This is a genomic window from Acetobacterium paludosum (genome assembly GCF_008086595.1).
Classification (GTDB): Bacteria; Bacillota; Clostridia; order Eubacteriales; family Eubacteriaceae; genus Acetobacterium; species Acetobacterium paludosum.
On sequence record NZ_RXYA01000013.1, the window covers coordinates 57,672 to 115,342 of the forward strand.

Below are 57,671 nucleotides of genomic sequence, written 5' to 3' on the forward strand. Positions count from 1 at the left end.
TTTGTTCAAGTCTTCTTAATTCATCTCGCATTTCAAATATATCAATTTCAAATTGTATCACATCATCCGGTTTAGCTTGAATATTATAGAACCGCACTTGGTTGTTAACTAAATCAAGGTTGTACGGATAAAACTTACTATTTGCTTTTATGGTCGCAACCATATTAGGGGCGCTGTCTTTTAAAATGACATTAAATCCACCAATACCTCTGTTCTCCATCATTGTTTTCACATTACGTTCATCAAGGTGTTCTATAATATTTCTTGGCATTTTATTGCTAAGAATGATAAATTCATCTTCTTTAAATTGATAATTGTTTTTATTTAGATTGACACGATTTTCTTTTTCTCGACTCAAATCCCCATCTTTGTTATTCGGTTTGTATACAAATCTATCGTTTATTAACCCCAAAAAATAAAACAGATTATCCACACAATAACGATAGTACTGTACTTTATTCACAAATCTACAAACAATTGTCTCATCCGGTTCAAATATAAAATCTATTGAAATCAGCGCTGAAGAAATATAATACTTTAACTGATATGTTGTTTCGACCTCATATGGATAATCTTCTCCATTTTCAGCATAACAACCTTTCGCAAATAATGGCATCTATTTACCTTTCCCTGTATCTATACATTTATTGTTTCAAAGATATTTTATCATAACTTATCTTGTTCGGATACTGCTTACCGACGCAATAGTGCAAAAGTAAACCTCCAAATCCTGTTTGCTTGGAGGCTTGCTTTCAGTTATTTATTGTTTTGTTATATACTTCTGTAGCCTGCTTTGTGGTTTCTCTGGACAATAACATGCCCCAATTTATTACTTTCCGGTAATGGCTTAAGAAATGTGCGTGTCTTATATGTTAAATTCTTATGGCTTATATGCTCGGAAATTTCTTTTTTAGACCTGACTGTTTTACAAAATTTTAGTTTTTTCTTGAAACCGCAGCCCCAGTATTAATAGGTGCCTGGATCTCCAACTTTTTGAATAGAACCGTTTCTCCATTTGTTCAGGCAGTTCTACAGGAAGCTTTTCGATTTCCTGTTCACGAATCTTCTTAAGGTAGTAATAGGACTGTTCTTTGAAACCATTCTGGTCACACCAAGTCTTTACGGGATCACCCCTAACCTGACATTTCGCAATGATTTTTCTCCATTATACCATAATTGAAAAGCCAGGTTTAGCTGAAATAATTTGATTACAACAGGCCTGTTTTGACACTTATAATTTGCCAATTAACAACGGTACAAAGACAATTGCCTACATCTTTACATCATATTCCTTTTAAGCCTTAGTAACTCTATAGCTTCTCCAAGTGCAACACATACTTCAGTATTATCTTTGACTTTACGCCGCAATCCAATCATATTCATCAACAGATAATCAAGCCTATGGATCTCACCATCAAGCCCAAGAGCTTTATAGAATGTTTTTACAGTTTCATTAGAACTATTTTCAACAGAAATTGTTATGTAGTAAAGTTCATTTCTTTTAAATGTATCTTTAATTTTCTCTTCATCAGGATGTATCAATTCTCTATCATCCTCTGGTAAATGAAAAGCGCTTTTTTGATGATTGCAAGAATGACAAGCTAATACGAGATTTTCGATATAACCCGCATCGGATTTCTTGCTAAATGACTTTTCATACAGAAAATGATCAATTTCAAACATTTCTTTGGGTAATATATCAATTGATGCTCCACAGTATGCACATTTATAATTATACGCCTTCATAAATTCTGTTTTATAAGTGTCATCGTTAACTCTAATATAATTATGCATATCTCTAGCCCTTGGATGTGCACTTTTTATTTGATCAGCTACTCCTTGTTTTTTCTCTTTCAATTCTATTATTTTCGCGCAGTATTTAGTCGCTCGGTAGTCATCAACCATCGATCTTCTCCTGTATCTCTCTAAATGCGGAAATTAGATTGTCAATATCCGTTTTAGTAAGTTCATCATATGTTCCAACTCCATATAAAGAATTAATTATTTTTTCTATTAGCGTGCTTTCCCAGCTAGTATTTATTTCTAATTTTTCCGCAAGCCGTCTATATACCAAAATATTATCAATCGCCTTTTCAATATATCCTGGTAAATGTTCAGCATAGTAAGCTGATGCTGTTTTTCCGCAATTTGGATCATATTTCGAGATCGTACCGACACTTTTATCGGCATCATTCTGAGTAATAACAATTACTTCTATAAAAGGATAGTACTTTTTAAGTATAATTTTAAACTCTTCTCCAGAGAATTTGCCTGCTGCAACTGTACGATTTTCGAATAACCTGGAATCAATAAAGATTATATTAGCTACCTGAACTTTAGTATTTCTTATTAAACACTCATATCCATCATCAGGCATAAATTGAATCTCAGAATAATCTGTTTCATACTCAGTGTTTGAGTATTCTGTATCAAGATAGCGTTCCAGCCCAGATTCTGGCGAATCATCAATATATAATATATTGAATTTTTCCATTATATTTTGCCTCCAACTAAAAATTCTATTGAAAATCCATTTTGCCCATTGATCTGTATTATCTCTCCACCTGACATAACCACTGTGTTATTGACAATCCACATGCCTAGACCATGACCATTATTGCGAGTTGTTTCGTGCACCTCTAATATTCTTCTAGGGTTTGAATTGTATTTTTTATCAAGTCCTTTTCCATTATCAATATACATAAAATGAATTTGATCATTGCTTTCGTTCGCAATAATATTTATTTCGAGATGATCTTTATTTTCATTTTGTTGGATACTATTCAAAATCAAATTATCAAAAACAACACGAACAATATCTTCTGACATAAGATAGTAAATATCATCGCTTGTTTGTGCCTTAATTGTAACCCAAGCGTAGTCCCTCTCCCAAATATTTTTGATTTTCAATAGAAAATAGGATATGCTTTGCCACGTAGCCTCGAATTGCCTTTTCTCCACTTCTGAAAGCATTGTATCCATAAATGCTACTATTTTTTTACTTACTTCGTTATTTGATTTAATCAGATAAGGAACGTTCTTATAGGCTTTTTCTATTTTATCAGGGGACAAAAGCTCATCCCACATATCATACTCTTTAAGCGCCAATATAATGTTGTTGCTATTCTCCGCAATTGAATTCCTATCATTTCTCATCTCATGGGCGATAGATGATGCTTTTAAACCAGCAGTAGCCAATACGTTTAAAATTCTAACATCATACTTATAACGTTCTTCAACATTAGCTTTTTCACGCTTATATTCATTGCTCTCTTTTCGATATGTTTTAATCTCAGCTGCTAGTTGTTTAGCTTCTTGAGTAGATAATTGAGATACCGTTATAGGGTTTGAAAGCACCTTATCAGAAACTGGTGTGCGCTTTTCTTCGATTTCAAAATTGTTTTTAACATCAATCTGGCGAATAATGCTTTGGCGATATCTTTCAAATTCTTTTAGACTTGTAAGAATTATTTCAATAAATAATTGGTAATAAATATTTTCATCTAATCCCTGACGATTTGATAAATCTTGTAACACCGAATTTATTTTTTTGTCAATTTCAACTTTACCCGCCAATTGGTTTTCCCGAACTCTCCAAGCCCCTGATGGATGTGATGCAGCAGCCGGTGACTTTCGTGAACGTTTTCCTAAACCGAGCCAGTCCTTTTTCCCTTCATATGCCGAAATACTGAATGCATTTCGATATAAAACTATCCCACCCTTAATAGTTTCGGGCAAGCTTGAGTATTTATATAAAAACTTCTCCATTTCAGTTGAAGTTGAATTTATATTGAAATACATTTCTGCCGAAAAGTCACCTATTTTTTTTAAATTCTCTTTTAGTGCATCGATTGATAAATCAAATTCTTTTGAAGCCTTAAGTTCATCAATCATATCCGTTACGATACAATACTCTCTAGGGTTTACCTCTGAACAATAATTTATTGCATCATCAAGAAATTCATCTGATTGTATTTTAGTGGTAACCACGCATTTATCACTATCATACACTAGTTGAATATTACTTAAGCAGTTCTTACCTAGTTTAGGTACCGGAAAGTACTTTGTAATTACTTTTTCAACAACCGGATGTTTAATTTCAATTTTCATTAAATTATCATTGTATGTTTTAGATATAAACTCTGCGAGATTTTCTACTTTTCTCTTGCTCCATTTTTCTCTCAAGTTACTAATGATGATTCTTGTGCCGCATTCGTTTAATGACTCATCATCACTTAACAATGAACTATTCCAATCAGTTCTCCATACAACGCCTACTGCGCCAGCTTTTTTAGAAAACATTTCAATATTTCTTCCCAATCTTGATAGTGCAAAACGACCTATTCCTTTGGAGCCTGCCAGTATTCTTGTATTATTATTTTTATCTACTACATCATATTTTTTGCTGCTTTTACCAACATGCATCCAGTGTCTCTTAATATCATTAGTGTCCATTCCTATTCCATTATCCGCTATAATTAGTTGTGTTTCTTCAAAAGTCAGTGAAAGAAGTGCTGCTCTTGCATCATAAGAATTTTTAACTAACTCGAGCACTGCTGATTCATCATTAGTAAAATTTTGAACACCCAGGAGTTCAACAATAGTGCTATCTTCAATAATATATTTTAATTCTTCCAACATGGCACCCCCCTATTGTTTTAGTCTTCTTTTTAAATACCTATTCCTAATATTTTGCAAATCTTGTTTCTGGTCATCTGATAAATTTAAAACTACACTATCGACATAATCAACAATTTCCAAGTAATCACATTTTTGTCTAAACATAGAATCCAAAATCATTACTTGTTCGTAACTCACCTCACAGTATGGCAAGTGCAAATCTTTAAACTCATTGGGAACCAATTCACCAACTCCACCACCATAAAACCGCCCATTATACTCGCATAATACTAATGTCAAAGAATTGTAAAAACAAAAAGCGAATGACGCTTTATCTATGTTTTGATGAAATCTTATATTATATGCAATATCAGTGGTAAATACATTTGCTTGATTAATGATAACTCTTGGTATTAAGTTATATCTTTTAAAAAAGCAAACTTCCCCCCTTTTAATAATTGGAACATCATACCAACGTTTTCGTTTTGAACACTTATATCGCTTACTTATTTCTTTATCTTCACCACTTTTTAAATATTGCTTAAGTTCAGTTGAAAAATTATTTTCTTTTAAATTATTTAAATCTAGCAATATTACTTTTTTCTTCTCAATTAAAAGTGCATCATAATCTTCGCTTGTAAATAATAGCTTGTTTGCTAAATCAGAACTCTTGGATATTATCTGTAAATCGTTTTCTGAATCTCTAAGTTTTCTTGCCATCTCTTGATTAAGAATAAAAAAATCATTTGCACCGGTCACTATCCCAGGAGATATATCGCCGAATTCTCTTATTTTAGGATACCTATCACATATTGTTTTAAGCATTTCGGTTTCAATGTCATTTAAAATGCAATTAGACCATTTAGTTAATGGTTTATTTCTCATTATAGTACTCTCAAAAATCGGCTCCGTATGTGTCAAATTCTTAATCGTTGTATATCTAATAAACGGCTCCAAATTGTTTTCATTCGATAAATATACGAGGCAGACATCTTGCTCAATATGGTCAAATATTTTTTCTTCAAAAGTTATAATCTCAATTGAATTGAATCTTGTCTCAAGGTAATTTCTAAGTTTTTCCGAGTACTGTACCTGTAAAAACTCAAATGGTAAAACAAAAAATATCGACCCATTTGAAGCCAGCAATTTTATAGATGCTAATATAAAGGATACCCATAGATTTTGAAACAAGCTATCTGGCAATGCAAAATATTCCATCAATTCATACGACAGCTGTCTATTGGATTCAAACAAATTTCTTTTGCTTATATATGGAGGATTTCCAATTATTAAATCATAATTTTCTTCGTGAGTAAGAGCATATTCGATAAAATCTGAGGAAGTAACCTGAGTGTTTTCAAATTGGCGCTCTTTTAAATGTTTTGATTTAACTCTGTCAATTTCAATTGCATGAATATTATAATTAAATTTACATAATGCCTCGACGAATCGCCCGTCTCCCGCTGATGGCTCTAAAATTTTAATTATGTCTGCTTTTTTTCTGATAAACGCAATCATATATTCTATTAATTTGCGAGGAGTATAATACGATCCAGTAGTCTTTTCATCCATTTTTCCACTTCCAGTTGTCTTAATTTTATTATCTATTTTTCCTAACCTCTACTATATTTTTATCCGTTTTTCAGAATAGAATATCGTTCGAAATAACTATACTAGGAGCTGCTTCATTTGTTATATCCATCTTTTCAATACGATTCCACTATTTATACCAGTAGATTGCCGCGGACTGAACATTCATAGGGCCTGAATCGAGGACGTTTCGTTTGTCCTATACATCAATCTTTGGACAGGCAAGTCCATCAACTTTCGAGATTTTTGGGGTTGCTCTAACGCCTTATACTAAAATTTTAATCAAATATGTTGTAAATGAAATGATATATTTTGTATTCATTAAATTCCGTTCGATGTCTCGTAACAAAGTATTCGATACTACCTGTACTTTTTATCTGTAATGAATTTAACACGTAACTCGTCTTTCCATTCTTTATATTTTCTAAGTACTTATCTTTAATGCTTCTTTTTTGGCTATTTATCATAAAAATAAATCCACTTTCATCAAATTGGTTTAAATACCTTTCTACAATTTGACCTACAACCTCCTTGTAATCATTTCTCCCCCATATCTTAAACTCAACAACTCTTCTATCATTTTTATTTGTATTTACAATTAAATCCGTTCTTCCTTCCTTTTTCCATTCTTCCGAAGATACTGAATATATTGAGCTAAAAAACACTGCTAATGTATCTCTGAAATCCTCTTCATGCAAAGCAGTAATATCGTTTGATTTGAAATTTCTAACATAACTAGGTACATTATTTTTAATATGCCGTATTGCCTTAGTTACTAATTTACAAAAAGTATCCTCTGTGCAAATAGCATCATTTTGCAATACTGATACAGATGTTGCTATTTCTCTGATTTTGCCCGAAAATTCACTGCAAACCAATTTTATTTTATCAACACTTTTTTTTCGTAATTCATCTATAAAATAACATTCTTTGGAATCATATTCATATGCCTTATATATAGTACCCAACTTATATAAACACTGCATAAACGTTGATAAGAGATAGTTGCTTTTTTTAATCCTTAATCTTTCAATGTAATCATATAATGTTAAGATTTCATTATTATCTCCCTTAAATAAATATTTTAATAAAAATTTAATATATTTTAAGAACAGAGAAATTACTTTCTTGTACTCATAGATGAAATCATTATCCTCGCTACTTAATATCTCATTCCTTAATATATCTATTTTACAGATTTTTTCATCAATATTTACCTCTATCATAGCGTCACTAAATATCAAGTTAAGACTTTGTATGATTTTTATTAATATAATGTATACCTTTGTAATTTTTTTTAAACTTTCTTCAAATATGCTTTTAGAATTAAAAACTATAACTTCTCTTTCTACATCGTTTACTATAGGATTTAATAACTTAAACGATTTGCTATAGTCCATCTCCTCAAAATACCGAATTGCTCTATTTAAATCACAGCAAATACTAATTAATTTCAAATAATAAGTGTTCTTCTCTGCATCTTTATCATTCTTTATTTCATTTTCATATTTTTTCTTATGTAGTCCCAATTCTTTAAATAGCATATCACTAGAACATACGCCGCATAAAAATAATTGATGTTCCACATAAGTATTAATACCTATAATATTAAACTTATTTGGATTATTTAAATATACATCGGTTGCTTTCTTTACCAATAAATATGCTTCTTCATAATTATCTTCTAATATAATACTTATTTGTGCCTGATTTCTATATGCTGGCGGAAATTGGAATTTTTCTAAACAATTTTTATAGTAAACTCTTGCGTCTTCATATTTCCTATTATGGAATAATGCCAATGCATAATTATATAATGACAAATAGTCATCATGGTCAAGCAACATTTTTCTAAGTTCTAACTCTTTTTCATAATTTCCAAGATAAAAATAAGCCAAACTTAAACAACCCTGTAATTCACATATTTCATTTGCATCTGTAACGTAATTTAATAAAAACATACTATATTTTTTAACATCTTTCCATGCTTCTCTATCTACTGATAATGCCATACATCTTCCGATTACATTCTTTGCATATTCCATAATCTCAATAACACAATAGTTCCCTGTTCTAATTATTAAATTATACATAATTTCTGCTATCATTTTAACATTGTAATATTCATCTTTATTTTGCACATTAAGAGAAAAATATTGAGAAAATTCAATTATTTCTTGAATCGTATAACGTGATAATTGCTCCTCAAAAAAAAACATTTTACCATCTTCATACAAATGCTTTAATTCTACAAAATCTTTTCTTATCATATAATGACCTATTATCCCTCATCTCCTTTCCTCTACAAGTTGCTGATGCGAATAGTTTTAACACTATGCTCACATACACAAATTTCTTATTATTTATTACATATCTACCACTACGAGTTCAATTCCCACACTAACCTTAATTTTATTTATTATCTGTTTTTCCAGTACATTTACCTCCTTACAGAGTAAATTTACACAGCATGTTTAAATAAGTGCGTAAAATCAAGGTTTCTAGGTATCTGTGCGACATATCAACACAACGGTCTCAACATGCCCGGTATGCGGAAACATATCAACGCACTGTACTTTTTTCACTTCATAACCGGCTTCCACAAAAAACGGCAGATCCCTTGCCAAAGAAGTCGCTTTACAGGACACATATATAAAAATCTTGGGCTTAAAATCCAAAATTTTAAAAATCGATTTGGGATGAACGCCATCCCGTGGTGGATCTAAAATAATCACATCGGCCTTATATGCCAGTTTTTCAACTTCCGTCAGAACATCCCCTGCAAAAAATTCGCAATTATCCATACCATTCTTTTTTGCATTAATTTTGGCAGCCGCCACGGCTTCTGCTACTATTTCAATTCCCACTACTTTTTTAGCAACCGGAGCCAATACCTGCGCAATGGTTCCGGTTCCACAATATAAATCATAAATTATTTCATTTTGATCCTGCCCAACGAAATCCCGAATGACAGCATAAAGTTTTTCGGCTCCAAGCGTGTTGGTTTGAAAGAATGAGAAACTGGTAATTTCAAAAGTTAATCCTAAAATCCGGTCTTTAATCTTATCATCGCCATACAGAACCGTTACTTTTTCTGCCTTTACCACATCCGCAACCCCATCATTTTGAGTATAAAGGATCCCTCGAATTTGTCCTTTCAACGGCACGTTTACCAGACTTTTAACAAACGCCTCTTCCGCAAGTGTCCCCTGAGTGGTGGTCACAAGATTAACCAGTATGTCACCTGTGTGTTTTCCTTTTCGAACAACAAGATGCCTTAAATAGCCAAGATGACTTCGTTTATGAAAATACGTTTCATCTGTTTTTAAGAAAAACTCAAGCACAACTTTTTGAATTTTATTAAAATCTTCATCCACGAGTAGGCAGTCATCTGTTTTGACAATGTTATAAAAACTTCCCTGTTCATGAAGACCCAACATCAATGGACCATCTTTTTCATTATCTCCAAAAGAATATTCCATCTTGTTTCGATAACTAAACACTTCCGGACTGGGAACAATCCCCTCATATTGAAAGCCTTCAATCCCTGCCTCTTCTAACAAATCAAGCACGTACTTTTCTTTAAGCTTCAACTGTTGTTGATAAGATAGATTTTGATAACTGCATCCTCCACATTTGGAAAAAACTTGACAGGGTGGGTCTATTTCATTTGGTGCTTTTTCCAGCACTTCTAAAATTCGCCCCTCATACTTTTTTCTTTTTTTGGCAATATTAACTAACACACGTTGCCCGGGAAGACCATTTTTAATAATAATTTTTTTTCCGTCTGCCATTCCCCATGAACTGCCGGGAAAAATAACCCCATCTATTTTTATTTCAGTTATTTCATTTTTTTTCATTAATCGTCTCCTTATTTGACTTGGCTAATTCTTGAAAATATCTTGAAACTGCTAACATTCTGCTGTCATAAATAATATCCTTTATATTTTGTGTGATTTCCTCAGGTGATTGTTTCATGCCCTGCTGCACCCAATCATTAATCATTCCGACAATCCCGTAAGAAATAAACTCTGCAATAAACGTCTTTTTCTCATCCTTCATCTCTAAATTCGTTATAAAGTGTTCAATAAATTCCAAGAAAATCCCCTTGGATACTGAAAATAAGTAATTCTTAAATTCATCACTATAGATGTCTTTTAACGTTGTCTGATAAAACAGAGCATCCTCTTTCATGGTGGTCAAGAGGTCCAGAACTTTTATGTCCCAGTTTTCAATACTTAGATCTTGAGTGATCACCATGATCGCCTCCTGATAATATATCCAATTTACAAGAGCATATTTATCCTGAAAATGATAATAAAAAGTCTGGCGATTAAGACCACACTGATTTGTGATATCTGAAATCGTAATTTTTTCAAATGGTTTAATTTTTAGAAGATTTTTCAATCCATTGGCAATGGCTTTTTTCGTAATTGATGATTCTGACAAATTCTAACTCCTCTTGATGTTTTTAAAAAATATTATAACATAATACATCAAATATTTATGTCAATTATTTTTAATTTCACCCAGTAAAACATTTCTTTCTTATTAAACTTAGTTCTTGGACCATTCTCAATCATGAGTTTACATTTACTTGGCAATTCCGACAAAAAAAGAACCTATATGAATAGATTTTTTAGTATCCATTCCATAGGTTCTATTTTTTTAATAACTGGTTTATGTTTAAACGATGTTTTTAAAACAATTCATCTGAATCCAACTCATTGCTAACCATAATTGTTTTTTTATCCGCTTTTCTTTTTTTGAAAACTGACAATAGAATCGTACCAGTAAAGAAGACAACGAAAAAGATGATCAGAATAATGAAGCTATTCCAGAATTCATCGGTAATGACCCCGCTGATTGAATCTTTAAACACCTTAACCGAGTAGGTCATCGGCATAAAAGGATATAACACGTTGAAAAATTTTGGCAATGTTTCCATTGGGAAGGTTCCGCCGCAGGAGGTTAACTGCAGAATCAGCAGCAGCAGGGCCGCCAGCTTGCCGAGATCACCCATATGGACAATACAGAACTGAACAATTGCGAAAAAGGTCATGGATACCAGGCAGGCTGAAATGAAGTACAGTCCCTGGTGACCAATTTGTAGTCCCAGCGCATATTTGATGATGACTTCCAATAAAACAGCCTGGGTAAAAGCGATCACCAAATAAAGAAAGCTTCGAATTACTTTATTTGAACTGTCCCGGGATAAGATGTTGAATTTCTTGTCGGCGTCAAAATAGATGCCGAAGAAGATGATTAAGGCGCCAACCCAGAGGGACAGCGACATAAAGTAGGGTGTGAAGTAAGCGCCGTAATTGGGGATCGGATTGATCACATCACTTTCAACCGTCACCGGGGCACTGACGAACGTCCCCAGGCCATTTAATTTTGAAGCATCGGCATTGGCCGTATCAATGGAGGTGATCACGCCATTCTGGGCGGTAGTGATGCCGCTGTTAAGGGTGGTCTGGCCATTCGCCAAAGTGGCGGCGCCGTTGGCCAGAGTGGTGGTTCCATCGGCCAGGGTGGTCGCGCCGTCGGCCAGGGCGGTGGCGCCATTGGCCACGGTACTGACACCGTTGGCCAGGGTGGCGGCTCCGGATGAAATACTGTCAGCCGCCGTATTCAACTGACCGGAAGCGGCACTGACGGTTGTAATTCCGCTGTCTATCTGACTGGTACCGGCGGATAAACCGGCCGCACCCTGAGCAATTGATTCGGCGGCACCGTTTAACTGAACTCCGGCACTCTGTAATTCCTGAATCTGCTCGGCATTATCGCTGGAAGACATTTTCTGTATGAACGCCGCAAATTGTGGGTCCTGCATCAGCTCAGGATGCTCCTGAACAAAGTAAGAAATGAAAGCGGAGGTCTGACTCACACTGCCAATCAGCGAGTCGACACCAGCCGTATAGGCCTGAATTCCGTCGTCCAGCTGGTCCGTTCCCGCCGCCAGGGTCTGGGCTCCGGTATTCAACTGGGCCGAACCGCTTTTAAGGGTGCTGAGGCCGGTATTGAAATCAGAGAATTTTGAAGCAAACTGCGCGGTTCCGGACTGCAGGGTCTGGGATCCGTCGGCCAGGGTTTGGGTTCCATCCGCCAGCGTCTGAGTTCCATCCGCCAGCGTCTGCGAACCATTCGCCACGGTCTGGGATCCGTCTGCCAACGTCCGGGACCCGTCCACCAGCTGGGACGATCCATCCGCCAGTTGCGTCAGCCCATCATTCAAAGTTCCCAATTGTCCGGGAACTTCGGCCACCTGATCCGTTAAATGATTGACAATTTCCGCAGCGATATTTTCTCTGAGACCGGTTTCCATTTGCAGGACGGCCCGGCTTAAAATCTGACTGGCCAGATAATTGCGCTTTTCATTTGCCGAGAACGTAATGGTTGCCGTCTGTTTGGTTTTATCGGCCGCCGAAGCGATATCGCTGGAAAAATTACTGGGAATACTAATCATTGCATAGTATTTTGTTCCCTCCGTATTGATGGTGGCATCTGTTTCATTGGTGACAATATAATCAAATGAACCGTCATCCTTTAATTGATCAACAAATTCATTCCCCAGATTTCGCTGTTCATTATTGATGAGGGCTCCCGAATCATTGTTGACAACCGCAATGGGTAAACCTTCAAGTTTTGAATAAGGATCCCAAAAGGCACTGAGATAGAAATAACTATACATAAGAGGTATGATGATAACCCCGATAATGACAGCGATCCGTTGAATATTCCGTTTAGTCATACTTTTTTTGTTCATAACCGACTCCTTTTCTTTTGCTTCATGCAGTATAGCACTCTGTATTATCATTGTAATTAGACTATTAGTCTCCAATGTCTGATAATACGACAAAATCTTTCAATTGTCTATGTACAAAAGCATCATTCAGAAAGGTAGTCGTTTTCATTTGAATCGCTATTTTTCGCAAACAAAATAGATGCTGGTACTCATCAGTTTGTAACACAAAAAAAGACCACCTCCGCTTTAGAAGTGATCTCACTTTGCTTGTATATTTTTATTTATCCTGCATAATAGTTTAACTTATCCACCAAAATATTTTTAGATTGAAGACCAACGATGGTTTCAACAACTTGGCCATCTTTAAATATCTTCATTGTTGGAACGCTCATCACCCGGTATTCCTTGGCGAGTGCCTGACTCTGATCAATATCAACCTTATATATATGAACTTTATCCTTTAACAAAACGGATACTTCTTCTAAAACGGGAGCAAGTGCTTTGCAGGGTCCACACCATGTCGCAAAAAAATCTATCAATATTACCCCTTTGCTATTTAGTACCAATTCGTTAAATTCAATTTGATCTATTACTTTTGCCATCGTCTTTTTCTCCTTTAATTAATTTTCGTTATCGGCAACGATTTCGTTAACTTTTTCACCAATTTTCTGAAGACTTTCCAACCCATTTTTATTTTCTAATACACTGACTTCATCAGTATGGGAAAACTTAACAAATCCAATTTCTTCACAATTAAGGTATTTTTTATACCATTCGAGGGTATTTTCCATTGCTTGAAATTGTCGTGGATAATGCGGTGCACCACCAACGCCAATCACCACCAACTTCTTCTTTTTTATAATTGAACGATCTTTCAGATTGTACAACATTTGGGTGCGATCAATCAGTGCTTTTATTTTAGACGGGAATGCGCTAAAATAAATAGGACTTGCAATAATCAATAAATCGCAAGTTTCTATTCTTTTATAGACATCTGGCATCGCATCATCTTTGATGATACATTCTCCCTGGTGCTCCACACAATAATCACAGGCCTTACAAGGTTCAATTTTTATTTTATTAACATTATATAGATGTAATTCATAATCAGCGTCAATTTGTTTTAAAAAAAAGTCCAATGCTTTTTGGGTATTATGACCATTTCGATGACTTCCCATTATTGCTACAATTTCCATTTCGTTTTTCCCTTCTTTCATTAATCCTATGCTATTTAAAAAGTATTATACCCGATTTATAATCATAATAACAATAACATTATTTTCTCATTTGTAAATATTCAGCTAATAAATTCTCTTTTTCAAAAAATAAAAAAACCGAAGCCGTGTGAAAAGCATTCGGTTTTTTCTAAAAACTTTGAAAGAGGGTAACTTGTTATAGCTAAATAATACTCTATCAAGCTTAAGTCTTCCTTAAAGCTATCTTATTTTGACTAGTTTTTTTAAAGAATCATAGAAGTTTCCCGAACATTGTATTTTTATTGAGCAAATTTTTCCTTGTCGTTCATAGAGAACAGTATATTTTCGTTTTCCTTCAATATTTGTTAAGGTGAAGTTTTGTTTTGTACCTTCGACTTTTACGACATCTTCTATTGGAAGTATTTTTTTTATATCATTGATTCTAATTTCTGAAACTGTTTTTTTAAAGAATACTATTTTTCGATCAATGATTAACCGATCATGGGTAAGTAACATTTCAAAACTTGTAGTAACATAACGCAATGATAATAAAAACAAACCTATCATCACAACCAAACAAACAACGCCTATAATTGTTTTTAACTGATAATCCGCTACGTTATTTATAACCTGGTTATACAAAAATGTATAACCGACAAGAACCAGTATCATTATTATTAATGTCGGGATACTGATTTGTTTACTCTCCAAAGTTTCACGTGCCTTAACTGACATAATTCCTCCATTATTTTATATTGAATTTCATTATACCCCAATGATCCCATAAAAAAAAGAGCTTAAGCCCTTTTTTATGGGATCATTGACTGGAATTAATCTTCTAATGAAAATTCGTCTTTATCTACACCACACAATGGGCAAATCCAAGCATCGGGGAGATCTTCAAAGGCTGTTCCCGGATTAATTTCATGATCTGGATCCCCAAGTTCCGGATCATAGATGTAACCACAGATATCGCATACATATTTTTGCATTCTTTCCTCCAGCAGATATTCATAATATCTAAATTTCTTTCTTCTATTTTTTTAAATTATATACCCAGATGATTTTCATTCTAACACAATTATTTTGAAAAACTTAGCATTAAAACTCTCATAGCAAAGTTAAAGGCACCTTTTAGATTTCTCTAAAAGGCGCCTTTTTTAACTTTGCTAACTATTCCTGGACAATTGCTTCTACTGGACATTGTTCTGCACATGTACCGCATTCGGTACATTTATCTGCATCAATAACGTAGATATCGCCTTCAGAAATTGCTTCTGACGGACACTCATCCGCGCATGAGCCACAAGCAATACATTCATCTGTAATTCTATAAGCCATCGAAAATCCCTCCTTTTAGCATTTACAACATATTTATTATATCCTTTTTTGTATTGAAATCAAGATGATTCTTTGTCTTTTTTGACTTTTTCGTATTTTTTTACTTCAATTTCCTCTAAAAGATATTTTTTTACCTCAGTTTCATCTTTATTAACTTGTATTTTAACGAAAACGGTTTCTTGAAGTATGCTTAGCTTAAATACTTCGCCTTCTCCGTCTGCAGTAATAACTTTTTGCCCGACCTTTGGCAATTTCTTGGAAACCGATTCGTAAAATTCTTGCTCATAGGTTAAGCAGCATAACAGACGTCCGCAAATACCTGAAATTTTTGTAGAATTCAAAGATAAGTTTTGCTCTTTTGCCATCTTTATGGACACCGGCGTAAAGTCGCCCAACCATTGCGCACAGCAGGTAGTCCGGCCGCAGACCCCTAATCCTTTAAAGATTTTTGCTTCGTCACGAACGCCTATTTGTCTAAGCTCAATTCGTACTTTGAATATGGATGCCAGGTCTTTCACCAGCTCTCTAAAATCAACCCGTCCTTCCGCAGTAAAATAAAATATTGCTTTTTTTTGATCAAATGTATACTCCACATCGATCAGTTTCATTTCAAGCTTATGTTTTTTTGCCTTTGTGATGAAAATTTCTCTTGCATCAACTTCATTCCGCTTAAGTTTTTCATATTCAAGGGTATCTTTTTCTGTGGCCTTGCGAATAACCGGTTTTACCGGTGCTACAATCTCATCATCATCCACTTCTCTTGCTGTTAAGGCAATTTCTCCATATTCAATTCCTCTGACCGTTTCAACAATAACCGGATCAAACTGATTAAACACAATATCTAATGGATCGAAGTAATATATTTTTCCAACCTTTTTAAATCGTACACCGACGACTGATTTTCCCATTGGATTTATCCTTTCTGAATTTTCATTATCTTAATGAAACACTTTTCCCATTGCAATCTTAAGTTAACATTATATTGTATTGTTGCCATCATTTCAAATAATGTTTTAATAATGGCTTTATTTTTTTCATTTTGAAGTATTTTATGAAACTCAATCTGTATTTTATTTGGTTTTGCCTCACCTGGCAGCGGTTGTCCTTCCAGCAGAAGGCCTACTTCATAAAACCAATTAATTAAAAACTCAAGTATCTCCTGGCTGGTTATTTTATCCTTTGACAAGGCTTCTGCTAAAGAAAAAACTTTAATCTCATTTCCTCTCAAAAGGCTGTAAATCTCTCTGAGATAATGGATTCTTTCCTCTCGTATCTCACGGTTGTTTAAAAGATAATATGCCATCCCCGGGGAACCCCCGGCAGAAAGAGCCGCTTCATTAATTGCCTGGCTGTCAAACTCTGTTTCTTCCTGAAAAATTTTTTCAATTTCTTCACAACTAAGCGGCTGAAAATGATAACTTTGACATCGAGATCGAATCGTTGGCAGGAGCGATTGCGGATGGCTGGTTAAAAGGATAAAGATATTATAACTCAACGGTTCTTCCAGCGACTTTAGCAGACTATTCTGGGCTTCCGGCGTCATTGTTTCTGCGCCATCAATAATTACAATGCGCCAATTTCCTGAGTAGGGTTTAACCGACAAATCACTGATCATTTCCCGAATCTGGTTAATCTTAATGCTGACCTCTCCGGTTTTAGGCGTAATCACATTCACATCTGGATGATTTTCGTGATCAATCTGGATACATACTGGACAATGTCCACAAGGTTTCTTTTCCGTATCTAAACAAAGAAGCGCTTTGGCAAATTCTTTAGCGGCTTTCTTCTTTCCAATCCCATCCATTCCGGAAAAAAGATAGGCATGGCCAACCGCGCCTCCAGCTATTTCTTTTTCCAGATGGTTTGTAATGGTTTGATGTCCAACTATTTTTTCAAACATTATTTCTCCCCCAATTAAACCTACTTAATTAGGCTTGTTTTTTTCCTCATCGTCTTCGTCGCCATCCTGTGCCAGCTCTAATTCTTCATCCAATTCAGCATTAAATTTTTCATAATCCAGTAGCATCGCCGCTTCGTCATAGTCGCTATCTCTTACAAATACTTCAATATGTGCCGGGGTAAAATTTCCCATAAAAATACTTCGAATCGGTCCACCAAACCCTTTTTCCTTCGTAATCACCGGAATTCCATTGACGCTTAGATAATTTTTTAGCAAAAGAAATTCAATATCAGTGGTGGCCATCGTTAAATATATATATTGATCTTCAATCATTTGATTGACTCTCCTTTGTCTTTATACAATTCCAAATTTCTTCATGAATACTTTCAATGCTTCTTAATTTTCCCTGGTGAACACAGTTAATTTCTGTCCATCCATATTCATGAACCAAGGCCAAGGCGCTTTTATATGAATCCCTTAAATGTTCAGGACTTTTCTCATGAATATCTTTTTCCTGTTTTCCGGTTATTTTATTGTTGCGATTTTTCATCAACTCTTCATTAATTTCCGGAGGAATGTTTAAAAAGAAAACCTGATCCGGAATGGGTAACCCATAGAGGTTAAATTCATAATCCCAGAGCCAATCGAGAAATTTTTTCCGCTCTTTTTCATCTTGAATTTTACCAGCCTGATGAACCATATTTGAGGTTGTATATCGATCAGCCAATACCGTGCCACCCTGGTTTAAAAAATCCTCACAGTCTTCTTTGTAAGACGCGTATCGGTCAGCTGCATAAAAAGTCGAGGCGATATAAGGACTTACTGTACTGGGATCTGCTCCAAAGGCCCCACTTAAGTACAATTTTACCATGGCTGAGGATTCTTTGTCATATCTTGGATAAGAAACCATCATGACTTTTTCTCCCTGTTTCACCAACCGATCATAGAGCAATTTGGTTTGAGTTTCCTTGCCGCTGCCATCCACCCCTTCAATGACCATAAGCTGGCCTTTATGTTTTTTATGATTCATGAATTGCTCCCTTTTCTTTAAGTAATAAAAGTTCCCGATTCCCATCGATTCCCACCACCGCCACGCCTTGATCCAATAAACGGCTTAAATAGCCCAGTATTTCCGGTGTCATTCTGCTCCCCGGCAGCAATACCGGTATTCCCGGGGGATAGGGAATAATAAACGCTGCTGCTAAACGGCCTTCGGCATCTTGTAAGGATTCTCTTTCCGTAGCATCCGAAGTAAGTGCTTCCCATAAGGGAACTTCCGTTTTTATCGATTCGGTCAACCGATTTTTTTGAGCTTGACCATTCTTCTTTCCAACCGGTCTTCCGGGAAAATCGTGAAGCTTAATCTTATCATTCAACTCCCAAACGGCTTGAGTTAAACGCTCTAAATCTTCTGATGTGGTCCCCATCCCGGTCATGGCCAATACATCATCATCACCTGACATTTCACATTGTATGCCATATTCTTCTGAAAGCAACGTTTCTACCTGTTCTCCTGATATTCCCTGAGTATGAAAGAGCCATTTGCTGCGGTCATAACCGGTGTCTGATTCCACTTCATCATATAACGTGATCGGAGCACTTTTTTCCTGATTTTGACAGAATCTCCGATGTGCTTGAATTATTTTTTCAAATACGGCTTCCCCTTTTTCATAGGCCATATCCACCGCTTCTTCAACAGAAATCATTAAGGGATAGCTGGGGGATGAGCTTTGCAGTAAAGCAAGGAATGATTTTATCCGCTGCCGATTAATCCGTTCTCCTTTGAAATGCATCAAAGCGCTTTGGGTAAACGATCCTAAAATTTTATGGGTACTTTGAATCACCACGTCAGCTCCTGCTGTTATCGCATCCATGGGAAGCTTGTTATTAAAATGCAAATGCGCGCCATGAGCCTCATCCACAATCAGAAATTTTCCCTTCCTATGAAGCAGCTCGGCGATGGCCTTTACGTCACTCGTTGTTCCATAATAAGTTGGATTAGTTAGAACCATCCCTGCTATTTTCGAATTTTCTGCCAGTGCTTTTTTTACACTTTCCAGCTCTATTTTTTGTGCAAAGCCCATATCCTTTTGGATTTTCGGATTGATAAAAACTCCTTCAATTCGGCCTAAAGCCAAGGCCCCAAATACTGAGCGATGACAATTTACCGGCACCAGAAGTTGATCTCCGGATACACACGCTCCCAAAATGGCGCTGTGTATCCCCGTGGTAGTGCCATTTATTAAAATTGCAGCTTCATCACTGTTATAGATTTTTGCTAATTTCCGCTGTACGGCTCCAATCACACCATGGACATCATGAAGATTGTCTGCACCCGGAATTTCGGTGATATCATAGGCATAAAAATCGAAGTCTTCCCCGCGTCCTTTATGTCCCGGCATATAAAAGCGCCGCTTATTCTTTTTATTTATTTTTTCCAGTTCTTTTTTCAATATACTTTTGTTCATTTCTCTATTTTAACACAAAGGCCTTCCTTTAATAGTAGAAATTTATCTTTTATCCTTTTATCTTTACCAGAATTATTATATAATATGTGAGCAAATACAATTTATAAGGAGTAATGAAAATGTCCAATGAAAAAACGATTAACATCAATATGGAAAATTTCGAAACCGAGATCTTATCCTATAATGGAGCGGTCATGGTGGATTTTTGGGCAGAATGGTGTGGACCTTGCAAAGCACTGTCCCCAACAATAGACGAAATTGCTCTGGCACTTCCTGACGGCATGAAAGTATGCAAAATCAATGTGGATGAAAATCAAACACTTGCCCAACAGTTTAGAGTCATGAGTATTCCTACCGTCGTTTTCTTTAAGAACGGTGAAGCGGTGAATCGTTTTGTCGGCGTTCGTGAAAAGAGCGAATATATTGATGCGATAAAAAGCCTTTAAAATTCAACTTATTCTTAAAAGCACGCAATGGCTGATCAGCCATTGCGTGCTTTTTTAAATAGTAATTATTAGGAAACTTTTCCACCAGATGGAATACCGTCAACTGTTACCAGAGACAACTTTTTGCCTTTTGTAGCCGCCAAAATCATGCCGTTGGATTCGATGCCACGAAGGTTTACCGGTTTTAAGTTTGCTACCAAAATAACTGTTTTCCCAACCAGTTCCTCGGGCTTGTAATATTTAGCAATTCCGGATACCACCTGACGTTTTTCCGATCCTACCATTAATTGCAGCACGAGTAAGCGATCTGCGTCGGGATGGGGTTCGCAGGCCACTATTTCAGCCACGCGAAGCTGTACCCTGGCAAAATCATCAATGGTGATGAGTCCTTCTGGAAGCGCTTCTGAATCTTCTTTTGCTTCTTTTTTATTTTCCGTTTTTTTGTTTTCTTTGGTTGCTTCTTCTTTCTTATTCAATTCAATTCTGGGGAATAAGGCTTCGCTCCGTTTGACTACAATCCCTTCCGGGAATCCTCCGAATTTTTGAATGCTTTCCCAGGTCAGACAATCACTTGGACAGTTTAACTGGACTGCCATTTTTTCTGCCGTTTGAGGCATCGCGGAAGAAATAAGGACGGTGACAATGCGCAGGCATTCGGTTAGATTATACATAACCTGAGCAAGTCTTCCCTTCTTTTCCGGATCTTTACCCAATACCCAAGGTTGGGTTTCATCAATATACTTGTTTGAACGGGAGATAAGTTTCCAAATTTCCTCTAAAGCTCTGCTGAAATCAAGCTTGTCCATGTATTCACTTACCACTTCAGGTGTCTTTTTTGCCAATTCAATCAGACTGTCATCAAATTCACCCTTTTCGCGTTCGGCCGGGATAATCCCATCAAAGTACTTTTCTGTCATCGCTAAGGTTCGACTGAGCAAATTCCCTAAATCATTGGCCAGATCTGAATTAATATGGCTGACTAAAAGATCTTCATTGTAAACGCCGTCGGAACCATAATTCATTTCTCGAAGGACATGATAACGCAAAGCATCGACTCCGTATTTATCCACTAATGTCACAGGATCCACAACATTACCCACAGATTTCGACATTTTTCCGCCTTTTAAGAGAATCCAGCCATGTCCGTATACTTTTTTTGGCAGCGGCAACTTTAATGCCATGAGAATAATTGGCCAATAAATCGTATGGAAACGAATTATATCTTTTCCAACTAAATGAACATCTGCCGGCCAATATCTGTTCATTAAATCTGGTTTATCGTTTAGGTAGCCAAGGGCCGAAATATAGTTGGGAAGGGCGTCAATCCATACATAGACGACGTGTCCGGGATCAAAGTCTACCGGTACGCCCCAGCTGAAAGAGGTTCTGGAAACACACAGATCCTGAAGCCCCGGCTTAATGAAATTGTTGATCATTTCATTTTTTCGGGACTCCGGCTGGATGAAATCCGGATTTTCTTCGATGTGTTTTAACAGATCATCCGCATATTTTGACATTTTAAAGAAATAGGCTTCTTCGGATGCTTTTTCCACCGGTCGTCCACAATCCGGGCATTTTCCATCAACTAACTGACTTTCTGTCCAAAATGATTCGCAAGGCGTACAGTACATGCCTTCGTAGTTGGATTTATAAATATCCCCCTGATCATAGAGTTTTTTAAAAATCCGTTGAATGGTTTTCTCATGTTCGGGATCGGTGGTTCGAATAAACTGATCATAATTGATATTCATTGTGTCCCAAAGATTTTTAATCCCTGCGACAACCCCATCCACATACTCTTTTGGCGACACACCTGCTGCTGCCGCCGCTTTTTGTATCTTTTGCCCATGTTCATCGGTTCCTGTTAATAAGTATGCATCATACCCTTTCAACTTTTTAAACCGGGTTATGGTATCCGCAGCCACAGTGGTATAGGTATGTCCAATGTGCAGATTCCCGCTGGGGTAATAAATCGGGGTTGTGATGTAAAATGTTTTATCTGACATAATTTTCTCCTTAGTTTTTTGTTTCTTAATTTCAAAGCTCGCTGAACTTTGTTCGCAAAAAAACCTTCGTCCAGTCAAGGGCGAAGGTTTCGCGTTACCACCTTAGTTCACATCATTCTCACAAATAATGCCTTCATAAGTCTATTAAACTTTAAGTTTTATCGCTTGCAAGCGGTTTGAGTTTAGAGTTTTCCTCACTCACACTTACTCCAAGGCCATCTTCAATGCTTTTTCTGTCGCCGGCTTTCACCTGTTCCGGCTCTCTTTTGACAAGTCCAGTATTTACTCTTCTCTTCATCATAATTCTATATTTGGTTATTCTTAATTATACTGTATATCAAAATATTTTCAAGTGCTTTTATCGCTTGACAACATTATAAACATCCCGTTTCGAGATTCCCCGATCCTTGGCAACCTGTTTCATGGCCTCTTTTTCGGGGATTCCTTCATTTAAATAATGCGCTAAATGGTCTTCTATACTTAACCCCTCAATTTCAAGGTTTGTAATGGTGCTTGCTTCTTCGGCGGTTTTTCCCTCAATACAGAGAACGTATTCCCCTCGGGGTGTACGTTCCTGAAAATACTGAATGTGTTCCGATATGGAGCCGTATATGGTTTCTTCGTATCGTTTTGTTATTTCCCTGGAAATGCTCATTTGACGATGACCCAAACCGAATTTTTCCAAGGCCTCCAGGGTTTTTGTCAATCGATGAGGGGATTCATAAAGAACAGTGCTAACATCCGCCTCTTCAATCCGTTTTAGGCCCTCTTTAATGGCTTTATTTTCTTTACCCAAAAAACCAAGAAACAAAAATGCCCGTGTATCCAAACCGGAAAGCACTAAACCGCAAAGCCCGGCATTAGGTCCCGGAACCACCTCCATGGCAATACCATTTTCGACGCAGCTCTTTACCAGTACCGATCCCGGATCTGAAATAAGAGGCATCCCGGCATCCGAGATAAGGGCTATATTCTGCCCCTGTTTTAAAAGCGCTATCAGGCCTTCACTTGATTTTTGTTCATTATGCTGATGATAAGCCACCATTTTTTTAGGAATTTCAAAATGATTAAGCAGTTTGATGGAATGTCGGGTATCTTCCGCTGCAATCAGATCCACCTCTTTGAGCACTCTTAACGCCCGAATGCTCATATCGTCCAAATTACCAATGGGGGTTCCCACAATATAAAGTTTCCCTGTCATATTAATCGTTATAGAGATTTCGCGCGACATAAACACCATTCGCGGATGCCTGCATCAAGCCTCGGGTTATACCGGCGCCATCTCCCAAAACATAGAGATTCTTAACACTGGATTGGAAGTTTTCATCCACAGTCACCTTGTTTGAATAAAACTTCACTTCAACCCCGTATAACAAGGTTTCATCACTGGCAAGGCCTGGTGATACATGATCCAGAGCTTTAATCATTTCATCAATATCCTTCATAATCCGATACGGAAGAACGAGACATAAATCGCCGGGTACTGCATCAATTAAAGTTGGTCGAAGATTATTGCGTAAAAGGCGCTCTTCTGTCGTCCGTCGACCTCTTAAAAAATCACCATAACGCTGTACCATAATCTTATTACCGGTTAACATGTTTCCCAGGCTGGCAATGTGCTTTCCATAAGCAACGGCTTCATTAAACGGTTCTGTAAAACTCTTCGATACCAACAACGCAAAATTGGTATTGTTGGTTTTTAAATTGTCCGCTTTATAGCTGTGACCATTTACCACTGCCAGGTGATTGTCATAATATTCCGTCGACACCACACCTCCGGGATTTGAGCAGAAAGTACGCACACTGTCATCAAAAGTTGGTGTATAATAAACCAGTTTTCCTTCATACAAGGCGTCATTAATTTCCTGCATCACCTCATTACGTGTTTCCAAACGAATGCCAATATCAATTTTTCCGACCTTGGTTTCCACCTTGTATTCATCACACATGGTTGTGAACCACTCCGATCCGTCTCGACCAACCGCAACAAGGACCTTGTCCGCCGTGTACGTTTCGTCTTTTGCCACGACCCCCACAACCGTGTTGTCTTCAACGACTAATTTCTGAACCGGTGTTCTGAATTTAATTTCAACGCCTAAATCGTTGATTAAATAGTTCTGAATCCGCTGATAAATGGTATAACCGACCTCGGTACCCATATGACGTACCGGGCATTCAATGAGCTTCAAGTTATTTTGAATAGCTTTGGTTCGAATCTCTCTTATTTTTTGAGGATTATCTAGTCCATGAACCCGTTTATCTGCTCCAAACTGAATATAAAGACTGTCAACATATTTTATCAGATCAACCGTATTATTATAACCAATATACGCGGGAAGCTCACCGCCAACATCTGGCGACAGCGATAGCTTCCCGTCAGAATAAGCCCCGGCTCCGGCAAAACCAGTTGTTATATTACAGGGGTTGCATCCCATACACTTATTTGTTTTTCGTTTGGGACAAATTCGTTTTTCGATGGCATTTCCTTTTTCCAGCATTAATATTTTTAAATTTTTATTTTTATTTTTTAATTCCATTGCTGCAAAAATACCGCTTGGTCCTGCACCAATAATAATGACATCATAATTCATTGTATCACTTCCTTTAATTAAGCAAACACATCCGGTCCATAATCCTCTTCATTAAATCCTACCGCCAAATCGTTGAATTTTGTATACTCTGGAATCCATGCTAACCGAATGGTTCCCGTCGGGCCATTACGCTGTTTGGCAATGTTTATCTCAGCAATGTTTTTTAATTCCGGATTTTTTTCATAATAGTATTCCCGGAACAATAGCATCACCACATCCGCATCCTGTTCAATCGATCCTGATTCTCGTAAATCCGACATAACCGGATGATGATCGGTTCGTGCATCTGGCGCACGACTCAACTGGGATAAGGCAATCACAGGCGCATTCATTTCTCTCGCCAGCGCTTTTAATCCTCGGGACATTTCAGAAATTTCATTTTGGCGATTTTCAGTTCTTCCGCCTCCGCCCATTAGTTGCAGATAATCAATGACGATCAAATCCAGCGACTTCTCTGTTTTCAACCGGCGACATTTTGAACGTACTTCCGAAACTGTAATTCCCGGCGTGTCATCGATATAAATACTGGCCCCATAGAGCGTATTATAACCAACGACTATCCGCTCCCAATCTTCCTTGGATAAATTTCCCGTTCGCACGTTATTGCTGTCCACCAGGGCTGTTGCGCAGAGCATACGCTGTACCAATTGCTCTTTGGCCATTTCCAAACTGAACACTGCCACTGAACAATTATCTTTCACTGCTGCATTTTGAGCAATATTAAGTGCAAAGGCCGTTTTCCCCATAGAAGGCCGCGCCGCTACAATAATCAAATCCGAAGGCTGTAATCCGGAGGTAATATGATTCAACTCCGCAAAACCGGTTTCGATACCCGTAAGCTTTCCTTTATTGCTTTCAATTGCTTCAATTTGAGAAAGCGTCGTGCTGAGGGTTTCCTGAATACTCTGAAAATCTCCGGTCCGACGGCCCTGGGAAACTTTGAAAATTTCCTGTTCCGCTCGATCAATGACGTCCCCAACATTATCGTAGTGCCCATAGCTATCTTCTAATATCTGGGTTGCTGTGTGAATCAGATTTCGAATAACCGCTTTCTCATGAACGATTTGACAGTACTCCACATAATTTCGATTAATTGGCACCATCTCAATCAATTCGCTGAGATAGCCAATTCCTCCGATTTTATCAAGCACGCCCCGATTTCTTAAGACATTGATCAAGGTAACCGTATCGATCGGTTTTCTTTCGTTGTGAAGATCCAGCATACACTGATAAATTTCTTTGTGTGCCCCCCGATAAAAGTCATCCGGAGATAACAGCTCTTCAGCCCGGGCAATATTCGACTCCTCCATGAGGATGGCGCCTAAAACGGATTGTTCTGCTTCAATATTATGTGGGGGAACTTTTGGATTCATCACACTTGGCTCCTAGGCTTCGCCTTTTACAACAACTGTCAAATTACCGATGATCCCCTGATAAGTCTTGATTTTAACTTCAATGCGTCCCACATTGCGAATCGGCATTTCGAGTTCAACCTTCCGCTTATCCACTTTTATTCCTTTTTCTTTTTCCAATATTTCCGTAATATCTTTACTGGTCACTGAGCCAAAAAGTTTACCATCTTCACCGGCACGCTCGGTAATTGTTATTTCCGTTTCATCAATTTTTTTGGCCAAGGCAATGGCTTCCTGCCGCTCTTCTTCTATTCGCTTAATTTCTGCTATTTTTTCTTTTTCTGCCAGCGCAATGTTTTCTTTGTTTCCAATGACGCCTTTTTTGGTTTTTATCAGGAAATTTCTGCCATAACCATCCTTTACTTCTACAACGTCTCCCTTATTTCCAATATTTTTAACATTCTCTAATAAAACAACTTTCATGATTCATTCTCCTTCTTGTATTTTTTTATTGCTGTTAGTAGCAAGTCTATCCCAACTTCAAGGTCTTTTTCTCCTGGAAATTGTGCCCCGGCAATCGCTAAGTGTCCGCCGCCGCCTAATTTTTCTAGAATAATTTGAACATTGACATCGCCCATAGATCGGGCGCTGATGGCAAGTCCCTCATCATTTTTTAGGATAATAAAAGAAGCCACAATTCCCTTAATGTTTAAGAGTTCATCGGCAGCCTGGGCAGCGATGACCTTTCCATAATCTGAGTTGTTCTCAAAAGTCGATATGGCAATGTTGTCAAAATATATTTTTGCATTCTTTACTGCATCCGATTTCGCCGTATAGGTGTTTAAATCATCCTGTAAAAGGATTTTACTGACAATGGTATCGGCACCCTTTCTTCTTAAATAGGATGCGGCTTCGAAAGTCCTAACGCCGGTCTTAAGGGTAAACATCTTGGTGTCCATACAAATTCCCGCCATCAGAGCATTTGCCTCAATCTGATTCAATTGACTCTTTTCGCCAAAATACTGAAGCAGTTCCGTCACCAATTCACAAGTTGAAGAGGCGTAGGCTTCGGTGTAATTTAACAACGTATTACTAATGGCTTTTCCTGATCGTCGATGGTGGTCAATCACAACAATTTTTGTTATTTGATCGATTAATCCAGGCATTTCTAAATAATTAACGTTTTGGGTATCTAAAACAATTAATAACGTATTTTTCGTCCCATAGCTTTCAGCTTCTTTTGGTGTAATAAAAGCTTCCTGATAGGCCTCATTTTCTAAAAGATAATCAAAAAGAGACTTAATTGAATAATTGATTTCCTTGACAACTATTTTTCCATCTTTTCCCAAGGCTTTACAGGCTCCCAGCAAACCCACCGCACTGCCTAAACAATCCATGTCGGGATTCTGGTGCCCCATTAACAGCACATGGTCAGCCTCTTTAATTAATTCTTTTAAACCATATGCCTTAACCCTGGCTTTTACCTTGGTTCTTTTTTCAGTGGCTTCGGTTTTTCCTCCATAAAAGGACATTTTTTCATCCCGTCTAACGACTGCCTGATCTCCCCCTCGAGCTAAAGCAATATCCAAAGCTGAATGTGACAATTCCTGAGATTCTACAATTCCCATGATATTTTCAGGAATGCCAATGCCAATACTTAAGGTAATCGGTATTTTTTCATCATTTTCGATTTCTCGGACTGCATCCAGTATTTTAAAGTTCTCTTTTTCCAAAGAACAGATTTTTCCACGTTCAAAAATCATTAAATAGCGATCACTTTCGTATTCAATAATGACACTTCCCAATTGTTTCGCCCATTCATTGAGTTTGAGATCTACTTTTCCTAATATTGCAGAACGTTTGTGGCTGGGAATTTTTTCAATGATCTCATCATAATTATCATTGACAATATAGCAAAACAATGGCGAATTTTTCCGGTAAAGCTGTCTCTCTCTGCTTTGCTCTGTTATATCAAAAAAATGAAGTAATTCAAAGCTATGAACGCTGTCTGAAAAAGCATTCGTTACAACGCCATAGTCACTTTCTCCATAATGGAATGTGAAATCCTCCTGTTTTTTTGCGTCTAGCAAACTAATACCCAATTCATCAACAATATTTTTTTTAAAAAGACCTTCCTTCTCATTTTTAAAGGCTTTTCCAAATGCTTGATTATACCAATAAATGATGCCTTCGCTATCAACAATAACCATCGCTATCGGCATTTCATACATACGTTCCTGATTTATTTGATCCAGGTCACTGTATATTTCCTCGATAGCCTTGTCAATTTTTATTTCATCAAAGGAGGTATTTTTTGTGTAATAAATAATCAGTACTGCAAAAGCTATGCCACCAATGATTCCAAAATATATGTTGTAAAAACTAAGAACGATGGATAAAATTAGCACAATAACGATGGCCAACCAAACGATTTCTTTCTTTGTTTCTTTCATTTTTTTTGGGTCTCCCTTCGAAAAATCATGCGAAGCCCCAGGTAAACATCCGCAACGCCTAATAGTGTTACAATGGATTGAAGGAGCAAGGCCACAAAAACAACTAAAATCTTCAAACCTTTATTATTAACTTTTTTATATTCCATAAAATCGAAAATAAATGAAATTCCCATCACTAGGAAAATCAGGTCAATGAAAACAATGAACGTGTAAATATAGATATCCGGTATTGCTGTTATTTGAAAAACACTGATGATGAAATCTCCGACAATGAAAATTGCCAGAAAGTACTTAAGTGATGCTGGTATTTTCCACTGAGACAAGGGTTTAAATCCTTGCACCGGATAACCAATCCGTTTTAAAATAAAATCACAAACGACAATATTAACCGTAGAGAATAGAACCGGCAACAATAATAATGTACTCGGCAATACCAGTTTCAGTGTTTGCATTCTGGCGTCCATCATATCTTTTAATGTTGTCAATTGGCTGGCATCGATCATGTTTGATGTTTCATAAATGTTCATCACTTCTTTGGTGCTGGTTTCCATCATTTGGAATATGTAATTTGTAAAATTCACACCCATAATGAATTGGTAGCCTAAAACCACTGCGATTAAGAGGATTCCAAAACCAACGGCACCTACAATCACTTTTTGTACAGGGGAAATGTCCTTGTAATAGGCAAACCCTAAACTGCATCCCACAAAAAACATCAGCGCTCCAAATGACAGTGCGACAATGGGATCCATAAACAAAAAAATTAAAATGGTTGCTGCCAAACTTGAAATAATGCTCACCTTAAGTCCCTGTCGTTTTCCCAGAACGACCATGGGAACAGGGATAAAAAATACTAATATGACTAAAAAAGGAATGTAATAGCAAATCAAAGTAAGTATTACTGCTAGTGCACAAAATAGTGCCCCTTCTGTGATTCCTCGAGTTTTCATTAATCCTCCAACTTGACAAGTCTATAATTCTCCCAGATGCACTCAAATTATGCACCTAAACTAACTGATACATTATATCACAATAAAATAAAATGCCTATTATTTTTTCCCACGCTCAATGATCATTATTTTCTCTCTGATTCAGCATAAATAAAAAAAGCTGCTCATCCCAGGTGCGAACCTGGGACGAACAGCTTTTCCGGTTTTAGTTATTTGATGTATACGGTAAAAGCGCAGCATTTCGCGCCCGTTTAATGGCTTCTCTATCATCAACCTGTTCTACTTGGCTCAGCATGATTCCAGCTGAGCCTGGGAAAAAACAACCCTCTAATGCCAATTCCATATCTAAATGAAGGTGTTATGACAACACCGGATTGTTAACCTGCGCCTATTTCACCAGATTTAGATCTTTAGCAATTTGCAAATTAACCATCAACACATTAACAGTTTCCTCCCCGAATATACCAAGAACCTTTCCTTGTGTATTCTCCCTTACGATTTCCTTCAGTCTATCCTGCGATAAACCGGTTGCTTCGGCTAACGCTGAAATTTGGATGGCAGCCGATTCTGGACTGATGTGTGGGTCAAGACCGGAACCGGACGCTGTCAATAAATCGGTAGGGATATCCTCTGCTTTAACAGAAGGATTTGATTTTAAAAATTCACTGATGTCATCCTGAACACGGTTGGACAGTTCTGGATTGGTTGATGCGTAATTCTTTGATCCTGAAGCAATTCCGGTATAATCACCGTTATCCTTATCCTCCTGCGTATAGGTATTGTAGTTTACCGCAGATGGGCGACACTTCATAAAACGCGTATCAGTAAAATCCTGACCAACAAGTTCAGAGCCGACCGCATTGCCGTCAACAGTAACCAAACTACCATTAGCCTGCTTCGGAAAGAACACTTGGCTGGCACCTGTAAGCAGCATTGGGTAAGCCAGGCCGCATATCAAAAGCAGAGTCAATGTTACTAAAAGCGGCTTTTTTATTTCTTTCAAAAATATACTCATTTTGATAACCTCCTATTTTAATTCAAAATTTTAATTCAAAAAGCGTAACAGCGAAATAGTTGTGAAATCAATCACTGCATATCCAATAAGGATGTAGCCTGTCACCAAATCTAATGGGTGTGACACTCGCTGTAAACATCTATGCCCAATACCTTGTTCACGGACGTAATAAATGCCTGGTAGCCTCCATCTTTATCAGTCCTATGAGGAAGTGACCGTGACAGAATTTCATCAACGTCTTCCCTATCAAAATCAAAGCAACTTATCAAAAGATCTTTAACTTCGTCGGAAGCTGCTCCAAGGACAAATTCATCCGCTGCCTGATAAACCATCTCATTCTCATAGAAGCCTGAACGTTTAAACTCATAGTATTCCAGTATTTTCTTATAACCGTAAATAATTACGAAGGCAATTGCCAACATTCCGACATTTTCTAAAAAGACATCCATAAAATGACCTCCTTCAAATCCATATGATCTCCCTCTATAGCCCCAAAAGCGCCAGCAGTGGGGAAATGATTAAATCAATCACCTTGATACCTATAAATGGAGCAATGATACCACCGAGTCCATAGATAAGCATATTGTGAGACAACATATTCTCTGAGCGTTGCGGCTTATACTTAACACCTTTCATAGCAAGTGGAATCAGGCATGGGATAATAATGGCATTAAAAATCAAAGCGGAGAGTATTGCACTATATGAGGTGGACAATCCCATGATGTTCAATACCTTCATTTGCGGAATGACTGCCATAAACATAGCCGGAATAATCGCAAAATACTTGGCAACGTCATTGGCAATACTGAAGGTTGTCAAAGAACCGCGTGTAATCAAAAGCTGTTTCCCAATTTCCACAACATCTAAAATCTTTGTCGGATCGGAATCCAGATCGACCATGTTTGCCGCTTCCTTTGCGGCTGAGGTTCCGCTGTTCATCGCAATACCAACATTCGCCTGTGCGAGTGCTGGCGCGTCGTTTGTACCATCTCCCGTCATTGCGACAATCTTACCTTCGGATTGTTCGGCCTTGATCAACGCAATCTTATCCTCCGGCTTGCATTCCGCAATGAAGCTGTCCACACCCGCCTCTTGGGCAATGGTAGCTGCCGTCAGCGGGTTGTCACCAGTACACATGATGGTTTTGATGCCAATAGCACGCAATCTTGCAAAACGCTCCACAAGCCCCGATTTTATGGTGTCCTTCAGATAAATGACGCCTAAAATCCGATTTCCGACGCAGACGGTTAGTGGCGTACCACCCAGCTTGGCAACCTCGTTGACCTGCGCCTCCAAATCCTTTGGAATGAAACCGCCCAACTCCTGCACATATTTTTGGATAGCATCAGAAGCGCCTTTCCGTATTCTTGTCCCATCTGAAAGATCGACGCCGCTCATGCGCGTCTGCGCAGTAAACTCCATGAATTCCATACCGGGGTTTATCTCCTGATGTAACCCGCTAAGATGCTCTCCAAGTTCTACTACCGATTTTCCTTCCGGAGTATCGTCTTTTAGAGAACTGATGACGGCGTAACGAATCAGCTCCTGTTCGCTCGCATTTCCTACTGGTATAAATTTAGCTGCCATACGATTTCCGTAAGTAATTGTACCAGTCTTATCAAGAATCATAGTATCCACATCGCCACAAACTTCCACAGCCTTTCCAGACAAGGCAATGACGTTAAAACGTGTAACACGGTCCATACCGGCAATGCCTATGGCCGAGAGCAATCCACCAATAGTCGTGGGGATTAAGCAAACAGTCAGAGCGATCAAAGTCGAAATCTGCAAGCGTACCCCGCTGTATACAGCAATTGGATAGAGGGTAACTATGACAATCAAAAAAATTATCGTCAGGCCGACCAGTAAGGTGTTCAAGGCTATCTCATTTGGCGTTTTCTTTCGGGATGCGCCCTCAACCAATGCGATCATTTTATCGAGAAAAGATTCGCCCGGATTTGATGTGATCCGGATTTTAAGCCAGTCGCTCACCACTGTTGTTCCGCCTGTGACCGATGCAAAATCACCTCCATTTTCCTTTAACACCGGTGCGGATTCACCAGTAATAGCCGATTCGTCTACTGAAGCAATGCCTTCAATAACTTCACCGTCATTGGGGATCAGCTCTCCCATCTTTACCAAAACGATATCTCCCTTTTTCAGCATACTTGCGCTCATTACGGTTTCTCTGCCGTCGTCACTCAAGATACGAGACTGCATATCTTTCTGCGTTTTTTTCAAGCTTTGAGCCTGTGCTTTGCCCCGGCCTTCGGCCACCCCTTCAGCAAAATTAGCAAAAAGCACAGTAATTAAAAGGATGACTGCGACAATTCCATTATACAGCCGCAAATTGTTTCCTTCATCCCCAAAAATATTAGGGAAAAAACAAAGCAGCAATGTAACCGCGAACCCTATTTCAACCACAAACATAACTGGGTTTTTCATCATGTATCGAGGATTCAGTTTTGTAAACGCTCCTATAATTGATGATTTTAGAATATCTTTTGTAATAAACTTTGTTTTTATTCCTTTATTCATGAAAGTGTCCTCCTTAATTCCACAAGGTTAAATGTTCCGAAATCGGGCCAAGAACCATCGCCGGGAAAAATGTCAGCGCAGCAATGATCAAAATGACCATGAACAGTGATATGCCAAATGTCCTGGTATCTGTCTTTAATGTTCCGATAGATTCGCTAACTGGCTGTTTTATCATTAATGAGCCGGCAATAGCCAGTTGGATAATGATGGACAAATAGCGTCCGAAAAACATGACTAACCCGGTAGTGATATTCCAAAAATATGTATTGTCTCCCAAGCCTTCAAAACCGGAACCGTTGTTGGCTGCAGAGGATGCATATTCATATATCACTTGCGTCAGTCCGTGATATCCAGGATTGCTGATTCCGGCCAAACCTGCCGGGACAGCAATAGCCAATGCTGAAAAGGCCAGAATCAACAACGGATGAATGATGATCCCAAGCGCTGTGAGTTTCATTTCCTTTCCTTCAATTTTTTTAGACAAGTACTCCGGCGTTCGGCCGACCATAAGCCCGCAGATGAACACAGTAAGAATCACATATAGAATCATGTTCATCAGTCCGACGCCCTTACCGCCAAACACAACATTGAGCATCATATTCATTAGCGGAACAACACCACCTAAAGGCGTAAGGGTATCATGCATGTTATTGATGGAGCCGGTGGTAAAGGCCGTTGTCACCGTTGTAAAGAGCGCCGATTGAGCGATTCCAAACCTGACCTCCTTGCCTTCCATGTTGCCCATGCTCTGATTTAATCCAATCTGCTTCAGTATGGGATTGCCGGCTTGTTCAGCTGCAAAGCAGACAATCACGCCCATAATTAAGATGATGAGCATCACGGCGAAAATAGGCTTTGCCTCGCTACCAATTAGAACCTTTTTTTCTTTTCCTTTTTTGGTTTCTTTTTTACGGTTGCGTACCATATGTCCAAATGCTATCACGCACGAACCCGGAAGCAACATCATCGAAAGCATTTCGATTATATTGGTAATCACATTAGGATTCTCAAACGGCGCCGACGAATTAGCTCCGAGGAATCCGCCGCCGTTTGTCCCAATATGCTTGATTGATTCAAGCGCCGCAATCGGCCCCATTGCAATGTCCTGATATTTTCCCGCTATGGTTTGGACCGTGACATTGGCAGATAAGTTTTGTGGTACCCCTTGAGAAACAAGAACCAACCCGATCAACAGGGAAAGCGGAAGCAAAACACGTGTTGTGATCCGAATAAGATCGACATAAAAATTGCCCATTGACTTTGTTTTTCCTGCAAGACCGCGCACGAAAGCCATGGCGACGGAAAATCCGGTAGCCGCAGAAGCAAACATCATAAATATAATTACCATCATTTGGCTCAAATATGAAAGCCCTGATTCTCCCGAGTAGTGCTGAAGGTTCGTATTCGTCATAAAACTGATAATCGTATTAAATGAAAGGCTTGGCTCCATCCCACCAATACCATTAGGATTCAAAATCGGCAAGGCCTGAATTCTCAGGATCAAATAGCCAACTAGAACCATAATTACGTTGGTTACAAGCATTGCTATAGCATACTGCTTCCAATTCATTTCTTTCTTTTCAATACCGCATATACGGTAAACCGCATTGTCGACTCGGTTAAAAACTGGATCAGCAAAGGTATGTTGGTCTACTGCAATATGATATAAGTACTTTCCCATTGGAATAATAAGGGCAATAAAGATTACCAATATTAAAATAATTTGTAACATCGTTTTTTCTCCACTTTTCTGTTAAAATTTTTCAGGATTGACTAACGCGTATAGTAAGTACGCTCCCAGCGCAATAATCAGAATTCCAAGAATTATCATAATTAATAACCACCTCTACGATTTCTCAACTTGGTGCTCACACCAGTCGGCAAACAACTTAATTAGCAAATAACTAATTGCTAAAATACCAATCATTAAAAAGTCCATATTTAAATCCTCCTATATTTCACTTTTGTTTAGTTTATCACGTCCGCCATTAGGTCGGGGTTAGGGTTTTCGTGTGTGAATTAATACTATATAAAGATAGTCTTTTTTATGAGTTATGACCAAAACCGAATTAAAAATGATAAAAGTGGAGATGCAATATCAGTTACTTTTATGAGTAAAAATGCAAAAAAAATCTTGGTTCACAATTAAAGTGAACCAAGATTTTTTGGTAACATTTGCTGCAATTGATTATAGGACGACTTCTCAAAAATGTATTGTTTTGTATGGAACGTATTAAAGCGATTTTCTGTCATCATCGACTTGCAGCATCCTATAGCCAACACCAATATGTGTCTGAATATACTTTGGCTGTGCGGGCGTATGCTCTATTTTTTTTCTGAGAGTTGCCATAAAAACGCGTAGAGCGGGAACATCGCTGGTGTAATTACCCCAGATTTCATGCAGGATATAATTATGAGTCAGTACTTTACCTACATTCTTTGCCAACAGACATAACAGCTTATATTCGATTGGAGTCAAGTGTACTTCCTCGTCATCCAACCAGACACATCCTGCTGCATAATCAATTTTCAAATTCTCATTAGTAAAGACAGAAGCATCCTTTAACAGCTTATCACTGTCATAACGGACTCTTCGCAGGCTGACCCGGAGTCTTGCCAGTAGTTCTTCTACGCTGAACGGCTTCGTCAGATAATCGTCCGCGCCGGCATCCAGCGCATCTATTTTGTCTCGGACTTCACTGCGTGCGCTGACCACAAGGATGGGAGTGTTTGACCATGCCCGGATTTTTTTTATGATATCCACACCGTCCATATCTGGAAGACCCAAGTCCAGGATTATGATATCCGGCTGTTTGGAAACGGCTTCTAATATCGAAGCTCCGCCTGTTTCAGCTGTGTGATATAGATATTGCTGTGTTTCCAGTGTTGTAGTAATCAGTTTTCGGATCGCTTTGTCGTCCTCCACTACAAGAATCAATGGTTTATTCATGATAATTTACCTCCTCTGCCTGCAAAGTAAAATAAAATACTGTACCATGCGGGATATTATCCTTAATATCGATTGTACCGCCAAGGGCATTTATAATCGATTTACACAAATATAGCCCCAGGCCTAATCCACGACGTCCATCTCCCCGAATGTTGTCTGCCGTATAAAACATCTCAAACAACTTTGATTTTGCTTTATCTGATATACCGGGGCCGTCATCAGAAATTTCTATAAGAACCATCTGCTTTTCGCGCTTCGCAGAGATGATAATATGCGATCCGGGCGGCGTATATTTGATAGCATTGTCCATAATATTGATAATGACCTGAATAATCAACCGAGAATCCATTTTGGCCATCAGAAATTCGTCATCCAATACGGTCTCAATTTTATGTTCCACACTGTTGCGATTAATATGAAGCAATGCTTCTGTAAAGACTTCCTCTAAAAGTTCAGACTGCATATTTAAATTTAACGTGCCATTGTCGATTCGCGTAATCGAAAGCAAATTTTCCACCAAATTGATAAGCCACATCGAATCATCATAAATATCCGAATAAAGACTTTTTTTCTGTGCTTTGTTCAACACTTCGGAATTCCCCATAAGAATTCCCGCATTTCCTGAAATACTGGTAAGTGGAGTGCGCAAATCATGGGAGATAGCCCGAAGCAGGTTTGCTCGGAGTTGTTCTTGCTGCATTTGAATTGAAATCTGTTTTTGTGCTTCATTCGAGTTTTCTTTTTCAAGTGCCATTGCACATTCATTAAGCATGGCAATCATCAGGCTTTTTTCAAATGCTTCCAAAGGAGATTCTTTATCCATGACAATTCCCGCAACGGCAAGTACTGAATTGCCGCTACGTACCGCAAGATATAAACATTTAGCAGTAGATAATGTGTTTGTAGTAGCACCAGCATGTTTATTATTCATATAAACCCATTCGGCAACTGCACGTTCATCTGTTGCAAGATACGCCTGTGAATCAACAGAATCTTCCTTTGGAAAAACAAGCGGCTCAGATAGCGTATTTTGCTTTGCAGCGTAAATAATTATAGTCCTGCCTAACAACTTTACCATTTGATGTGCCGTTTCGATTAAAATATCCGATTGATTTTTCGCCTGTTGTAATTTTCTGCTCGTTTCCAAAAGCACCTCAGTGCGATGCGCTTTTTGAGCGGATTGGCGGGCTTGCTCTTTTACCTGCTTGGTCAGCGTGCTGGTAATTAAAGATGCTACCAACATAATCAAAAAGGTCACCGGGTAACCCGGATCAAACGCTTGAAAAGAAAAGCGGGGCTCCGTAAAGAAATAGTTGAATAAAAGCACGCCTAATACTGACGATACGGCGCTATACATTCTACCCCGTGTAACTATGGCATTCAGCTGAACACCCAGAATATATACTGTTATTATATTTGCTATGCTAAAATTTAAAGCAGTAAACAAAAATCCGATCAAGGTACAAATTACCAGAATACCTACGGATTTGGCTGTGTCGACCAACGACAGGCCCGATGGTTTTGCAAACTTAGGAAAGTTTATATAGGAAGACGACTGCGTATCGGGAATAATATAAATGTCAATAGTTGGCGCGTACGCAGTCAGTTTATCAACAAAATTGGATTTTACAAACCATTTTCTGGTATGTGCTGAGCGTCCCATGACAATCTTTGACACCCGGCTTGATCTAGCGTATTCCGCAATCTGCGCGGGAATATCATCGCCATACACAGTCGCAATTTGCGCACCAAGTTGCTCAGCTAGTCTTAGGTTTTCCATTAAACTCATCATATTTTTGTTGTCTGATTCTTCGGTTTCAGACGTTTCCACAAATAATGCAGTAAAAGTGCCGTGAAAAGCATCTGCTATTCTTGCTGCCGTACGGATAACTTTTGCGTTGGAAGCAGCTGATGAAAGACAGACTAAAATATGCTCATTGGCATATTGAGTTTTGCTTTTTGCTTGGTCACAGTTTTGTATTTCATTGTTGATAGCCGTGCGGTTAACCTTATCAGCAGTCCGGCGCAAAGCTATTTCGCGAAGCGCAATCAAATTTTCTTTAGTAAAAAAATTTCCAAGCGCCCTTCGTGCTTGTTCTTCCCGGTAGATATTCCCTTTGTTTAATCGGTCTATCAAGTCATCCGGTTCAATATCAACCAATTCAATTTGATCAGCGCTGTCAAATACGCTGTCCGGAATACGCTCTCGTACGGATATTTCGGTAATGGAGGCTACAACATCATTCAGGCTTTCGATGTGTTGAACATTAATCGTAGTGTATACATCTATGCCTGCCTGCAGAAGCTCATCCACATCCTGGTATCTTTTTTTGTGGCGGCACCCCTCTACATTAGTATGTGCCAGTTCATCCACTAAAATAAGCTGGGGCTTACGCCGAATAGCTCTGTCCAAATCAAATTCCGCTAAAGTGATGCCTTTATATGATATTTCCAAGGGGGCTAAAACCTCCAGCCCTTCTAAACATGCCATTGTTTCCGGTCGAGCATGGGGCTCAATATAACCGGCGACCACATCAATTCCGTCTTTCAGCGCCTCTTGGGCGTCATTGAGCATGGTATAGGTTTTGCCAACACCTGCTGCATAACCGAAATATATTTTTAATCTGCCACGTCTTTTTACCGTCGGTATGGGGAACTCATCCAGGGAATCAAAATTTGTTTGATTGAAAGTCATATAAGATGCACCTCCTTTTGTAAATTCGTACGTTCTCAAAAACTCAGAGTGTTTTTTTGTATCTTTCACGGTTCAGCTTTTTCGCTTCACTCTTGCTTTTTATCAATATTTATGTTTGCAGGTGTCTTAACTTTCGCAAATCAACCCCAGAATCAAAGTGAATGGTCATTGTTCCCATATCTTATGATCTGGAGGTATTTATGTTACGAGTTTAGACGCATCATTTGCCGTGATCAACGTTCACTTGAATGCCGGGGTTAAGTAATTACTCAATTCTTTATATTTTTCAGTATAACATAGTAAAAATCAGTATAGTGTTATAACTTTATCTGTGGTATTAAGATACCATTAAGATAAAGTGCCGGAAATATAAACATAACTTTGCGTAAACATACATTTTATTTTGTTTTTCAGAGGTTTCCCTGTCACTATACAAACGGTGTTCTGGAAGGATTAAACACTAAATAAAAAAGCTGCTCATCCAAGGAGTGAACCTGGGACGAACAGCTTTTTCGGTTTTAGTTGTTTGATGTATACGGTAAAAGCGCAACATTTCGTGCACGTTTAATGGCTTCTGTTACTTTCCTTTGATGTTTTGCACAAGTACCAGTGGCTCGTCTTGGTAAGATTTTGCCACGTTCAGAAATAAATTTCTTGAGTGTAATGACATCTTTATAATCAACCTGTTCTACTTTTCGTTCGCAGAACTCACAAACTTTTCTTCTTTTTTTAAACGGTTTTGGCATTAAATTTTCCTCCTATTCTTAGAAAGGTATATCGTCGTCGTCGGCCATTAAATGAAAATCTTCATCTAAGCCCATCACCGACATATTATTATCTGATCGTGGTGCAGAAGCTTGCGGATTTCCGCCGGTTGAATCTTTACGGCTGGATGACAAGAAACTAATCTCATCAGCAACAACTTCTGTCACATAGCGTCGTTGACCGTCCTGTGCATCGTAACTTCTTACCTGTAGTCGTCCTGACACACCAATTTGGCTGCCCTTAGACAGATATTGACCCGCAATTTCTGCTTGTTTTCCCCATACCACTATCGGTACAAAGTCTGCTTCTTTTTGACCATCTTTGTTTTTAAAACGACGATCTACAGCCAAGGTAAATGTAGCTACTGCTTTGCCTGTTGTCGTGTTTTTTACATCAGGATCTCGGGTTAGTCTTCCTACTAAAATTACTTTATTCACAGAAATGCCCCCTTATTTCTCTTTATTAATAATGATATTTCGAATAAATGATTCAGTAATCTTGTATAAATGATCCAATGCATCAAGTACTGAGTTTTCAGCATTGAATTCTACTAAAACATAGTAACCTTCTTGATACTTTTTATCAATATCATAGGCTAATTTTCTTTTGCCCCATTCATCAACTTTTCCAACTGTTCCAGCTGTTTCAATTACAGCTTTAACTTTACCAATCAATTCTTCTATTGTTTCTTTTTCAAGATCCGGCTTTAAAACAAATAATGTTTCATACGCTCTCATTCCATTTCACCTCCTCATGGACTATGGCTCACTTTTCCAGCAAGCAAGGATACCAGTTTTTAATTATATCATAAAATTAAATCCTTGCAAGCCTTTTCTCGTTTTTTTCTAAAAAGTTTCTTTTCCTACTGTTATCATTTTATGAAAAAGCTTTAAATATTATCGGTGTCATGAAAGTTTCAATAAATGCAGCTATAATAAAAAGCGGTATGATCCAAAGAAAAAAAATCCGCAGGCTGGCAAAAATTGCCTGTTTTAATTCTCCCTTGAAATTTTTTTTGATTATCGTTTTTACGAGCACATAACAAATGTGAGCGCCTAGTGTCACACTTAGAACCAACGCGGGTATCTCAATCACGCCATGAGGAAGAATTCCTGCCAGAAAAGGAATCCAGCCAACTCCGTTGATCTGATAAACCGCACCAATCAAACCAACAATCGTAGCGTTTGACAGTAGAGAAAAATTCGGAAGAAATAAAAACGGAATAAAGCCCGCAGCAATGGTCAATCCTCCGGCCCAAAGATTGTTAATAAAAATCCAGAACCATAAACTTAATCCGGTATTATCCAAAATATCTTTTCCTTGAAACAACGTAACTAACTCTTTGTAATAGGCTTCTGTCATCTGTGGGTTATTTTGAAATAGCATAACATTAACAATAACGAGTACTACAAAAATACTTAAATAAATATCATAAGTTTGTTTTAGATTTTTAAAAAAATAATTTCCAGCACTATTCCATTCTCTAATAATGAATTTTTTCATTATTCTGCCTGACCCTCATTCGTTATCACTTTTTTAATTTGTTTATTAAATTTTGACCGTTGTAACATCACGATATGACCACAACCCATACATTTGATTTTTATATCTGCACCCAATCGAATGATTTCCCACTGAAAGCTGCCGCAAGGATGTTTTTTTTTCATTTCGACTCGATCGCCTAATGCATATTCTTTTCTTTCCAAGTTTCACCTCTGTGCTTTTTTATCTGATTCTCCGGTATAAATAAAAGATTTATTATACGGAATTTCAATCCCCTTCTCATGTAACACTTCCTTTATTCTTTGACGCAATACCGTTTCTGCTTTAAATTTAGAAGCTGCATCCTCATCACAACTGATGCGAATATTCACAGCTAAAGGACCCATATCGGTTACCCCAATAACTTCCGGACAGGTTTTAAACAATTCTTCATGACTTTCAAAAAGTTCCCTGCAGATATCATTAAGGATATCGGTAACCTTACTGATGTCCTCTTCATAAGAAATTCCGACATTTACAGTCGCCTTAATATGTCCTTTTGAATAATTTTTCAACCGATCAATCTTTCCATTATGAATGATAAATAGTCCGCCGTCGAACTCCCGGATATTTGTGGTTCGCATTCCAATTGCTTCAACGATTCCATAGTGATTTTCATCAATAATAATGTAATCTCCGACACAAAACTGATTTTCAAAAACAATCACAAACCCACTCATCACATCTTCTACAATTCCCTGGGCGCCAAAACCGATGGCCAGAGTTCCAACACCTGCTACAGCTAAAAGCGAACTGACATCCATAAATTGTCCTAGTATAATAAGAATTGCCACTGTCCATATACTGGCTCTAACAACTGTTTTGGTAACATGGTTTAATGTTACCACCCGACGTGATTCCCTTACATCAATGCCTGATTTCAATGAATCAAAAACACGATTGACAATACCAAATATTATTTTAATACTCACAATTGCTGCCACCAATACCAGAAGCGAAATCAGAATTTCTTCCAGCAGATTTCCAACATTAATTTGTGAAGTGACCTTTTGATAATTATCGATCCAGTATCCCATAATACCCTCCTATTGTATTCCTACAAAGTTCATGATCCAAGGCAAACCTATTTGAAACAGTGTACTTTCTTCATAAGTAGGAAGATTTGCCGCCCCGCCAGTGTATACATTTAATACTGTACACACCCAAAGCACAACGCCTATCAAACAAAACGCCAAAATCAATCCTATTAAAAGCCCTAGCAATCGGTTGATACCGCCAATAATCGGGATTTTTGAAACACCTTTAAAAACAATTTGTAGCATCCAAACAATAATCGATACTGCGAAAACAATAATTAGAAAACTGATGCTTTGTGCAATTCCGTGGGTTAAACTCTCCGTCATAGCACTCAAGCTTTGATTCAGCATTGACTGTCCACCGTTGATGATCGCTTGTGTTGATGCGTCATTTATTTGAACACTTTGTTGTCCAACATCAATGAGTGCTTGAGCAACAGCTTCTATGTTAATTTTCTGTATTAGGCTATTGAATATTCCTAAGCTTATTAACCAGTTCCCTAACATTGGGGAAAAAATCCAAGCTATTGCAAAAGATGCAATAAATCCCCCAAAACTAATTAGGGTTTTTATTGCACCTCGTTTATATCCGATCAGTCCTGAAATTATACAAATCAGGATACAAATTAAATCTAATGATGTTAATGCTGCAAAACTCATTTTTTATTCCTATAATATTCTTCTATGTCTTCCTCATTGATGATTCTAATCGCGCTAGTTTCCTTCAAGAATGATTTATCATTACTTTCCTGATGTTTTCTCATTTCTTCCTCAGCTTGCTCCAAAGTCATTGGCTCTGTAACATCCCATTCATTTGCCACTGTTGTTTTTTCCGTTTTTTCATTATCTTTTGCCTTAATTTCCGGCATTCTTTTAGGTTCAATGCTTTCAATTTCTGTTGAAAATGCTGTTCGTTCATCAACTGACGCTATTCTTTCAAAAAGTCCTGATTCGTTTTTTTGCGTTTTCGGTTCAATTATTCTTTCCTGGTCATTATCAATATATAATTCTTTGTCATTTCCAGTTGGATAGGCATCTTCAATGATCACTCCGGTCATATTCATACTTACCGGTTCTTTTGGGGTAAACCCTTCATTGATCATCTCATCTGAAAGACCATCGATGCCAATACTTGTGCGTTTCGGCAATCTCGACTTTTTCTTGTTTTTTTTCTTTTCTTTCTTTTTATTTAAATCTTCTTGAATTTCTTTTTCATTTTCCGCTTTTGTTTCTTCTAAATATTTATGTCCTATTATTCGGCCTAAAACAATTCCTATCAGTTGAAACACCACCGTGAAAATTAGCGAAATTCCAAAAAAGATGAATATTGAGATATTACTGCCAATCAATTGATAAATAAGACCAAACGGCAAATACCAAAAAATCGTTGGCGCTGCCAAAAAAGCAAATTGGTTCCAAACACTGCTAGTATCTTGTCCCGGTGCTAATACAGAAACTGCTGTCAGTAATACTGACAGCACAACAATCGGTATTAAGCTAAAAAATATGTACTTAAGTGTTTTCGGCTTTTCATTTGCGCCAATGTTTTTAAAACAAATAACAAACAAGGCAATCCAAAAAATTCCAACTGTCAATAACTGCACGCCGCTAAACAAATAATTGAAATTATCTGTTCTAATCACATCGAAAACACCCTTGAATATCAAAACAATTACTAAGTATAGAATGTTTCCTAAAACTGCCGCCTCTAGAGGTGACAATCGTCTCTTTCTTTTGATTTGGTTCATTTTTTCTCCATTTCATGATTTAAATGCTTATTTTGCTTACTTGTCCTACTCTATCTTTTTATATCCTAAAAGCTCCAGGATACGATCTAATTCCTCTAGTGATGAATAGGAAAACTCAATCTTTCCTTTTTTTCCGCGATTCTGCAAGTTTACTTTTGTTTTGTATTTTTCTTCTAAGCCTTCCTGGATTTCAGTGATGTATCGGCTATTATCTTCTTTCTTTTTTTGCAGCAGCTTTACAGAACCTTCCATTTGCATCTTCTTTATCCGCTTTTCTGCTTCTCTGACACTTAAACCCTTTTCTATGATTTCATTGGAAAATGCTTCCATTTTATCTGGATCTTCTAAAATAATGATGGCTCTGGCATGTCCTGGGGTGATTGTCCCTTTGGCTACCTCATTTTGAATTGACTTCGGAAGCTTTAAAAGTCTGAGTGTATTGGCAACCGCTGTTCGACTTTTCCCGATCCGAATGCCAATTTCCCCCTGGGTCATATTGAAATTTTCCATTAACCCTTCAAATGCAAGGGCTTCCTCAATACTATTGAGATTTTCTCTTTGAACATTTTCAATAATTGCGATCTCTAAAACTTCTTCTGGCGGAAGATCTTTTACAATCACCGGGACTTCTTTTAAGCCGATCATATTTGCTGCCCGCCACCGTCTTTCCCCTGCAATAATGGTGTAACCTTTTGCTTCCGGTTTTACAACTAAGGGTTGTATAATACCATGTTCTTTTATTGAAATGCCTAATTCTTCAAGTTTTCCACGATCAAAATTTTTGCGCGGTTGATTTGGATTTGGTCGGACGTTATTGGTTTTTACATAGAAAACCAGCTTTTCAACATCAACCTCTAGTGCCTCATCATCTCTTGAAGTGATAACTTCCTCGGGAAACAACGCTCTCAGACCTTTTCCTAACCCTGTGTTTTTTCCCATAGCTACTCCTGTCTTTGTATGAATTCTTTAGCCAATGCACGATATGCTTTTGCCCCTTTTGATGAGTTGGCATACTCAAAAATGGTTTGACCGTAGCTTGGTGCCTCAGCCAATCTGATGTTTCTGGGAATCATTGTTTCGTACACCTTATCTTTAAAATAATCCACAACTTCATCAACGACTTGGTTGGATAAGTTTGTGCGGCTGTCAAACATCGTCATAAGAACGCCTTCAATTTCTAATTTTGGGTTCAAGCCTTGTTTGACCAGGCTGATCGTATTCATTAGCTGACTGACTCCCTCCAATGCGTAAAATTCACATTGAATTGGAATCAGCACACTGTTTGCCATCGCTAATGCATTGATCGTCAACAACCCCAGTGATGGTGGGCAATCAATAAAAATATAATCGTAATATGCTTTTACATTTTCAATGCAGTTTTTTAGACGCAGCTCTCTTTGCGGTAAATTTATCAATTCAATTTCTGCGCCGGCTAAATCCGGATGTGATGGAAGGATATGGAGATTCTCATAAGAGGTTGTTAATATTATCTGTTTCAAATCATCGCCATGAATGATGCCATTATATACACTTCTCTCAAGATTGCTTTTTTCGATGCCAAATCCACTGCTTGTATTTCCTTGTGGATCGATATCAATAACGAGGATCCGGTATCCTTCCATGCTCAGGGCAGTGGTTAAATTAATATTGGTGGTTGTTTTTCCAACGCCACCTTTTTGATTAAATACTGCCACGATTTTCGCCATTTTCCACTCCTTATTTTTGTTTTATTAGCCATTTAGCTCGTCAACCACAATGTTTGCCACTTAGTTTTTTATACGTTTCACGTGAAACATCTCCGAAATTTAGGAAAATATTATCACATTACCCTTTATTTCTTCTTGTTATTAATACCATTAAATTGGAAAGCCATCTTTTTTTATTTTTCCATTGATTCGCGGATATTGTATTGGTGTCTTCCTAGTTTTTTCAATATTTATTATAACATGAACATAATCGCTTTGCAGTAACAAACCTTTTTTTACATCGATAATTTTCCCGCCAAGGATTTCAATCGGTTTTTTTGACGATTCTAACTCTTCTTCATAATCTTTCCCTTTCATCGGTAGAAATTGTCCGCCTACTTTTGTTAAAGGTAAACAATATTCAGAAAGAAGTGTCAGATTTGCCACCGCCCTTGATGTTACAACTTCATAGGTCTCTCTAAATTCCGGATCTTGTCCAAGCTCTTCGGCTCGCCCGTGAAGTATGTTTATGTTATCAATGCTTAACTCATGTGCGATTTCTTTAATCACATTCAACTTCTTTTTTGTTGAATCCATCAGGGTAATCTCTGCATCTTCAAGGACAATTGCTAATGGAATGCCCGGGAATCCGCCGCCTGTGCCTACATCCAGTATTTTTGCTCTTGGATTTTTAATCAATTTAAGTAATGACAATGAATCCATAATATGCAATTTTATAAATTCATCTTCATCCGTTATCCGGGTTAGATTAATATGTTTATTCTTCTCCAACAATTTGTCCATATAGGCCAGTAGCTTATCACCTTGTTTTTCAGTGATGGCAATATCGAATTGTTCACCCAACTGTATCAATTTCTGTATCCGATTATTCATTTTCGCTTTCTTCCTTTTCTGTCCCCATTTTTCGTCTGCGTTGTTCTAATACGATTAATAAAACAGATATATCCGCTGGTGATACCCCTGAAATCCGGGATGCCTGACCAATTGATGTCGGCTTGATTTCCTGCAGCTTTTCAATTGCTTCAATACGGAGTCCCCCCGTCTCCGCAAAATCAAAATCTTTTGGTATTCTTTTGTTTTCCAGTTTCTTAAATTGTTCCACTTGGGCTAATTGCTTTTTAATATATCCTTCATATTTTATCTGAACTTCGACTTGTTCAACAACACTCCAGTGCAGAGATGGCCGCTCTGAATCAAAAGTTCCAGTTTGAAGATATTTAATTTCCGGCCTTCTAATCAGCTCCCCGAGTGATGTGCCATGCCTAATTTCAGAACTCCCTAACTCTCTCATGATGGCATTATTTTCAGGACTTGCTTTAACCAGCACTTCGTCTAACCGTTTTATTTCCATTTCAATCGCTGCTTTTTTTTCTAAAAAATTACCATATCTTTTATCACTAATCAAACCCACCCGATGTCCGATTGGCGTCAATCTCAAATCAGCATTATCCTGCCTGAGCAATAATCGATATTCGGAACGCGATGTCATCATTCGATAAGGCTCATCAATGCCCTTTGTTATAATATCATCAATAAGTACGCCAATGTATCCCTCTGAACGATCAATAATTACAGGTTGTTTACCAAGTAAATATTGTCCGGCATTTATTCCCGCTATCAGGCCTTGAGCGCCGGCTTCTTCGTAACCAGATGTGCCATTAATTTGCCCGGCAAAAAAAAGGCCTTCTACCTCTTTAGATTCCAGCGAAGCTTTTAAACGGGTGGGATGAATACAATCATATTCAATGGCGTATGCTGAACGCATGAACTCTACCTTTTCCATTCCTGCCACGGTACGGTATAATGCAATTTGGACATCTTCAGGCAAACAAGATGACATTCCTTGAACATATACTTCATTTGTTTTTAATCCTTCAGGCTCCATAAATATCTGATGACGGTCTTTATCGTGAAACCGCATCACTTTTGTTTCAATGGAAGGACAATAGCGTGGTCCAATACCTACAACATCCCCTGTGAATAATGGTGATCTTTCTAAATTTTCATTAATAATTCGATGTGTTTCTTCATTAGTATAGGTTAAATAACAAGGAACTTGTTTGATTTCGATTTTATCAGTTTCGAATGAAAACGGCACAATATGTTCGTCTCCTTCTTGAATGGTCATTTTAGAATAATCCAGGGTCTTCGCATCAACTCTGGCAGGCGTTCCTGTTTTAAATCGCTGAAGTTCAATACCATTTCTTTCGAGACTATCCGATAAGTGCATTGCCGGAAATAAGCCATTAGGCCCTCCGTCATACTGCACATCTCCGATGATGATCCGCCCTTTCAAATAAGTTCCGCTGCATATAATGGCGGCTTTGCAAGGGTAAACGGCACCGGTATTGACCATCACACCGGTGATTTTTCCATTTTCAACCAAAATTTCTGTTGCTTCCTGTTGTTTTAAAAGTAAGTTCTCCTGGTTCTCAATGACTTGTTTCATTCGAAACTGATAGGCTTTTTTATCAGCCTGAGCTCTTAATGAATGAACTGCCGGCCCCTTTGCCGTATTTAGCATTTTGCATTGAATCATTGTCGCATCAATGTTCTTTCCCATTTCCCCACCAAGGGCATCAATTTCCCGCACCAAATGTCCCTTTCCGGTTCCACCGATGGATGGATTGCAAGGCATCATTGCTACTGAATCTAAATTTATGGTTAAAAGAAGTGTTTTTAATCCTAATCTTGCGCTGGCAAGGGCAGCTTCTGAACCAGCATGTCCCGCGCCGATTACGACAATATCATAGTCTCCTCCTGGGTAAGTCATTCTTCTTTCCTCTACTTTCCAATACAAAAATTTTTAAAAATCTGATCAATAATATCCATTCCCACTGCTTTTCCGGTAATTCCTCGGAGTGACTCTAATGCTTCCATAATATCAATAGAAACCAGCTCAATCGGCATTTGACTTTTCATCGTTACAATCGCATTTTCCAGACTTTTTTTTGTTTCTTCCAGTAATTGTATATGTCTTGTATTGGTAATCAGATAATCCGCTTCCTGATTAACGGTTCCTTCATAAACCATCTCAATCATTTTCTTTTTCAGAATTTCAATGCCCGACTCTTCAATCAAAGACATGGGGATCCACGGAGCTGATATTTTGCAATCTTTTTCGCTGAGTGTATCCGTTTTATTTGCTATATAAATGGTTTTTCTGTTTTTCAACAATTCGAGCAGTTCTTTTTCCCCGGGGGATATTTCTTTCGATATATCGCGCATAAAAATGACCAAATTAGTTTGATTTAAAAGAGCTTTTGATTTTTCTACCCCTATTTTTTCAACCACATTGTCTGTTTCTCGAATTCCCGCAGTATCAATAATTTTAAAGGGAATTCCTTCGATATTAATATATTCTTCGATCATATCTCGAGTGGTTCCCGGAACATCTGTTACAATCGCTTTATTTTCCATTAAAAAAGTATTCAATAAGGAAGACTTACCAACATTAGGCTCCCCTAAAATAGCTGTTGTAATGCCTTCCCGATAAATTTTCCCCGTTTCGGCTACAATCAATATTTCTTTGATTTTTTTAAGTAATTTAGTGATTTCTGCATGAATGAATTCATAGGTGATTTCTTCAATATCATATTCTGGATAGTCGATATTTACTTCCATATGTGATAAAACAGCAACAAGAATTACATCTAATTCTTCCAGTTTTTCCGATAATCGCCCTTCTAACTGCGCCACCGAATATTCTAAACTTTTTTCAGTTTTGGCATTAATAATATCCATTACTGCTTCTGCCTGGGTAAGATCGATTCGTCCATTTAAGAATGCACGCTTTGTAAATTCTCCCGGTTCTGCTAATCTCGCCCCGGATTTAATCACCAATTTTAATATTTTTCGCATGGGGACAATCCCCCCATGACAATTAATTTCAACTATATCTTCAGCCGTATATGAGTGGGGAGTCTTCATTTTTGAAATTAAAACCTCATCGATATCCTTATTTGTGATCGGATCAACAATTCTTCCATATAACAACTCATGGCTTTTTGCCGCTTCTAATGTTTTTCCTTTTGGGTTAATAAAAATATTATTACCAATTTCTATGGCTTTATTTCCACTTATTCTTATAATACCAATTCCTGCCCCACCCATACCTGTGGCAACCGCAGCAATGGTACCTTCATTCACTAATAAGACTTCCACTTTTTTCTCCTGACTAAATAATTCTTTCCCGATTTATAATGATATAATAAATTAGGGTCTCTGACAAGACCACTGTTGCTAAAAAAAGGACGCCTCACAGGCTAACTTAAAAAGTTATTTTGTGACACGCCCTTTAAAAAAATTTAGTTTTTATCTTTCAACTGAATGACAATCCGTCGATATGGTTCTTCGCCTTCGCTGAATGTAAAAACCTTTTCGTGATTTTGAAGTTTAGCATGAATCACACGTCTTTCAGATGGATTCATCGGTTCAAGGATCATTTTCTTTTGATAATAAATGGCTTTATTTGCCATCTTTTCTCCAAGATCTTCTAATGTCTTTTCTCTCTTGGCACGATAATTTTCCGTATCCAGAACCACTCTGACATATTCTTCATTTTTGCGGTTAATAACTAAACTGACTAAATATTGAAGCGAATCTAAGGTTTGACCTCGGCGTCCGATAAGAACACCCATATCCGTGCCTTCTAAGTTAATGAATAAAATCTTGTCTTCAAGACGTGTCTGGATTTTACAAGCAATTTTCATGGCATTAAATACGTCATTTAAAAAATCGAGGGCGTGTTGTTCCGGATCATTGATGAGTGTAACTTCAACAATCGCCTCCTTTTTCCCAAAAATCTTCATTAAACCACTGTCTGGCACTTGTAATATATTCGTTTCAACTTGATCCTTAGTAACTCCGAGCTGTAGCAAACCATCATTAATGGCCTCTTCTACGGTTTTACCAGTACCCGTTACTGTTTTATTCATTTTTCCTCCCCTTAGCTTTCAGTTCATTTTTACTTGTTATTATAACGTTCCTTGGCTTTTTGATAGGCTTCTTCTTGAGCTTCATCTCTTTTTGGTATTTCAGCCGTTGGTTTTTTTCGTTGCTGAACCTGTTTTTGCTGTATCTTTTTACCTGAAGCTGGTCGTGTTAAAGGTTTCTTGTCTTCATCATCCGGATTGCTTTTCTTTTTATCTTTCTTTTGATCATATGGATTATTCGCCGCTCGCTTTGCAGCTATTTCTGCTTTTCTCTCTTGCTCTGCTTCGCGAACACGTCGTTCCGCTTCTTCAATCGAATAATCCGGTTCCGGCATACGCATCATTGCAAATTGTTGAACAAAAGTAAACATATTCTGAACAACCCAATATAAAGCGACCCCAGCCGGCATATTGATAGCCATATAGCCAATCATAATCGGCATAACGTAAAGCATAATTTTTTGGGTTTTTGCATTGGGATCATCCGGATTTGCCGTAGATGAAGCCATCGTAAATTTTTGCGTAATAAATGTGAATAAGGCAGCCAAAACTGGCAATATGTAATATGGATCTGTATTACTAAGACTCGTCATCCATAAGAAAGACATGTCAAAGGTGCCAATGGTCCCATGAAATACCCAAAGATCAGGCGATTTTAATGTGCCATATAAACCAATCAAAATCGGAAACTGGATTAATAAAGGTAGACAGCCGCCGGCTGGATTAACCTTAAATGTCTTGTATAACTTCAGTGTCTCTTCATTTAATTTTTCTTTGTTATTTTTGAACTTTTTTTGCAACTTTTGTAATTCAGGCTGAAGACGCTGCATATCCTTCATTGATTTGGTTTGCTTAATATTTAGCGGAAGCAGACAAATCTTCGTTAATATTGTAAATATTATAATTGCCCAACCATAATTGTGAACAATTTCGAAAATTTGAAAAAGCACCCATCCAAAAATATTGTATAAAAAATCCATTCTTTAACTCCTTAAGGTATTTCTCCCTAAAAATTCTCTTTAGGGAAGGGGATCATATCCCCCGGGATTAAACGGATGGCATCTAAGAATGCGTTTTCCACCCAAATAGCTACCCTTTATCACACCGTATTTTTCAACGGCCATAATAAAATATTCTGAACACGTTGGACTAAAACGACAATTTTTTCCTAAAAATGGTGAAATAAATTTTTGGTAACCTCTAATGATTACTACCAGGAATTTTTTTATCATTTTATGGCCTCATGAGATTTTTCTTATAAAACAAATGTATTAATGATTTTTCTAAGCTACTAAACGGCACCAGTTTAATGGATTCCTTAGCAATCAAAATAATATCATAACCTTTTGAAAAAGAATCTTCATTGTGACGATATGCTTCTTTAGTTCTTCTTTTTATTTTATTTCGCACTACAGCTCGTTTGGAGACCTTTTTACTTACAATTATTCCCAAACGATTCTCTTTATAATCGTTTTTTAAATAATAAATAACAAAAGCTTTGTTTCCAAACACATCCCCCTTTTGAAAAACAGATTTAAATTCATTTTCTTTTTTTAGGGAACTTATTTTCACCAAAGGAATTCTCCTTAATTTTTATTAAACAAAAGACCGTTTTTGAAAAACGGTCTACAAAGAACTATGCTGATAATTTTTCTCTTCCTTTTCGTCTTCTCTTTTTTAAAATAAGTCGACCACTTTTTGTAAACATTCTTTTTCTAAACCCATGTTCTTTTTTTCGTTGTCTAACTTTTGGTTGATAAGTTCTTTTCACTTCGACACCCCCTGACTTAATCTTTATATTTATTTGTTTCCAAGCTAACAAGACTTTTACCCTAAAATTATATAGTTTTGCCCATTCTCTGTCAAGTTTTATTATTGTACTATTCAAAACTTTTATTAATCTTTATGTTTATTTTAATTGTATTGTATGCTCTTAAACAATTTGTTATACTAGTGTTACCAACATTCTGTGGATAAGTTTATAAACTTTATCATTTTGTCCACAATTATCGCGTTTTTGTGGACGAAATGGGGATAACTTGTTCATATTTTATAAATATTCTTGTATTCTCGTCTTTTTTTATTGGGATAACTTTTTTAAATTATCCACAATTATTCTTAACTTTTACTTGATTTTTTTATCTATTCACATTAAAATAGACTTCCTGTGCATAAAAAAAGACCTTATCCACAACAATACGACTTTAAATTTTTAAGAAATTGGAGGTTCATTTCATGGACACTTCGTTTAAAAAAATATGGGATTCTGCGCTTGAACTGATCAAACCTGATATTAGTCCGACAAGTTTCAATACCTGGTTTTTGAAAATCAAACCCATAAATTATGTAAACAACACCTATTATTTTTTATCTGAGAATGAATTTGAAAAAGGAATATTGGAAAGCCGCCATATTCCATTGATTACCAATGCTTTAGCAGAGGTCACCGGAAAACCCGGAACCGTTAAAATTGTCTTAAAAGAAGAAGATGCCATGATTTCTCCGGAAAACACTCAGCCTGATACATCAAACTCATTTGTTGATGATAATATTTCTTCACACCAAAATAATTCAATGAATCCCAAATATACATTTGATAGTTTTGTCATCGGTGAAAACAACCGTTTTGCCCATGCTGCCTGTGTTGCTGTTTCAGAAGCGCCTTCGGAAAGATACAATCCGCTATTCATTTATGGTGGTGTTGGTTTAGGAAAAACACATCTCATGCAAGCGATTGGACATTATATTTTATCTTATGCACCTAACAAAAAAGTTGTTTATGTTTCCTGTGAAAAATTTACAAATGATTTTATCGATGCCATCCAAAATAAAACAAATATTGCTTTTAGAAATAAATATCGTAATGCCGATATTCTTTTAATTGATGATATTCAATTTTTAGCGAAAAAAGAAGGAACACAGGAAGAATTCTTTCATACCTTTAACACCCTTCAGCAGGAAAACAAACAGATTGTTATCAGCAGCGATCGTCCGCCAAAAGAAATACCAACCCTCGAAGAACGTTTACGTTCACGTTTTGAAAGTGGCTTGATTACCGATATCTACGCGCCCAATTTTGAAACGCGGATTGCCATCATTCGAAAAAAAGCAGAATCTTTCAGTGATGAAATTCCTAATGAAGTTTTAAGTTTCATTGCCGATAGTATTCATTCGAATATCCGAGAGCTTGAAGGTGCTTTAACGACTGTTTTCGCTTATTCAAAACTTCATAAAGCTCCAATCAATATTGAATCTGCAAAAAATGCCTTAAAAGATATTTTTAGAAAAAAAGAAGATATTGTTATTACCAGTGAATATATTAAGGAAGTAACCGCAAAATACTTTAATATAACCGTTGAAGATATGAATTCTAAAAAGAGAACGCGTTCTATTTCTCTTCCCCGTCAGGTTGCTATGTATATTACCCGTGATATCACCGATCTTTCACTTCCGCGCATTGGTGAAGAATTTGGTGGAAGAGATCACTCAACCGTTATTCATGCTTGTCAAAAAATAACTGAAGATATGGCTACTAATACAGATTTTAAAAATTTGATCTTACGTATTCAACGAGAAATTAATGGAAATTAACAAATCACATTTTTGCCTTTTTATCAAACGGGTTATCCACAGCTTATCCCCCTTAGCTTTTTTGATTTTTTGATATAAGCAATGACTTTGAGGGGTTATCCACACTATCAACACCCCCTACTACTATTACTACTATATAAATATATATTATTATATATAAAAGGGGTTTTAAACAAATTACAAAGGAGGTATTTTTATGAAATTCAATTGTTCAAAAGAAAGTTTAATGGGTGCTTTAGCAATTGCTCAAAAAGCTGTTTCTTCAAAAACAACACTTCCTATACTTGAAGGAATACTTTTTAGTGTAGCTAATAATAATTTATTATTAAGAAGCACTGATTTAGAAATTGGTGTTGAAGTTAATATTCCTGCTGAGGTTGACACTGAAGGTGATATTGTTCTGTCTTCATCAATCATTGGTGAACTTATTCGTAAATTATCAGGATCTGATGTTTTCTTTGAAAGTGATGATCATCATCAAATAAAAATTGAATGTCTTTTATCAAACTTTACCTTAAAGGGATTATCAGCTGATGAATTTCCTGCTTTTCCCGAAGTTATAGAAGATCATATTTTTTCAATAGATGCTACTGTTTTAAAAGAATTAATAAAAGGAACTTTATTTTCAGTTGCCACAAATGAGAATATTCCTGTTCTGACTGGTGTAAAAATAGAGTTGCATGAAGATAATATCAATCTAATTGCTTTAGATGGTTATCGTCTGGCACTGCGTTTTGGAAAAATAAAAAATGCTGTTGGCGAAGATCTGAGTGTTATTATTCCTGCTAAATCATTATCTGAAATTAATAAGGTTTTAACAAATTATACTGGGGATGTGATTGTGAAATTCTCAAAAAATCAAATATTTTTTGAAATGGAAAATACCCAGTTTACTTCCAGACTCCTGGAAGGAGATTTTATTAATTATAAACAAATTATTCCAGTGGAAAAAACAACTCAGGTAAAGATCAATCGACGTTTGCTTTTAGAAAGCAGCGAACGTGCGGCACTATTAGCCAGAGAAGGTAAAAACAATTTAATAAAAATGGATTTTAATCAGGATCAACTGATTTTAACTTCCAATGCAGAAATTGGGAATGTTTTTGAGATTATCCCAATTGAAAATATTGGAGAATCTTTAAAGATCGCATTTAATTCAAAATTTTTAATTGAAGCATTGCGGGTGATTGAAGATGAAGAGTTAATGATTCATATGACCACTTCTGTTGGTCCGGGAGTTATTCTTCCGGTAGAAGGAAATGAATTCATTTATTTAATATTACCGGTTCGAATTGCTGAAGAAAATTAAATTTATAAAAATAGTCTATGAAATCAGAATTTAATGAACGACATCTGATTTTAAAGACTATTTTTTAATTTTATGTTATAATAGTTAGGTCTAAAGATAGTGATGCAATAATTTAATCAATTTTGGCACAAATAAAGGGGATTAAAGTAATAATCTTTAATTTTTACCAAAAACATAATGAACGGGGAATAATATGCAAATAATTGAAATTAACACAGAGTACATAAAAATTGATCAACTCATTAAATATGCCGGAATTGTTGGAAACGGCAGTGATGTGAAGTTCATGATTCTTGATGGATTAGTCCGTGTTAATGGGGAGTTGTGTACCCAAAGAAATAAAAAAATAAGATCTGGCGATCTTGTTGAAATTGAGGATTATGATACCTTAGAAGTCAAAGGGATCGATAACACATGTTTATTGAAGAAATAAAATTAATAAATTATCGTAACTATGAAAATGAATGCATCAAAACCCAAGAAGGTATCAATGTCATCATGGGTGAAAATGCACAAGGAAAAACAAATCTTATTGAAGCAATGTTTTTTTTATCCCGTGGTTACAGTCATCGTGCGTCAAATGTGGCAGAACTTGCCCAATGGGATCATGATGATTTTTTTATGAGTGCACGTGTCGTCAGTGAGGGAGTAAAACATACGCTTACCGCCAAAAGTCATTTGGGAAAGCGGCAATTTTTACTGGATGGAAAAGTAAGAAAAAGAGATAAAATTAATGGAATTTTTAATACCATTTTATTTGAGCCGGATGATTTAAAAATAGTCAAGGAAGGACCTGATAAAAGAAGACGATTTCTGAATCAGGAGATATCCGGATTTAGACCCGAATATCATTATCTACTGAGAGATTATGAAAAAATATTAAATCAAAGAAATATGTTATTAAAAAATATTCGATATGAGCCCAGTTTAGAAACAACTTTAGATGTCTGGGACGAACAGCTTGTTGAGGTTGGAACGCGACTGATGAATCATCGGATTCGTTATTTACATCGGCTTAATCGAGAAGCAAATATTCTTCACAAAATACTAAGCCAAGAAAAAGAAATTCTTTCTCTTTACTATCAAAACAATATTATTGACTCATTAGAAGATATGAAAGAAATAAAAAGTATTTTCAAAAATAAAATGAAATCAAGTCGGGAAGAAGAAATATTAAGGGGGTCCACGATATATGGACCCCATGTCGATGATATTATCATTCAAATCAATGGCAAAGATGCAAGACGATACGGATCCCAGGGGCAACAACGTTCAGCTGCTATTTCCTTGAAATTATCGCAAATAGAGATATACTTTGATAATACCGGAGAGTATCCAGTGGTTTTGCTGGATGATATTTTTTCCGAATTAGACGAAAACAGACGTAAGAGCATTATCAAGCTTTTAAATAAAACCCAAGCCTTCATCACCTGTACAGAAGATCTGTTTACAAGTGCTGATGAAATACAGAAAACTAAGCATATTATTGAGATTCATCAGGGGAAGACCAGAACGTTCACACCAGAAAACCATGAAAATTAGGAGGAAATACATGCCAGAAAAAAACCTAGATACCTATACAGCGGACCAGATACAGGTCCTGGAAGGATTAGAAGCTGTTCAAAAAAGACCGGGAATGTATATCGGAAGCACCGGGTCAAGAGGATTACATCATTTAGTTTATGAAGTTGTAGATAATAGTATCGATGAAGCGCTTGCCGGCTACTGTAAAAATATTACGGTAACCATCCATCCAGATGATTCAATTACCGTTGTCGATGATGGACGAGGAATTCCCACCGGTATGAATCATGCTCAAGGAAAAACCGGAGTTGAATTAGCACTCACCGTTCTTCATGCCGGAGGTAAATTTGGCGGCGGCGGCTATAAGGTTTCCGGAGGACTTCATGGGGTCGGTGTCTCAGTCGTTAATGCCTTGTCCGAAAAGCTGACCATTGAGGTTAAACAAAAAGGACAGGTATTTGTTCAACATTATGAAAAAGGAAAACCTGTTGATGAATTAATCGTTACGGGAACAACAAATCGTACCGGAACCACTGTTTATTTTAAACCGGATGGCGATATTTTTGATGAAACAGAATATGATTTTGATACCTTGGAACATCGAATGAGAGAGCTTGCCTTTTTAAATAAAGGGATAAACATTAATCTGATCAGTG

General features: G+C 37.3%; 57 protein-coding genes (2 of these 57 cut by a window edge). 6 read left to right on the plus strand and 51 right to left on the minus strand.

Annotated features, from left to right (window positions below; genetic code table 11):
• The 19 genes from FZC41_RS13245 to FZC41_RS13335 all read right to left on the minus strand — a co-directional run.
• Positions 1–616, minus strand: the 5' portion of a protein-coding gene (locus tag FZC41_RS13245; RefSeq protein WP_148567899.1) for a hypothetical protein. 32 nt of this gene lie to the left of the window's left edge; only the first 616 of its 648 coding nucleotides appear in the window; it begins with the start codon at positions 614–616; the stop codon falls past the left edge of the window.
• A 662-nt stretch (positions 617–1,278) separates the two neighbouring features.
• Entirely contained in the window at positions 1,279–1,905 is a 627-nt protein-coding gene (locus tag FZC41_RS13250) for an HNH endonuclease (protein WP_148567901.1), read from the minus strand.
• A complete protein-coding gene (locus FZC41_RS13255; protein WP_148567903.1) occupies positions 1,898–2,494 on the minus strand; it encodes a hypothetical protein in 597 nt (198 codons plus the stop codon). The genes FZC41_RS13250 and FZC41_RS13255 overlap by 8 nt, the downstream gene beginning before the upstream one ends.
• Positions 2,494–4,641, minus strand: coding sequence for a sensor histidine kinase (locus FZC41_RS13260; protein ID WP_205737079.1), 2,148 nt, complete (start codon positions 4,639–4,641; stop codon positions 2,494–2,496). The genes FZC41_RS13255 and FZC41_RS13260 overlap by 1 nt, the downstream gene beginning before the upstream one ends.
• A gap of 9 nt (positions 4,642–4,650) precedes the next feature.
• Positions 4,651–6,192 carry an Eco57I restriction-modification methylase domain-containing protein gene (locus tag FZC41_RS13265; protein ID WP_148567904.1) on the minus strand — a complete coding sequence of 514 codons (1,542 nt, stop codon included), beginning with the start codon at positions 6,190–6,192 and terminating at the stop codon, positions 4,651–4,653.
• 296 nt (positions 6,193–6,488) lie between these two features.
• The gene (locus FZC41_RS13270; RefSeq protein WP_148567906.1) at positions 6,489–8,480 is read right to left on the minus strand and encodes a tetratricopeptide repeat protein; all 1,992 of its coding nucleotides are present in this window, start codon (positions 8,478–8,480) and stop codon (positions 6,489–6,491) included.
• Positions 8,481–8,711: 231 nt separating this feature from the next.
• On the minus strand, positions 8,712–10,070 hold the full coding sequence (rlmD, locus tag FZC41_RS13275) for a 23S rRNA (uracil(1939)-C(5))-methyltransferase RlmD (RefSeq protein WP_148567908.1): 1,359 nt from the start codon (positions 10,068–10,070) through the stop codon (positions 8,712–8,714).
• Entirely contained in the window at positions 10,057–10,659 is a 603-nt protein-coding gene (locus FZC41_RS13280) for a TetR/AcrR family transcriptional regulator C-terminal domain-containing protein (protein ID WP_148567910.1), read from the minus strand. Before FZC41_RS13280 ends, rlmD begins: the two co-directional genes overlap by 14 nt.
• Before the next feature lie 250 nt (positions 10,660–10,909).
• On the minus strand, positions 10,910–12,979 hold the full coding sequence (locus FZC41_RS13285) for a YhgE/Pip family protein (RefSeq protein ID WP_170253991.1): 2,070 nt from the start codon (positions 12,977–12,979) through the stop codon (positions 10,910–10,912).
• 260 nt (positions 12,980–13,239) lie between these two features.
• Positions 13,240–13,560 carry a thioredoxin gene (trxA, locus tag FZC41_RS13290; protein ID WP_148567913.1) on the minus strand — a complete coding sequence of 107 codons (321 nt, stop codon included), beginning with the start codon at positions 13,558–13,560 and terminating at the stop codon, positions 13,240–13,242.
• A gap of 18 nt (positions 13,561–13,578) precedes the next feature.
• Positions 13,579–14,154 carry a flavodoxin family protein gene (locus FZC41_RS13295; RefSeq protein WP_148567915.1) on the minus strand — a complete coding sequence of 192 codons (576 nt, stop codon included), beginning with the start codon at positions 14,152–14,154 and terminating at the stop codon, positions 13,579–13,581.
• 240 nt (positions 14,155–14,394) lie between these two features.
• Entirely contained in the window at positions 14,395–14,889 is a 495-nt protein-coding gene (locus FZC41_RS13300) for a hypothetical protein (protein WP_148567916.1), read from the minus strand.
• Between the two features lie 95 nt (positions 14,890–14,984).
• Entirely contained in the window at positions 14,985–15,146 is a 162-nt protein-coding gene (rd, locus tag FZC41_RS13305) for a rubredoxin (RefSeq protein ID WP_148567918.1), read from the minus strand.
• A 181-nt stretch (positions 15,147–15,327) separates the two neighbouring features.
• Positions 15,328–15,495: a 4Fe-4S binding protein gene (locus FZC41_RS13310; protein WP_148567920.1), complete on the minus strand. Its 168-nt coding sequence runs from the start codon at positions 15,493–15,495 to the stop codon at positions 15,328–15,330.
• A 59-nt stretch (positions 15,496–15,554) separates the two neighbouring features.
• On the minus strand, positions 15,555–16,403 hold the full coding sequence (locus tag FZC41_RS13315) for a PSP1 domain-containing protein (protein ID WP_148567922.1): 849 nt from the start codon (positions 16,401–16,403) through the stop codon (positions 15,555–15,557).
• 5 nt (positions 16,404–16,408) lie between these two features.
• Positions 16,409–17,395: a DNA polymerase III subunit delta' gene (gene holB / locus FZC41_RS13320; RefSeq protein ID WP_148567924.1), complete on the minus strand. Its 987-nt coding sequence runs from the start codon at positions 17,393–17,395 to the stop codon at positions 16,409–16,411.
• A gap of 24 nt (positions 17,396–17,419) precedes the next feature.
• Entirely contained in the window at positions 17,420–17,728 is a 309-nt protein-coding gene (locus FZC41_RS13325; protein ID WP_148567925.1) for a DUF2007 domain-containing protein, read from the minus strand.
• The gene (locus FZC41_RS13330; RefSeq protein WP_148567928.1) at positions 17,721–18,425 is read right to left on the minus strand and encodes a dTMP kinase; all 705 of its coding nucleotides are present in this window, start codon (positions 18,423–18,425) and stop codon (positions 17,721–17,723) included. The genes FZC41_RS13325 and FZC41_RS13330 overlap by 8 nt, the downstream gene beginning before the upstream one ends.
• Positions 18,415–19,863, minus strand: a complete 1,449-nt coding sequence (locus tag FZC41_RS13335) for an aminotransferase class I/II-fold pyridoxal phosphate-dependent enzyme (protein WP_148567929.1) — start codon at positions 19,861–19,863, stop codon at positions 18,415–18,417. The genes FZC41_RS13330 and FZC41_RS13335 overlap by 11 nt, the downstream gene beginning before the upstream one ends.
• Positions 19,864–19,982: 119 nt before the next feature.
• Between FZC41_RS13335 and trxA (FZC41_RS13340) the strand changes: the two genes are divergently transcribed.
• Entirely contained in the window at positions 19,983–20,309 is a 327-nt protein-coding gene (gene trxA / locus FZC41_RS13340; protein WP_148567930.1) for a thioredoxin, read from the plus strand.
• A 68-nt stretch (positions 20,310–20,377) separates the two neighbouring features.
• On the opposite strand, the gene metG is transcribed toward trxA (FZC41_RS13340), so the two are convergent.
• The 32 genes from metG to rpmH form a co-directional block, all read right to left on the minus strand.
• Positions 20,378–22,345 (minus strand): methionine--tRNA ligase, encoded by a 1,968-nt coding sequence (metG, locus tag FZC41_RS13345; protein ID WP_279235189.1) that lies wholly within the window; start codon positions 22,343–22,345, stop codon positions 20,378–20,380.
• A gap of 328 nt (positions 22,346–22,673) precedes the next feature.
• Positions 22,674–23,546 (minus strand): 16S rRNA (cytidine(1402)-2'-O)-methyltransferase, encoded by an 873-nt coding sequence (rsmI, locus tag FZC41_RS13350; RefSeq protein WP_338000853.1) that lies wholly within the window; start codon positions 23,544–23,546, stop codon positions 22,674–22,676.
• Positions 23,518–24,906 carry an NAD(P)/FAD-dependent oxidoreductase gene (locus FZC41_RS13355; protein WP_148567932.1) on the minus strand — a complete coding sequence of 463 codons (1,389 nt, stop codon included), beginning with the start codon at positions 24,904–24,906 and terminating at the stop codon, positions 23,518–23,520. The genes rsmI and FZC41_RS13355 overlap by 29 nt, the downstream gene beginning before the upstream one ends.
• Before the next feature lie 17 nt (positions 24,907–24,923).
• Complete coding sequence (gene dnaB / locus FZC41_RS13360) at positions 24,924–26,279, minus strand: replicative DNA helicase (protein ID WP_205737080.1); 1,356 nt, start codon at positions 26,277–26,279, stop codon at positions 24,924–24,926.
• Between the two features lie 12 nt (positions 26,280–26,291).
• The gene (rplI, locus tag FZC41_RS13365) at positions 26,292–26,741 is read right to left on the minus strand and encodes a 50S ribosomal protein L9 (RefSeq protein ID WP_148567934.1); all 450 of its coding nucleotides are present in this window, start codon (positions 26,739–26,741) and stop codon (positions 26,292–26,294) included.
• Positions 26,738–28,711 carry a DHH family phosphoesterase gene (locus FZC41_RS13370; RefSeq protein WP_148567935.1) on the minus strand — a complete coding sequence of 658 codons (1,974 nt, stop codon included), beginning with the start codon at positions 28,709–28,711 and terminating at the stop codon, positions 26,738–26,740. The genes rplI and FZC41_RS13370 overlap by 4 nt, the downstream gene beginning before the upstream one ends.
• The gene (locus FZC41_RS13375) at positions 28,708–29,661 is read right to left on the minus strand and encodes a YybS family protein (RefSeq protein WP_148567936.1); all 954 of its coding nucleotides are present in this window, start codon (positions 29,659–29,661) and stop codon (positions 28,708–28,710) included. Before FZC41_RS13375 ends, FZC41_RS13370 begins: the two co-directional genes overlap by 4 nt.
• Before the next feature lie 388 nt (positions 29,662–30,049).
• The gene (locus FZC41_RS13380) at positions 30,050–30,676 is read right to left on the minus strand and encodes a K(+)-transporting ATPase subunit C (protein ID WP_148567937.1); all 627 of its coding nucleotides are present in this window, start codon (positions 30,674–30,676) and stop codon (positions 30,050–30,052) included.
• 110 nt (positions 30,677–30,786) lie between these two features.
• Positions 30,787–31,125 (minus strand): hypothetical protein, encoded by a 339-nt coding sequence (locus tag FZC41_RS13385; protein ID WP_148567938.1) that lies wholly within the window; start codon positions 31,123–31,125, stop codon positions 30,787–30,789.
• A gap of 34 nt (positions 31,126–31,159) precedes the next feature.
• Positions 31,160–33,214: a potassium-transporting ATPase subunit KdpB gene (gene kdpB / locus FZC41_RS13390; RefSeq protein ID WP_148567939.1), complete on the minus strand. Its 2,055-nt coding sequence runs from the start codon at positions 33,212–33,214 to the stop codon at positions 31,160–31,162.
• Between the two features lie 13 nt (positions 33,215–33,227).
• Positions 33,228–34,946 (minus strand): potassium-transporting ATPase subunit KdpA, encoded by a 1,719-nt coding sequence (gene kdpA / locus FZC41_RS13395; protein ID WP_148567940.1) that lies wholly within the window; start codon positions 34,944–34,946, stop codon positions 33,228–33,230.
• 21 nt (positions 34,947–34,967) lie between these two features.
• The gene (gene kdpF, locus FZC41_RS17925; RefSeq protein WP_205737082.1) at positions 34,968–35,045 is read right to left on the minus strand and encodes a K(+)-transporting ATPase subunit F; all 78 of its coding nucleotides are present in this window, start codon (positions 35,043–35,045) and stop codon (positions 34,968–34,970) included.
• 402 nt (positions 35,046–35,447) lie between these two features.
• Positions 35,448–36,164: a response regulator gene (locus tag FZC41_RS13405; protein ID WP_148567941.1), complete on the minus strand. Its 717-nt coding sequence runs from the start codon at positions 36,162–36,164 to the stop codon at positions 35,448–35,450.
• On the minus strand, positions 36,157–38,859 hold the full coding sequence (locus FZC41_RS13410) for a sensor histidine kinase (RefSeq protein ID WP_148567942.1): 2,703 nt from the start codon (positions 38,857–38,859) through the stop codon (positions 36,157–36,159). Before FZC41_RS13410 ends, FZC41_RS13405 begins: the two co-directional genes overlap by 8 nt.
• 518 nt (positions 38,860–39,377) lie before the next feature.
• A complete protein-coding gene (gene rpsR, locus FZC41_RS13415; protein WP_148567943.1) occupies positions 39,378–39,605 on the minus strand; it encodes a 30S ribosomal protein S18 in 228 nt (75 codons plus the stop codon).
• A gap of 18 nt (positions 39,606–39,623) precedes the next feature.
• Positions 39,624–40,061, minus strand: coding sequence for a single-stranded DNA-binding protein (locus FZC41_RS13420; protein ID WP_148567944.1), 438 nt, complete (start codon positions 40,059–40,061; stop codon positions 39,624–39,626).
• A 12-nt stretch (positions 40,062–40,073) separates the two neighbouring features.
• On the minus strand, positions 40,074–40,361 hold the full coding sequence (gene rpsF, locus FZC41_RS13425) for a 30S ribosomal protein S6 (protein WP_148567945.1): 288 nt from the start codon (positions 40,359–40,361) through the stop codon (positions 40,074–40,076).
• 139 nt (positions 40,362–40,500) lie between these two features.
• Positions 40,501–41,127, minus strand: coding sequence for a stage II sporulation protein M (locus FZC41_RS13430; RefSeq protein ID WP_148567946.1), 627 nt, complete (start codon positions 41,125–41,127; stop codon positions 40,501–40,503).
• The gene (locus tag FZC41_RS13435; RefSeq protein ID WP_148567947.1) at positions 41,127–41,330 is read right to left on the minus strand and encodes a DUF951 domain-containing protein; all 204 of its coding nucleotides are present in this window, start codon (positions 41,328–41,330) and stop codon (positions 41,127–41,129) included. The genes FZC41_RS13430 and FZC41_RS13435 overlap by 1 nt, the downstream gene beginning before the upstream one ends.
• A 3-nt stretch (positions 41,331–41,333) precedes the next feature.
• Positions 41,334–42,203 (minus strand): mechanosensitive ion channel family protein, encoded by an 870-nt coding sequence (locus FZC41_RS13440; RefSeq protein ID WP_148567948.1) that lies wholly within the window; start codon positions 42,201–42,203, stop codon positions 41,334–41,336.
• 9 nt (positions 42,204–42,212) lie between these two features.
• Complete coding sequence (locus tag FZC41_RS13445; protein ID WP_148567949.1) at positions 42,213–42,863, minus strand: CvpA family protein; 651 nt, start codon at positions 42,861–42,863, stop codon at positions 42,213–42,215.
• Positions 42,860–43,951, minus strand: a complete 1,092-nt coding sequence (locus tag FZC41_RS13450) for a CPBP family intramembrane metalloprotease (protein WP_148567950.1) — start codon at positions 43,949–43,951, stop codon at positions 42,860–42,862. Before FZC41_RS13450 ends, FZC41_RS13445 begins: the two co-directional genes overlap by 4 nt.
• Positions 43,952–43,996: 45 nt before the next feature.
• Entirely contained in the window at positions 43,997–44,890 is an 894-nt protein-coding gene (locus tag FZC41_RS13455) for a ParB/RepB/Spo0J family partition protein (protein ID WP_148567951.1), read from the minus strand.
• A 2-nt stretch (positions 44,891–44,892) separates the two neighbouring features.
• Entirely contained in the window at positions 44,893–45,657 is a 765-nt protein-coding gene (locus FZC41_RS13460; protein WP_148567952.1) for a ParA family protein, read from the minus strand.
• Positions 45,658–45,807: 150 nt separating this feature from the next.
• Entirely contained in the window at positions 45,808–46,530 is a 723-nt protein-coding gene (gene rsmG / locus FZC41_RS13465) for a 16S rRNA (guanine(527)-N(7))-methyltransferase RsmG (RefSeq protein WP_148567953.1), read from the minus strand.
• On the minus strand, positions 46,523–48,430 hold the full coding sequence (gene mnmG / locus FZC41_RS13470; protein ID WP_148567954.1) for a tRNA uridine-5-carboxymethylaminomethyl(34) synthesis enzyme MnmG: 1,908 nt from the start codon (positions 48,428–48,430) through the stop codon (positions 46,523–46,525). The genes rsmG and mnmG overlap by 8 nt, the downstream gene beginning before the upstream one ends.
• 11 nt (positions 48,431–48,441) lie before the next feature.
• On the minus strand, positions 48,442–49,821 hold the full coding sequence (mnmE, locus tag FZC41_RS13475) for a tRNA uridine-5-carboxymethylaminomethyl(34) synthesis GTPase MnmE (protein ID WP_148567955.1): 1,380 nt from the start codon (positions 49,819–49,821) through the stop codon (positions 48,442–48,444).
• Positions 49,822–49,964: 143 nt separating this feature from the next.
• Positions 49,965–50,594, minus strand: a complete 630-nt coding sequence (gene jag, locus FZC41_RS13480; RefSeq protein ID WP_148567956.1) for an RNA-binding cell elongation regulator Jag/EloR — start codon at positions 50,592–50,594, stop codon at positions 49,965–49,967.
• A 29-nt stretch (positions 50,595–50,623) separates the two neighbouring features.
• The gene (locus tag FZC41_RS13485) at positions 50,624–51,571 is read right to left on the minus strand and encodes a YidC/Oxa1 family membrane protein insertase (protein WP_148567957.1); all 948 of its coding nucleotides are present in this window, start codon (positions 51,569–51,571) and stop codon (positions 50,624–50,626) included.
• A 39-nt stretch (positions 51,572–51,610) separates the two neighbouring features.
• Positions 51,611–51,823 carry a membrane protein insertion efficiency factor YidD gene (gene yidD, locus FZC41_RS13490; RefSeq protein ID WP_205737081.1) on the minus strand — a complete coding sequence of 71 codons (213 nt, stop codon included), beginning with the start codon at positions 51,821–51,823 and terminating at the stop codon, positions 51,611–51,613.
• 1 nt (position 51,824) lies between these two features.
• Entirely contained in the window at positions 51,825–52,163 is a 339-nt protein-coding gene (gene rnpA, locus FZC41_RS13495; RefSeq protein WP_148567958.1) for a ribonuclease P protein component, read from the minus strand.
• 64 nt (positions 52,164–52,227) lie between these two features.
• Positions 52,228–52,362 (minus strand): 50S ribosomal protein L34, encoded by a 135-nt coding sequence (gene rpmH, locus FZC41_RS13500; RefSeq protein ID WP_148567959.1) that lies wholly within the window; start codon positions 52,360–52,362, stop codon positions 52,228–52,230.
• Between the two features lie 464 nt (positions 52,363–52,826).
• Here rpmH and dnaA point away from each other — a divergent pair, with 464 nt between their 5' ends.
• The 5 genes from dnaA to gyrB form a co-directional block, all read left to right on the plus strand.
• On the plus strand, positions 52,827–54,182 hold the full coding sequence (gene dnaA / locus FZC41_RS13505; protein ID WP_148567960.1) for a chromosomal replication initiator protein DnaA: 1,356 nt from the start codon (positions 52,827–52,829) through the stop codon (positions 54,180–54,182).
• Positions 54,183–54,378: 196 nt separating this feature from the next.
• A complete protein-coding gene (gene dnaN / locus FZC41_RS13510) occupies positions 54,379–55,491 on the plus strand; it encodes a DNA polymerase III subunit beta (protein ID WP_148567961.1) in 1,113 nt (370 codons plus the stop codon).
• A gap of 193 nt (positions 55,492–55,684) precedes the next feature.
• Positions 55,685–55,924, plus strand: a complete 240-nt coding sequence (locus FZC41_RS13515) for an RNA-binding S4 domain-containing protein (RefSeq protein WP_148567962.1) — start codon at positions 55,685–55,687, stop codon at positions 55,922–55,924.
• Positions 55,906–57,033, plus strand: coding sequence for a DNA replication/repair protein RecF (gene recF / locus FZC41_RS13520; protein WP_148567963.1), 1,128 nt, complete (start codon positions 55,906–55,908; stop codon positions 57,031–57,033). Before FZC41_RS13515 ends, recF begins: the two co-directional genes overlap by 19 nt.
• Before the next feature lie 10 nt (positions 57,034–57,043).
• Positions 57,044–57,671 carry the start of a DNA topoisomerase (ATP-hydrolyzing) subunit B gene (gyrB, locus tag FZC41_RS13525; protein WP_148567964.1) on the plus strand. It continues 1,289 nt past the right edge of the window, so only the first 628 of its 1,917 coding nucleotides appear in the window; its start codon is at positions 57,044–57,046; the stop codon falls past the right edge of the window.

What these genes read in the sequence shown, in the direction of transcription:
- dnaN (WP_148567961.1), top strand. Translation starts at nt 54,379, where the DNA reads ATGAAATTCAATTGTTCAAAAGAAAGTTTAATGGGTGCTTTAGCAATT.
- recF (WP_148567963.1), top strand. Translation starts at nt 55,906, where the DNA reads ATGTTTATTGAAGAAATAAAATTAATAAATTATCGTAACTATGAAAAT.
- FZC41_RS13445 (WP_148567949.1), bottom strand. Translation starts at nt 42,863, where the DNA reads ATGAGTTTTGCAGCATTAACATCATTAGATTTAATTTGTATCCTGATT.
- FZC41_RS13265 (WP_148567904.1), bottom strand. Translation starts at nt 6,192, where the DNA reads ATGGATGAAAAGACTACTGGATCGTATTATACTCCTCGCAAATTAATA.
- FZC41_RS13310 (WP_148567920.1), bottom strand. Translation starts at nt 15,495, where the DNA reads ATGGCTTATAGAATTACAGATGAATGTATTGCTTGTGGCTCATGCGCG.
- FZC41_RS13355 (WP_148567932.1), bottom strand. Translation starts at nt 24,906, where the DNA reads ATGAATTATGATGTCATTATTATTGGTGCAGGACCAAGCGGTATTTTT.
- FZC41_RS13485 (WP_148567957.1), bottom strand. Translation starts at nt 51,571, where the DNA reads ATGGATTTTTTATACAATATTTTTGGATGGGTGCTTTTTCAAATTTTC.
- FZC41_RS13330 (WP_148567928.1), bottom strand. Translation starts at nt 18,425, where the DNA reads ATGAATCATAAAAAACATAAAGGCCAGCTTATGGTCATTGAAGGGGTG.
- FZC41_RS13455 (WP_148567951.1), bottom strand. Translation starts at nt 44,890, where the DNA reads ATGGGAAAAAACACAGGGTTAGGAAAAGGTCTGAGAGCGTTGTTTCCC.
- rpsR (WP_148567943.1), bottom strand. Translation starts at nt 39,605, where the DNA reads ATGCCAAAACCGTTTAAAAAAAGAAGAAAAGTTTGTGAGTTCTGCGAA.
- rplI (WP_148567934.1), bottom strand. Translation starts at nt 26,741, where the DNA reads ATGAAAGTTGTTTTATTAGAGAATGTTAAAAATATTGGAAATAAGGGA.
- rlmD (WP_148567908.1), bottom strand. Translation starts at nt 10,070, where the DNA reads ATGAAAAAAAATGAAATAACTGAAATAAAAATAGATGGGGTTATTTTT.
- dnaB (WP_205737080.1), bottom strand. Translation starts at nt 26,279, where the DNA reads ATGAATCCAAAAGTTCCCCCACATAATATTGAAGCAGAACAATCCGTT.
- FZC41_RS13410 (WP_148567942.1), bottom strand. Translation starts at nt 38,859, where the DNA reads ATGACTTTCAATCAAACAAATTTTGATTCCCTGGATGAGTTCCCCATA.
- FZC41_RS13380 (WP_148567937.1), bottom strand. Translation starts at nt 30,676, where the DNA reads ATGAGTATATTTTTGAAAGAAATAAAAAAGCCGCTTTTAGTAACATTG.
- trxA (WP_148567913.1), bottom strand. Translation starts at nt 13,560, where the DNA reads ATGGCAAAAGTAATAGATCAAATTGAATTTAACGAATTGGTACTAAAT.
- FZC41_RS13325 (WP_148567925.1), bottom strand. Translation starts at nt 17,728, where the DNA reads ATGATTGAAGATCAATATATATATTTAACGATGGCCACCACTGATATT.
- FZC41_RS13460 (WP_148567952.1), bottom strand. Translation starts at nt 45,657, where the DNA reads ATGGCGAAAATCGTGGCAGTATTTAATCAAAAAGGTGGCGTTGGAAAA.
- rpsF (WP_148567945.1), bottom strand. Translation starts at nt 40,361, where the DNA reads ATGAGAGCGTATGAAACATTATTTGTTTTAAAGCCGGATCTTGAAAAA.
- FZC41_RS13370 (WP_148567935.1), bottom strand. Translation starts at nt 28,711, where the DNA reads ATGAAAGAAACAAAGAAAGAAATCGTTTGGTTGGCCATCGTTATTGTG.
- FZC41_RS13385 (WP_148567938.1), bottom strand. Translation starts at nt 31,125, where the DNA reads ATGGATGTCTTTTTAGAAAATGTCGGAATGTTGGCAATTGCCTTCGTA.
- FZC41_RS13450 (WP_148567950.1), bottom strand. Translation starts at nt 43,951, where the DNA reads ATGAACCAAATCAAAAGAAAGAGACGATTGTCACCTCTAGAGGCGGCA.
- rd (WP_148567918.1), bottom strand. Translation starts at nt 15,146, where the DNA reads ATGCAAAAATATGTATGCGATATCTGTGGTTACATCTATGATCCGGAA.
- yidD (WP_205737081.1), bottom strand. Translation starts at nt 51,823, where the DNA reads ATGATAAAAAAATTCCTGGTAGTAATCATTAGAGGTTACCAAAAATTT.
- FZC41_RS13315 (WP_148567922.1), bottom strand. Translation starts at nt 16,403, where the DNA reads ATGGGAAAATCAGTCGTCGGTGTACGATTTAAAAAGGTTGGAAAAATA.
- FZC41_RS13430 (WP_148567946.1), bottom strand. Translation starts at nt 41,127, where the DNA reads ATGAAAAAATTCATTATTAGAGAATGGAATAGTGCTGGAAATTATTTT.
- FZC41_RS13260 (WP_205737079.1), bottom strand. Translation starts at nt 4,641, where the DNA reads ATGTTGGAAGAATTAAAATATATTATTGAAGATAGCACTATTGTTGAA.
- FZC41_RS13285 (WP_170253991.1), bottom strand. Translation starts at nt 12,979, where the DNA reads ATGAACAAAAAAAGTATGACTAAACGGAATATTCAACGGATCGCTGTC.
- FZC41_RS13515 (WP_148567962.1), top strand. Translation starts at nt 55,685, where the DNA reads ATGCAAATAATTGAAATTAACACAGAGTACATAAAAATTGATCAACTC.
- kdpA (WP_148567940.1), bottom strand. Translation starts at nt 34,946, where the DNA reads ATGTTACAAATTATTTTAATATTGGTAATCTTTATTGCCCTTATTATT.
- holB (WP_148567924.1), bottom strand. Translation starts at nt 17,395, where the DNA reads ATGTTTGAAAAAATAGTTGGACATCAAACCATTACAAACCATCTGGAA.
- mnmG (WP_148567954.1), bottom strand. Translation starts at nt 48,430, where the DNA reads ATGACTTACCCAGGAGGAGACTATGATATTGTCGTAATCGGCGCGGGA.
- FZC41_RS13300 (WP_148567916.1), bottom strand. Translation starts at nt 14,889, where the DNA reads ATGTCAGTTAAGGCACGTGAAACTTTGGAGAGTAAACAAATCAGTATC.
- FZC41_RS13270 (WP_148567906.1), bottom strand. Translation starts at nt 8,480, where the DNA reads ATGATAAGAAAAGATTTTGTAGAATTAAAGCATTTGTATGAAGATGGT.
- trxA (WP_148567930.1), top strand. Translation starts at nt 19,983, where the DNA reads ATGTCCAATGAAAAAACGATTAACATCAATATGGAAAATTTCGAAACC.
- kdpF (WP_205737082.1), bottom strand. Translation starts at nt 35,045, where the DNA reads ATGATAATTCTTGGAATTCTGATTATTGCGCTGGGAGCGTACTTACTA.
- FZC41_RS13335 (WP_148567929.1), bottom strand. Translation starts at nt 19,863, where the DNA reads ATGAACAAAAGTATATTGAAAAAAGAACTGGAAAAAATAAATAAAAAG.
- jag (WP_148567956.1), bottom strand. Translation starts at nt 50,594, where the DNA reads ATGAATAAAACAGTAACGGGTACTGGTAAAACCGTAGAAGAGGCCATT.
- FZC41_RS13295 (WP_148567915.1), bottom strand. Translation starts at nt 14,154, where the DNA reads ATGGAAATTGTAGCAATAATGGGAAGTCATCGAAATGGTCATAATACC.
- rsmG (WP_148567953.1), bottom strand. Translation starts at nt 46,530, where the DNA reads ATGAATAATCGGATACAGAAATTGATACAGTTGGGTGAACAATTCGAT.
- dnaA (WP_148567960.1), top strand. Translation starts at nt 52,827, where the DNA reads ATGGACACTTCGTTTAAAAAAATATGGGATTCTGCGCTTGAACTGATC.
- FZC41_RS13405 (WP_148567941.1), bottom strand. Translation starts at nt 36,164, where the DNA reads ATGAATAAACCATTGATTCTTGTAGTGGAGGACGACAAAGCGATCCGA.
- FZC41_RS13375 (WP_148567936.1), bottom strand. Translation starts at nt 29,661, where the DNA reads ATGAAAACTCGAGGAATCACAGAAGGGGCACTATTTTGTGCACTAGCA.
- rsmI (WP_338000853.1), bottom strand. Translation starts at nt 23,546, where the DNA reads ATGTCGCGCGAAATCTCTATAACGATTAATATGACAGGGAAACTTTAT.
- FZC41_RS13255 (WP_148567903.1), bottom strand. Translation starts at nt 2,494, where the DNA reads ATGGAAAAATTCAATATATTATATATTGATGATTCGCCAGAATCTGGG.
- kdpB (WP_148567939.1), bottom strand. Translation starts at nt 33,214, where the DNA reads ATGAATAAAGGAATAAAAACAAAGTTTATTACAAAAGATATTCTAAAA.
- FZC41_RS13250 (WP_148567901.1), bottom strand. Translation starts at nt 1,905, where the DNA reads ATGGTTGATGACTACCGAGCGACTAAATACTGCGCGAAAATAATAGAA.
- FZC41_RS13440 (WP_148567948.1), bottom strand. Translation starts at nt 42,203, where the DNA reads ATGGGATACTGGATCGATAATTATCAAAAGGTCACTTCACAAATTAAT.